The sequence below is a fragment of the Ciceribacter azotifigens genome (assembly GCF_048159625.1).
Lineage (GTDB): Bacteria > Pseudomonadota > Alphaproteobacteria > Rhizobiales > Rhizobiaceae > Allorhizobium > Allorhizobium azotifigens.
In genome coordinates this window covers 1-56475 of sequence record NZ_JBLQTA010000003.1, presented here as the reverse complement: position 1 = coordinate 56475, position 56475 = coordinate 1, and the positions used below count along the sequence as shown (strand labels likewise).

Here is a 56475-nt window from a genome sequence, read left to right as displayed (position 1 = left end):
GCTTGCCGCGATTTCCCGCGACGGACGGCTGCAGGAAATCTATCTGCGCTATTTCCCCAACAGCCTCTACTGACGACCCGGCAGAACTCAGGTGGCGCGATAACGGGCGACGGCACCGCGTTCGATCGCCGCACAGGTCAGCTTGTCGAGCTTCAGCCGGTCACGCAGCATCTGCAGCAACCGGATTTCCTCCGGGCGGATGGAGAGATCCACCGCCATGATTTCGACGGCAAGCGCATAGGCGGTGTCGTAGCTGCGGGGCGGAACGGTATCGCGGACGACTTCCAGGGCGATATCCAGTCCTTCCGGCCCGGCAAGAATGTCGGCGCAACGCCGCGATACCTCGATCAGCCTTTCCTTGTCGAAACCGTCGAAGATCGGCAGGATGTCGATCAACTGACCGATACGGCCGAGCTCCTTGTCATTCATCGCATTGTCGACGGCGGAGGCCATTACCATGACGAAAATCAGGGCTTCCTGGGTGGTCAGGCGCTTGCTCATGTGTGGAAGAAACCTCGTTGTTTTTCCGTAGAGTAGGCGTGGCGTGACGGTGTTTCAAGGCTGACTGTTCAGGCTGTCGCGCGGATCGTCGCCGAAAATGCCGCGCTGCTCCCGGCGCGCGATGGATGTCAGCTCTGCGAGGCCCGATCCGTTCGCGGCTTCCGCCCACCCATTGCGCACGAGCCAAGAGCCGATATCTGTCCCGCCGATACGGCAGACGGTCACCAGCGTGTGCTGTCGGTCGACCGTATTGTGATCACAGGCGACCGTTCGGTTGCGGATCAGCAGGCGCTGCTGCGTGCGGGCCACCAGGCCGCAAGGCCAGGGCGGACCGCTCCTGGAGGGACAGCGGCGCCCGACCTCGGTCGGCGTGACGCCGGCCAGTCGGACCCGGCGACCACGTGCTGCGAGAATGCCCGCCGCACCCGTCCACGGGCGTTGCAAAAGGACGACTTCCACCTTTTCGCCGTCTTCTCCACCGAGGGGCGGCCGGGGCGCGATGCGTTCCAGCATCTCGCCGGGCCCTTCGATCGGGGAGACGAATTCTCCGGGGTTGATCGCGCGCACGCGGCGGCTCTCGAAGACGGGCGGAGTCCGCTTTGGTGGAGCGACGGCGGTCTCCGCCTTCACGGCGGGCGGGGCGGGTCGCAGATGGGGGCCGGCAATCACCAGGGCCGAACCCCAGGCAAGAATCACGACACCGCTTGCAATCACCGCCGCACGACGCATGTCCGAGACGATCTCACTGGCTCGCCCAGATGATCCGGGCGATCCATTCGACGTCGCCCATGTCGAAGTTGCGATTGGGATGTTCGGGATTGAGCGAAAGAAGTTCGATCGATTTTGCCGTCTGGCGCGCGAGCACCTTGGCCATCACCTCGCCCTCGCGGGTCTTCACCACGACGCGGTCACCCCGGCGCACCTGAGCACCCGGTTCGACGATCAGCACGTCGCCGTCCCGGTATAGCGGCAGCATGCTGTCGCCCTGGATTTCCAGGGCATACACGCCCGCCTTGCGGTCCGGTGACGCGGGGAACTCGACAAGGTCCCAGCCCTGGCCCGCCGGAAAGCCGCCGTCGTCGAAAAAGCCGCCGGCCCCGGCCTGCGCAAAGCCGATCAGCGGAATGGCACCAGGCGTCGCCGGCAGTGCGCCCTGAACCACACTCACCCGTCCGTCGTTCGGCTGCATGTAGCTCATGAACTGGTCGATGCTTGCTCCGGTCGCCTCGAGCACCTTGGCGATGGATTCGGTCGACGGCCAGCGCATACGCCCGTCGGCGGCGACACGCTTCGATTTGTTGAAAGAGGTGGGGTCGAGGCCCGCCCGTCTGGCAAGGCCGGAGGGCGTCAACTGATTGCGCTCCGCCAGCTTGTCGATCGCGCTCCAGATACTGTCATGCGATAGCATCGTCGCTCATGCTCCAGGGAAACAACGGGCAGAGACGGGCCTTCCGCTCGGCCCGGATTTTATTCAAGCTGATCGCCGGAGTAAAGAGTAAAAGAGGAATAAAATCCTCTGTTGCGACTACGATCCGGCGAATATGCGCGGACGTAGGCGCCTGGAATGTCAGGCGACCATGGCCATGTTGATCTTGCCGAGCTGGATCACGGCCTGCGTCCGGCTGTCGACCTTGAGCTTCAGCAGGATCGCCGAAACGTGAGCCTTGATCGTCGCTTCCGAAACGCCGAGCTCGTAGGCGATCTGTTTGTTGAGCAGTCCTTCGGCGAGCATGCCGAGCACGCGGCTCTGTTGCGGCGTCAGCGTCCGCAGCCGGGCGATGAGATCGGCGACCTCCGGATCCTCTTGCCCGCCCTCATAAAACGCCGGCGTCCAGATATCGCCTTTCAGGACGGTCTGTATGGCGGTGCGGATGTCGTCAATGCCCGCCGATTTGGAGATGAACCCGGAAGCTCCGAGTTCCAGGGACCGGCGAATGGTCGTCTGGTCGTCGCTCGCCGACACGATGACGATCGGCAGATTGGCGAATTCGGCCCTGAGCGCCATCAGTCCGGAAAAGCCGCTGACACCCGGCATTGCGAGGTCAAGCAACAGAAGATCGGCGTCCGGATGCTGCGATGCGGTCTTGCGGGCCGCCTCAAAATCACCCGCCTCGATGACCGTCTTCTTCCCTTCCATGCCGTCGACGGCCTGCCGAAGGGCTCCCCGGAAAAGCGGATGATCGTCTGCGATGATGATGGTGAGTGCTGTCATGTGCTGGCTCCCTCCCAAGAGCGCCCGGTACGCCTGCAGGGCGGTCATTTGTCTTTTAGCGACACCAGGCAATATATACAATAGTCTAGTGTCTAGGTGTGATCGGGCGCCGGCCCGGTCTTTTCTTCCTTGCTCTTGAACTCCTCGACGAGGGCGAAGAAGCTGCGCATGAAGCGCTCCATGATGCCGATCGATCGTTCGACTTCCTCGTCGGATGGCAGTTCTTCTCGCTGGCGCCCGGCAAGCGGCTGACCGGCAGCCACGGCCGTTTCAAGCGCCTCTACACGCTTCTCCAGCCGGCCGAGGTCCTCCTCGTAGGCCGCGCGTTCATCGGCCGCCATTCGGCAGACCAGCGCGCCGTCCTGTTCGCGACACAGCGTCATGGCGCCCGTCCGCGTATCCAGCCGCACGAAGGCGTCCCCGGATTTTTCCAGCCGGAAGCGCCCGTCCGCCGGCTCCTCGGCGCTCGCGGCCAGCGGCCCGGTCACAGAGAGCAGGATGACTGGCAAGAGAAGCTGGGATTTCATGGTCTTTCTCCAAAAAAGCGTTGGCCTGCACCCATTCCCGCCCTGTTGCCGTGGACAAAATGCGCGGTTTGCGGCAAACCCTCCCTGCGCCGTCACCGGGCAGAAAAGGATGAGCTCTTGCATAGTCTCATATACAAGATAGTACCGTGCGACTTGTGGCAAAAGGCGGAAGCCGACGGTATTTTCTCTGGTGCGGCGATTGACCTCAAGGACGGCTATATCCACTTCTCGACTGGCGCCCAGGTCCGCGATACGGCCCGACTGCACTTCGCCGGTGTGGAGGGTTTGCTGTTGGTCGCAGTCCCGGTCTCCGCTCTCGGCGACCGGTTGAAGTTCGAGCCCTCCCGCGGCGGCGATCTCTTCCCGCATCTCTATGGCGAGCTGCCGGTTTCCGTGATCACCTGGCAGAAGCCCCTGCCGCTCGGGCCGGACGGCCTCCACATCTTCCCGGAGCTCGGCTCATGACCGGACCTTTCAAGACACTCGCCCGCCGCGGCCTTTTCCTGTTCGACGGCGAGACGGCGCACGGCCTTTCCATCGCCGCCCTGAAGACGGGGCTCGTTCCCGGCTGCCGCGTGCCTGCCGATACCCGTCTGAAGCAGACGGTTGCGGGGATCGTCTTCCCCAATCCGCTCGGCCTCGCCGCCGGCTACGACAAGAACGCCGAGGTGCCGGACGCGATCCTCCGCCTCGGCTTCGGTTTCACGGAAGTCGGCACCGTCACGCCGAAACCGCAGCCCGGCAATCCGCGGCCGCGCATCTTCCGTCTGGAGAAGGACGAAGCGGTCATCAACCGTCTCGGTTTCAACAACGAGGGCCATGACGCTGCTTTCGCACGGCTCAGCGCGCGTCGTGCGGGCGGCATCGTCGGTGTCAACATCGGGGCCAACAAGGACAGCGCCGATCGCATCGAAGACTACGTCATCGGCATCCGCCGCTTCTATACCGTAGCGAGCTATTTCACCGTCAACATCTCCTCTCCGAATACGCCCGGACTGCGTGACCTGCAGGCCCGCGAGAGCCTGGCCGCCCTGCTTTCGGCCGTACTTGCTGCCCGCGACGACGAGGCGGCAAGGACCGGCAAACGGCTCTCAGTCTTCCTGAAAATCGCGCCGGACCTCACCGAGGAGGGAATGGACGACATCGCCGCCGAGGCAATGAGCCACGATCTCGACGGACTGATCGTCTCGAACACGACCTTGTCGCGTGACGGCCTGAGCGATGCGCGCCTGGCCGCGGAGGCGGGCGGTCTCTCCGGCAAGCCGCTCTTTACGCGTTCGACGGCGGTGCTTGCCAGAATGCGCAAGCGCGTCGGTCCGGCCCTGCCAATCATCGGTGTCGGCGGGGTCTCCTCGGCGGAGACGGCGCTCGAAAAAATTCGCGCCGGGGCCGATCTCGTGCAGCTCTATTCCTGCATGGTCTACGAAGGCCCGGGATTGCCGGGACGGATCCTGCGCGGCTTGTCGGCGCTGCTCGACCGTGAGGGGGGCGCGTCGATCCGCGACCTGCGCGACAGCAGCCTCGATCAATGGCTTTCGGTGAAACTCTGAGCCGCTCGCGCAGGCAGGCGTGCGAGCAGGAATAGGCCGCGCATGGCGAGGAACAGGTTGAGCGACAGCCAGAGGCCGTGATTGCCGAAAAGCGGTACGAAGAGCGCCAGCGACAGGCCGTAGCCGGCAAAGGCGAGCAGCATCATGTTGCGCATCTCGCGGGACCATGTCGCGCCGATATAGACGCCGTCCATCTGGAACGCCAGCGCGCCGGTGAGTGCAGTGACCGCGGCCCAGGGCAGATAGTCCACTGCGATCACCCGGACGTCGGCGGCCGTCGTCATGAAGTCGATGATGGTGCTGCCGAAGACCAGGAAGAACAGGCAGGAGACCAGCGCGAGCCCCAAGGACCAGAGCGCGGTTAGACTGATTGCACGGTCGAAGCCTTCGCGGAAGCGGGCACCGACGGCTCTTCCGACGATCTGCTCTGCGGCATTCGCCATGCCGTCGAGATAGAAGCTTGCGATCATGAAGAAGTTCATCAGCACGGCGTTTGCCGCCAGAACGACGGCGCCGAAGCCGCTGCCGATGCGCGTCAGCAGCGTGAAGGCGGCGAGCAACGTGAAGGTGCGGATCATGAGGTCGCGGTTGATCGCGAGGAGTGCCGAAAGCTTGGCGCGACTGAATATCTCGGCGACCGTCGGTCCGTCCTTTCGGTCAAAGCGCGGGATGATGAGTGCGAGCCCGACAACGGCTGCCGTCGCTTCCCCGATCAGCGTGCCCCAGGCGACGCCGGCCACACCCCAACCGAGAACGAGACCGAGATAGATCGAGAGGACGATATTGGTGCCGTTGAGGATCGTCTGCAACAGCAGCCCCGTCGCTCCGCGGCCGAGCCCCAGCACAAAACCGAGGATGGTGTAATTGGTGAGTGTCAGTGGCCCGGCGAGGATTCGGATCGAGAAATAGGTTGCTGTTGCGGCGGCGGTCGTGCCCTCCGGGCCCATCATCCGCAAGCCGACAGAAAGCAGCCACGGGGAAGCTGCAAGGATGATGAGACCGAGCCCAATGGAAAGAACGAGCGCCCGCCAGAATACGGCCTGCTGCTCATGTCTGTCGCCGCGGCCGAGGGCCTGCGCGACAAGCGCGGTCGTCGAGGCTCGCAGGAAGCTGACGCTCGAGAAGATGAGGTCGAAGAGAACGGCGCCGATCGCAAGACCGGCGAGCGCCGCCGCATCGCCGGTCCGCCCGACCACTGCGGCGTCGGTGAGGCCGAGCAGCGGGGTTGTCAGAAAGCCGAGCGTCATCGGCACGGCGATCGAAAGCACCATCCTGTGGGTGACGTCGAAGCTGTCTCTTGCTCTGGTCCCGATGCCCACGCGCCCGTCTCCAGCCGTATCGCCAGGGCGGGAATCGCCTAGCTCGCGAGCACCATGGCCCAATAGGGACGGTTTGCGGAAGAGGGATTGTGCGCCACGGCAACACCGAGACCACGATAGGCACCGAGCATGTTGTGCAGGTGCTTTTCGGATCGTATCCAGGCATCGACCGCGTCCGCCACCTGCGACTGACCTGCGGCGATGTTTTCGGAGGCCGGCAGCGGCACACCCATCGACTTCATCCTCAGAAGAAAGTCGTCGCCCCTGCCGATCAGATGTGACATCTCGCCGGCCCGCGCCATGCGCTGCGCCTGCGAGAGCGCGGCAGCCTCGGCGATCTTGCTGTATTCGAGGGTGGGGAGCCCTTTGCTGTCCCGAAGGGTATTGACGAGAGGCAGCGCACCCTCCGTCTCGGCACGCGCCGTGTCGTCGCCGGACGGCACGATGTCCGCCGTCTTGCAGGCGGTGAGGCCACCCGCCAGGCCGATGCCTGTCAGCATGAGGAAGCGTCGCCGCGGCAGGTATGGGAAACCGGTCTCGGGCATGTCAGCGTCGGTAGCTCATTAGTCTCAGGACGATGAAGACGGGAATGACGATGGTCGCGCCGAGAAGCAGGTAGTCGCCCACCCGTCCGAGCGCGGCAAAGCCCCGGTACCAGAGTTCGAGGATGAAATGCCGGACGCCTTCCAGGATGTCGATCGGGTAGATGCCGAACACCGTCATGACGAAGCCGACAATCAGCGACACGACCAGAAGCTTGACCACGGTGCGGCCCGGCGTATCCCCGAGAAATCTGTTCACCCCATCCGACATGTCCGGTCTCCTGTTTTCCACCACATAGGCAGGCGTCTGCCGGCCTGCAAGCACCGCACCCGCCCGCTCTTGCGGGTGTCGCGCAAATAGCTCTTGTGTTTTTTCCCGCTTTCGGTCAAGACCGCGCGCCTTTCCAGGAAATCCGCCATGCAACAGATCCAGTTCTCGTCCGGAAACCTCACCGTCGATCGCCGCGCCGACTATGCAAAGATGCTGAGCGAAGGCGGCGATGCCGCGGCGGCCGCCGAACTCATGGAACAGGCGCTGGAGCTCGCGCCCGATTGGCCGGCCGGCTGGCTCCGGCTCGCGGAATACAGCGAAAAGGCGGGCAAGATTGAGGCAGCGATCGCGGCCTTGCGGCGTGTCGTCATTCTCGACCCGCAGGACATGTTCGCCGCTCGGCTGAAGCTCGCCGTGCTCGGCGCCGAGTCGATGCCGGAACAGCCGTCGAGCCGTTACGTCGAGGCCCTCTTCGACGACTACGCCGACCGTTTCGAGACCTCGCTTGTCGAGAAGCTCGGCTACAGCGTGCCGGGCAAGCTGGCCGCTCTCATTAGCGAGACCGCGGGAGAGCGCCGCTTCCGTCTTGCAGTCGATCTCGGCTGTGGCACGGGTCTCTTCGGCGTGGAGATTCGCGACCAGGCAGAAAGGCTCGAAGGGTTCGATCTCTCCGCCAACATGCTCGCGAAGGCATCCGCCAAGCAGATCTACGATCATCTCGGAGAAGCCGACCTGTCGCTTCCCGCCGAACGGTCGGGTCTTTTCGCCGAGGGGCAGCCCGGCGGACGCGCCGATCTCGTCGCCGCCGCGGACGTGCTGATGTATCTCGGCAGCCTGGACAATGCCTTTGTAGTGGCCGCAGCTCTTGCCGGGCCGGGCGCCATCTTCGCTTTCTCCGTTGAGGAAGCCGAAGTGGGGCAGGGCTTCGAACTCGCACCTTCCCTGCGCTATCGCCATTCGGAGTCCTATGTCCGCCAGTCCCTCGCCGATGCCGGCTTCGACACAAGCCAGGTCACACGCTCCGTCATTCGAATGGATTCCGGAAAGCCGGTCCACGGCATCCTGTTTCTTGCCGAACGGCTCGCCTGAAGGAACGAAAATTGCGAACTTGCAGGTAGGTCAGCATTGCTGACATATCGCCCTTGCGAGCTGGAATGATGCAGTGCACAATGTGCCCGTTCTCAGACATTCCGGAGGTCGCGACCGTGGCGCAGGTGAGCAGCATGTGGGGCATTTTGAATACCAGCCCGTCCCGGCACACAATCGCCGAGGACGTCCAGGGCATCGTCACCGGAAGCATGGTATCGGCGCTCGGGCTCTATCTTCTCGCCAAGGCAGGCCTCCTCACCGGCGGCATGGCGGGCGTCGCCTTCCTGCTCCACTACGCAAGCGGCGTCAGCTTCGGGCTGATCTTCTTCCTGCTGAACCTGCCGTTCTACATTCTGTCGCTTCGTCGCGTCGGGCTCGATTTCACGCTCAAGACCTTCGCGGCGATCGCGCTGACCTCGCTGATCATGGAGTTCGAAGGCCGGCTGATCGGCATCAGCGCCATCGATCCGGTCTGGGGTGCAATCCTTGGCGGTCTACTCCTCGGCTACGGCGTGCTGGCTCTCTATCGCCACCGTGCGAGCCTCGGAGGCATCGGCATCCTCGCGGTCTACCTGCAGGAACGTTTCGGCGTCCGCGCCGGTCTCGTGCAACTCGCCTTCGACCTCACCGTGATGGTCTTTGCCTTCGGGGTCGTTAGCCCGGCGGTGGTAATCTGCTCGGTCGTCGGTGCCGTGGTGCTCAATTTGTTTGTCGCCATCAACCACCGCTCCGATCGCTACGTGGTTCTGCGATGACTGCGAAGGGCGAAAGTCCCTTGAGCTTGGCAGGAAACCGCATTACCGCGTAAACGACAGACGGGGTCTGGTACGGGTGAGAGGACATCGAGCATGGCGATGGGCGACGTAAGGCCGAAGCTGCGGGAGATGATGGCATCGTCCGCCGAGCACCACTCCATCATCGAAGATACGCAAGGGCTTGCGGCAGGTGGCATGCTCGTGACGCTCGGCGTGATGCTGCTCTCCGGGGCGGGGCTGCTGACGGGTGGCACGGCGGGCGTCGCCTTCCTCCTCCATTACGCGACGGGTTTCAGCTTCGGTGCCGTCTTCTTTGCCGTCAACCTGCCCTTCTACTATCTGGCGCTGAAGCGCTTCGGATCGGCCTTCACGCTGAAGACCTTTGCGGCGGTCGCGCTGACCTCGGTGCTCTCCGAGACCGTGCCGCGCTACATCGGCTTCTCGAACCTCGATCCACTGGTGGCCGCCCCCTTCGGAGGCCTTCTCATCGGCGCGGGCCTGCTTGCCCTCTTCCGTCACCGGGCAAGCCTCGGCGGCTTCGGAATCCTTGCTCTCTACCTGCAGGACCGCTTCGGCTGGCGGGCTGGGCTGGTACAGCTCGCCTTCGACGGCATGGTGCTGGTGTTCTCCTTCTTCCTCGCCAGCTACTACATCATCTTCTGCTCGGTCGTTGGCGCCGTCGTGCTCAACCTGACGCTTGCGATCAACCACCGCAAGGATCGCTACATCGCGATGTGAGCGACGACGGCTTCTGACGTGGGTCAAGTCAGGCGGCTTGCGCGGGTTCGTCGATCGGATGCTGTGACCGGAAGCTGACGCAGAGCCGGTTCCAGACGTTGATCGTGCCGATCGCCGTCGTGATCTTGACGACCTCCTCATCGGAGAACTGCTTGCGGATCTCCTCGTAGGACGTGTTGGGCACCCTTGTCTGTGCCACGTTGGTCACGGCCTCCGTCCATTCCAGCAGCGCCCGCTCGCGGGCGTCATAGAGCGGCGATTCCCGCCAGGCACAGACGAGATTGATCCACTGTTCGCTGAGGCCGTCGTGCCGCGCCTCCTTGACGTGCATGTCAACGCAATAGGCGCAGCCGTTGATCTGCGACGCGCGGAGCTTCAAGAGATGGATATGCCGAGGCTCCAGGCCGCAGTTGCGGACGTATTGTTCGAGGGCGAGGACTGCCTTGTAGGAATCCGGCGAGACCTTGGCAAAATCGAAACGTTGCTGCATTGCGCTTCTCCTTGGTTGCTTGGAAGGTTCTGAATATCGGTCGTTCAACGACCGGTCTGCCGCGCGTGGCAGGCGATGAAATCGGTGCCCCGGCCGGCAATTGCGCCGTCATCGTCCACGGCGTGAACGCCGGCGAGAATGTCGGCGATGCTCGTCTTCGCGAGTTCGCTGCGGTAGACGCGTTCGGCGGCATGCATGGCGCTGGCGATCCCGCAGGGAGCCTGGAAATAGCGCACGGGAAGTGGTTTCGAGCCACGCTGGCGGATTTCGGCGCAGCGGAACGCCGGAGCCGGGCCTTCGATCGCCAGAACGATGTCGAGCAACGAAATGTCCTTCGGCGCTCGTGCCAGCCGGTAGCCGCCCTTTGGCCCCGGCACCGTGGCGAGAATACCGGCACCCGAGAGCGCCTGAAGATGTTTAAGAAGATAGCTGGCCGAGACGCCGTGAAACTCGGCCAGCGCGGCAGCCGAGAGCACCTGCCCCTCGTCGAGCCCCGCCAGCATCGTCACGCAATGGATTGCCTGCTCTATGCCTTCGCCGAGTTTCATCTTGTAAATTCCTATCGCGGATAAAAAATATCCATGATTCTCTGCGGCTGTCAATTCACCAGCTGGAGCCACGACCTCTATTTTCTTTTCCAATTCCGATCCGGCTTCACTACCTTCTCACCGTGAGCGCGACCGATTCCACCATGACGGATTCCTCCGTCTCTCTTCCGGATGCCTTTCACCGCTGGTTCGCGGACAAGGGCTGGCAGCCGCGCGCCCATCAGCTGGAACTGTTGGCGCGTGCCGAACGGGGCGAGAGCACGCTGCTGATCGCCCCGACCGGAGCCGGCAAGACGCTTGCCGGCTTCCTGCCGTCGCTCACCGATCTGGCGCGAAGGGGAAGGCGCAAGCCGGGAACCGCCTTCACCGGCATACATACGCTCTACGTCTCGCCGTTGAAGGCGCTCGCCGTTGATATCGAGCGGAATCTTATGAAGCCGGTTGCCGAAATGGGTCTGCCGATCACGGTCGAGAACCGTACCGGCGACACGCCGCAGTCGAAGCGGCAGCGCCAGAAGCTCAATCCGCCGGACATCTTGCTCACGACACCGGAACAGCTTGCGTTGCTGATCGCCAACGGCGAGGCAGTTCGCTTCTTCAAGGATCTCCGCTACGTCATCTTCGACGAGCTGCACTCTTTGGTCACGTCGAAGCGCGGCCATCTGCTTTCGCTCGGGCTCGCGAGATTGAGGCGTCTCGCGCCGCGCCTGCAGACCATCGGGCTCTCGGCGACCGTCGCCGATCCTCCCGATCTCATGCGCTGGCTGGTGGCCCAGGTACCGGGGGAAGCGTGCGAAGCAGGTCTGGTCACTGTGGAGGGCGGCGCCAAGCCCGACATTTCGATCCTGCATACGGAGGACCGGATTCCGTGGTCGGGCCACTCCGCCCGCTATGCCATTCCCGATCTCTACGCGATATTGAAATGCTTCCGGACGACGCTGGTCTTCGTCAACACCCGCTCGCAGGCCGAGCTTCTCTTCCAGGAGCTCTGGACGGTCAACGACGACAACCTGCCGATCGCACTCCATCACGGCTCCCTCGACGTGGGGCAGCGGCGCAAGGTCGAGGCGGCGATGGCGGAAAACAAGCTGCGCGCGGTCGTCGCGACCTCGACGCTTGACCTCGGCATCGACTGGGGCGACGTCGACCTCGTCGTCCATGTCGGCGCGCCGAAGGGGGCCTCGCGGCTCGCCCAGCGAATCGGTCGCGCGAACCACCGGATGGACGAGCCGAGCCGCGCGATCCTGGTGCCCGCCAACCGTTTCGAGGTCATGGAATGCCAGGCGGCCCTCGACGCCAATTACCTCGGCGCGCAGGACACGCCGTCCGTCGGAGAGGGTACGCTAGACGTCCTTGCCCAGCACGTCCTCGGCATGGCCTGCGCAGAACCCTTCGATGCCGATGCGCTCTATGCCGAGGTCACGTCGGCCGCGCCCTATGCCCGCCTGCCGCGCGAGACCTTCGATCGCATCATCGATTTCGTGGCGACCGGCGGCTACGCACTGCGCACCTACGAGCGTTACGCCCGGATACGGCGCAACAAAGAGGGGCGCTGGCGCGTCTCCAACCCGCAGGTCGCCCAGCAATACCGCCTCAATCTCGGGACGATCGTCGAGATGCCGATGCTGAACGTGCGGCTCGTCAAGCGCAACCATCTCGGTTCCCTCGGCCGTGGCGGACCGATGCGTGGCGGCACGGCACTCGGGCAGGTCGAGGAATATTTCCTCGAAAGTCTTTCTCCGGGCGATACCTTCCTCTTCTCCGGCAAGACCGTTCGCTTCGAAGGCATCCGCGAGAACGAGTGCCTCGTCTCCAACGCGTTTTCGCAGGACCCGAAGATCCCCGCCTATGCCGGCGGCAAGTTCCCGCTGTCCACCTATCTCGCCGACCAGGTTCGCGCCATGCTCGACGATCCGGCGCGCTGGCGAGCGTTGCCGGACCAGGTGCGCGACTGGCTGGAAATCCAGCGCGAGAAATCAGTGTTGCCGAAACGTGGCGAGCTGCTGATCGAGACCTTTCCGCGGACCAGCCGTTTCTACATGGTCGCCTATCCCTTCGAGGGGCGGCTTGCGCATCAGACGCTCGGCATGCTTCTTACCCGGCGGCTGGAGCGGATGGGGGCAAAGCCGCTCGGCTTTGTCGCCACCGACTATTCGCTCGCCGTCTGGGGCCTTGAGGATATCGGGGCGATGGTGCAGTCGGGGAGACTGGCGCTCGGCGAACTCTTCGATGAAGACATGCTCGGCGACGACCTTGAGGCCTGGCTTGCCGAATCCTGGATGCTGAAGCGCACATTCCGCACCTGCGCGGTGATCGCGGGGTTGATCGAGAAGCGCCATCCGGGCAAGGAGAAGACCGGCCGGCAGGTGACGGTTTCGGCCGATCTGATCTATGACGTGCTGCGCACCCACGAGCCGGACCACATTCTTCTGCAGGCGACGAGGCAGGATGCCGCGGCCGGGCTTTTGGATATTGGCCGGCTCGGCGATATGCTAAAAAGAATCAAGGGCCATATCACCCACCGCCGACTCGATCACATCTCGCCGCTCGCCGTCCCGGTGATGCTGGAGATCGGCCGCGAACCGGTGGCAGGGGAGGCCCAGGAACACGTTCTGGCGGAAGCCGCGGACGAATTGATTGCCGAGGCGATGGCCTAGGAACGGCTATTGAAGGGCGAGGCCCGGAAGGAAAGACAAGCGGATGAACCGGCTCGCCGCACTGAGGAGCACGCTTTCGGGAAGCGCCGAACTGACGGCCGAATTTTCCGTCGCCGGCGTCGGTGCGATTTGCGATCCCACCGGAGCACTCTATCTTCCGGACCTCGATCTTCTCGCTGTCTCCGATCTCCATCTCGAAAAGGGTGCCGCTTTCGCCCGCCGCGGGCAACTGCTGCCGCCTTACGATACGCTCTCGACGTTGCGGCGCCTCGAGACGGTCGTCACACGTTATAGTCCGGCGATCGTCGTCAGTCTCGGCGACAACTTTCACGATCGCGTCGGCTCGGCGCTGATGCCGCCGGACTTCCGTGCGATGATCGCGACGATGGCCCGCGGTCGCGAGTGGATATGGATCAACGGCAACCACGATCCCGACGGCACCGTCGATCTGCCGGGCAGGTGTGCCGACGAGTTGCGCTTCGGTAATCTGGTCTTCCGCCACGAACCCTCGCTGATCGACGGGCGAGGTGAAATCGCCGGGCATCTGCACCCTTCCGCAACCGTTCGCCGGCGGGAAAAATCAGTGCGTCGCGCCTGTTTCGCGACGGACGGAGCGCGCCTGCTAATGCCGGCCTTCGGCGTGCTGACCGGGGGGCTCGACCTGCGTCATCGCGCCTTTTCCGGCCTCTTCGACCAGACGGCGCTGATCGCACATCTTCTCGGACGAGATCGCGTCTATTCCGTGCGGTTCGGCAGCCTGCTGGGTTAGCGCGGTTTCCTCTCCGGCCAGGGATTGATGCCGTCGCGCAGCCATAGCAGCGCGTCGATCCAGAAGCCGTTGGCGTGCCGGGCATGAAAGAGGTCGAAATGTCCGAGCCGGTCCGCGCCGAGGTCGGCGGGTGAGAGCAGGACCTCCGTCGCCGGCGCATGTTGATAGTATCGAAGGGCTCGTCTGATTGCCGCCGCCGTCGCGAACTCATCGTCGGCGGCGGTGATTGCCAGGATCGGCGCGGTCACAGCGGCAAAGTTGTTCAGGATTGCTGGCCGTTCCCGTGCGGGATAGCTCCGTTCCATGCGTGCGCGTCGAAAGCTCCACTCGTTCGCGACACCCGCCGGCAGATCCTCGAGCCAGCCGAGACGTTCTCCGGGAAAATAGCCGAAGACCGTGGTCAGAGCCGGCATGACCAGGTGCCACTTGAGGAACAGACGCAGCCTCTCGCGCGCGGCATAGTCCCGCCAGTAGGCATATTGCGCCCCGACCGTAAGCATGCGGTCGATCTGCGCGGCATTGGCCGCAAAGCCGGGCAAAAAGCCGCCGATGCTGTGGCCGACCACGGCGACGGGGCCGTCGCCAAGCTTTTCGGCGAAGTCGAGCGCCGCCTCGAAATCGCGCTCGCCCCAATCCCGCCAGCGGAAGCCACAGCCGCGAAGACGGCCGGGCCGTGAAAGGCCGATGCCGCGATAGTCATAGGTGAGGACCACGAAGCCGTGTTCGGCGAGAAAGCGGGCGAAGTAGTGATAATAGCGGGCGCGAACGCCCGTCGCGGCGTTGACGACGATGATGCCGCAGCGTGGATCGGCGCGGCCGCTCCAGACGTGTCCACGGAGCATCACGCCGTCCTTGCACCTCAGTGTGATCTCTCGCCCGTCGACGGGCTGTGGCCCATCGTTTGCAAGATGCCCGGAGCGTTCCTGCGTCCGACTGTATTCCGCCATCGCCTCCTCCTCGGTCACTGTCGACGCGATCAAGGCTAGCAGCGGCCATGTCTTGTGCACACTCACTGGTCGGTATACATGTCTCTCATGGCGACCTCCGAGATATCGACCCGCGACCGCATCGTTTCCGCCGCCGCCAAGCTATTCTACGACGAAGGCATCCGGCGCGTGAGCGTCGATGCCGTGGCCGAGGAGGCAGGCGTCACCAAGCGGACACTCTATTATCATTTCGCCAGCAAGGACGACCTGGTTGCCGCCTATCTGGCGGGACGTGACCAGCCGAGCTTCTCAAAATTCCAGCTCTGGTATCGGGAAAGCGACGGTCCGTTGCCGGAGCGGATCAGGGCTGTTTTTGCGGGGCTCGCGAGGTCGGCGCGTCACCCGAAATGGAAGGGCTGCGGCTTCCTGCGAACTTCGGCCGAGCTGGCCAACATGCCGGGGCATCCGGCGATGAAGATCGGCGCCGCTCACAAACGGCGCCTGGAGGATTGGCTGGCGGATATCTTCGCGGGGGAAGGCGCGCAGGAACCGCGCATGCTCGCGAGGCAGGTCGTTCTTCTCATCGACGGCGCATTCGCCGTCGTGCTCCTCAACCGCGATCCGGGCTATATCGAGACCGCCGGTGCCGCTGCCGCGACACTGGTTGCCGCGGCGACGGATAGACAGTCAGCCTGACCTGAACGCCTCACCCGTGGTCGCCCACCGCGTATCGCAGGATCACGGCGCCGGTCTTTACAGCTCTGGTTTCGAGTAGTGTCAGCTGCCTCGGGGTCTCTGTCGGCTTGAAGTGCGGATTGCCGCCGCCCAGCACGACAGGAACCACACACATCCGGATTTCATCAATCAGGTCTGCCTTCAGCAGGTCGTCGCAGAGTTCGGCGCTCCCGAAGATGAAGATGTCCTTGCCCGGTTGCTGCTTCAGCATCTTCAATTCCGAAACGGGATCGCGAACGATGCGCGTGTTGTTCCAGTCTGCCTTTTCGAGACTGCGGCTCGCCGCGATCTTCGCGATCGAATTCATGTAGGCCTTGATTTCCGGTTCATTCGTCGCCTCAGGCCAGTAGGCGGCCATACCTTCATAGGTTTTCCGGCCGAAGACGAGCAGGTCCGTCTGCCGGCTTATTTCGAGTGCATAGGCACTCAGTTCATCGCCCCAGGCGAGTTCATGAAAGTGCAGATCCCATGGTGCCTTGCCTTCGAAATAGCCGTCCAGCGTCATCAGGTTCCAGATGATCAGTTTGCGCATTGCTTCCTCCATTTTAAAACCGGTTGCGTTTAGAAATCAGTTGAAGGTTACCGAAACTGATTTTATAGTGCAAGCAGTTTTTGGAGAGAGAAATGGAAGAGGCACATCGTTCCGGTTGTCCGATAAATCTGACGCTGGAGATTCTCGGCGATCGCTGGAGCCTGATCGTGATACGCGACGTGATGTTCGGCAATCGCCGGCACTTCCGCGAACTCCTGCAGAATTCGGAGGAGGGTATCGCCTCCAACATTCTCGCTGATCGCCTGAAGAAGCTGGTTGAAAAAGGACTGCTGACGCGGACCGACGATCCCAGTCACAAGCAGAAGGCGATCTACAGCCTCACCGAAATGTCGATTGAGCTCGTGCCGCTGTTCGCCGAAATGGGCGCCTGGGGCAGGCGGCATCTTGCCGTATCGGAAGATCTCGCGATTCGAGCGGAGCTTCTGGAGAAGGGCGGGCGGACGCTCTGGCGGGATTTCATGGACGAGCTGCGCTTCCTCCACCTTGGCCTTCCAATGCCCGAAGGCACGCCATCGGCCCTGTCGAAGCTGACGGAGGCGTATCTGGCGACGAAGGCGAGGGTGGAGACATCCGACGGATGACGACCAGTCTCAGTCGCGCCGGAAGATCAGGCTGGCGCCCCACCCGGTGATCAGGGCAAGCAGCACAGCCAGCGCACCGTAAGACAGCGGCTGCTCATGGGCCGCCCGGGTGATCGAGTCTTCGAGCCCTGTTTTGATGACCCTGAGCGGCAGTTCGCGCTGTGCGATGAATTCGCCGCTTTTGAACAGATAGGCCCGGACCATGTGAACGCCGTCCGGAATGTTGGCCGGCAGTTTGAGCGTCGCCTTGAACAGGCTCGCACTCACGAAGCGTACGCCACCAGTGTCGCTCTGATAAAGGCCGCTGGTCTGCTTCAGGCGGCGAAAGGCCTCCCTGAATTCGGCAAGATTTGCAGCGCTTTGGAAGTAGCCGGTCGGAGTGAGCGGCATGTAGTCGACGCCGAGCCCGAGATCGACGAGCGCCTGCTGTGCCGTGATCTCGGAGATCGGCCGCGTGCTTGCCAGCGAATAGGACTGCGGCATCCGCTCGAACGTCATGGAATTGCGGTTGACCCAGACACCGAAGAGCCGCTCCTTGTGACGGACGGTCGCTTCCTCGCGCGGTCCTTCGAGCGTTACCACCACGTCGTACTGGCCGATGGCGAGAAGCAGCGCGTCGGTGTTCGTGAGCGCACCGAAGATGGTGAGATCGGCCCCGCGAAAATCGGAGGTGATCGCGATTTCGCTGGTCGATGTGCCGATGTCGAGGCTCTCCATGTCGGAAGCCGTCGGCTGGAACGGCACCTGCCCGGCGGCCTCGTTCGCGAGGAAGGCCGAAAGGACCGTGGCGGTGGCGAAGAGCATCGCGCGCATCCGCATCAGCCCCCCACTCCGCCTGTGGCGATCGAATAGAGATCCTCTGGCGTCACCACCAGATCGATCGCAAGGCGCACGCCGACGGCAAGCACGAGCAATCCCAGTAGTGCGCGCAGCTGTTCGCCGCGCAATCTCTGGCCGACCCGGACACCGTATTGCGCCCCGACCACACCCGCGACCATCAGCAGGAACGCCAGCACGATGTCGACCGAATAGTTTGTCGTCGCCTGGACGATGGTCGTGTACGCCGTGACGAAGATGATCTGGAAGAGCGATGTTCCGACGACGACGTTGGTCGGGATGCGCAGCAGGTAGATCATTGCCGGCACCATGATGAAGCCGCCGCCGACGCCCATGATCGAGGTGAGCACGCCGATCCCGAATCCAAGTCCGATGACCGGCAGAACGCTCAGGTAAATCTTCGATTTCTTGAACCGCATCTTGAAGGGAAGGCGGTGCACCCAGATGTGTTGGCCTGGGCGACGCAGGGTCGCCGGCTGGTTGCGCGCGGCCCGCCGCATCGCGTTCAGGCTCTCCATCAGCATCAGGCTGCCGATCGTCCCGAGAAACAGGACGTAGAGCAGGGAGATGAAGAGGTCGAGCTGACCGGCGCTGCGCAGCCAGGAGAAAACGTAGATGCCGGCCGTCGCCCCCGCGAGACCACCGACGAGCAGGACGAGCCCGAGCTTCACATCCAGCGTGCCCCGTCGGAAATGGGTGATCGCGCCGGAGACGGACGAGGCGACGACCTGATTGGCGCCGGTCGCCACCGCCACGACGGGAGGGATGTTGTAGAAGATCAGGAGAGGCGTGATCAAGAAGCCGCCGCCTACGCCGAACATGCCGGACAGAAAACCGACGGCCGCACCCATGCCGAGAATGATGAAGATGTTCACCGACAATTCTGCGATCGGCAGGTAGATTGTCACGGGTAGCCTCTAAATGCGTGCGCCCCGCAGGTGCGGGGAATGGAAAGCGTCGGTTTTCCGGCGGGCTCCGAAGAGGGGCGAGACCGGGTCAAGTCATTGGCAGGCTTGACCTACGTCATATTTTTCATGCGCCCGTCGGTCAGACCTGTCAATTCCGTGGCATGGCTTTACGCGCGCATTTTTCCGGTTTTGTGACGGCGCACGTCATTTGTTGCGCGCCAGCAATTCCTTGACCAGTTTGTCCGTGACTTTGCCTGTCGGCTCCATGCCCACCGAGGTCTGGAAAGCCTTGATCGCGGTGACCGTCTTCTCTCCGAGTACCCCGTCCGGCACGCCGGCATCGAAGCCGTTGTTGTTCAGGATACCCTGGATGTTGCGGATCGCCTTCGTCATGTCGACGCTGGCGGTCTTTACGCCCTTACCGACCCATTCGTCAGGGACGTCGGTCGAGTTGGCCTGCGGGTCCAAGGGCTGCGGCTTCCAGAGGTCGACGGCGGCGCGCGCCTTCTCGAGCTGATCCGGCGCCATGACGTTGGCGACCTCGTCGCGCTTCTTGGCGGCGTCCTTGTCGCCGGCCTTGGCGGCAATCGCAAACCACTTGTAGGATTCGACCAGGTTTTGCGGAACGCCGTTGCCTCGCGCATTCAGGATAGCCAGGTTGAACTGGCTGTCGGAGACGCCGAGTTCCGCGGCCTTGCCGAACCACTTGGCTGCCGTCGGATAATCCTGGGTGCCGGTGGCGCCCGACGCGTGCATGACGGCAAGGTTGTGCATGGCGCTCGCATTGCCTTTTTCGGCGGCGAGCTCGTAATAGTGACGGGCCGTTTCGACATTGCGCTCGACGCCGCTGCCGTTCTCGTAGAGGTTGGCCAGCCGGTACATCGCCGGGGCGAAGCCCTTGTCGGCGGCCATCTTGTACCATTTCGCGGCTTCGGCGAAGTCGCCGTCGACGCCACGGCCTTCGGAGTAGCGGGCCGCGACCTCGAAGAGCGCAAGCGGATCCCCCTGCTTGGCGGCGATGACGAGGGAAGCGGGCTTGATCGCATCGGGAACTGCGATGGTCTCAACCGGCGCACTTTGCGCTGCGCCTACGTTGGATGCGGTCTGCCCCGCCGATGCCGCCTGCACCGGCGCGGCGGAAGACATGGTCTCCGCGGCTTGCAGATCTGCGGCCTTCGCGGGGGCAGCCGGAGTGAACTCACTGCTCTCCTCGAGCGAAACGGGTGCCGTCAGCGCCGCCGGGGCGGAGGGAGCGGCCCCTGCAGCCGAGCTTGTCGGCTCCAGCTGATCTTCGGCTTGTGTCGGCGTGGCCGTCTTGTCCTCTATGGATGCATCGGCCGTTGTCTGGGCGTCGACGCCGGCGCCCGGCTGTTTGGCGCTGAGGTCGTCCGCCGGGCCCGCGGCGGTCACCGGCAGCGGGTCGTCGCTACGCAACAGCGTGTTGACGAGTGGCATTGACATTGCAACGAGCAGCACGGCGCCGACAGCCATCAGGATCGGCCGGCGGTAGCGCGAAAGCATGGAGTCTGCCGCCTTGCCGGTTTCCGTCTTGGCTGGCCCGGCACGATAGGTCCGGTCCATTTCGCTGGCCGCGGCCTGCGCGGCGCGGCGGGCGGCGGCGATGTAGTCGGTACGATCGCCGTCGGACATGGACCCGTTGCCGTTGCCGGACTCGCGTTGTGCAGCTTGCGTCGCCCGAACCCGTTCCAGGATCTTGCGCACGTCCGGTGCCCCCGAGCCGGGCTCGAGTAGCTCGTTGGCCTCTTCGGGCGGCAGCATCTCCGACGCGTCGATGGACGGGCTCGGATCGACCAGGGTGCGCGGCGTGGGCGCGCTGTCGTCCTTCTTCTGGCCGGGAAGGAAGCGCTTGCCGAGCCCGGAAAGCAGGCTCGGTTTCGCCGCCTTCTTCGGTGCGGCCTTCGAATTGTGCCCCGGTTCGGGCGCCTCGAGCGTATACTCTTCTGCCTCCGAGATCCCGGCCAGTGGCGCGAAATCATCGGCGATAGGCGCAGGCTGCTCCTCGACCTCGGCGTGCCGTTCCACGACGGCTGCAGTGGCGGGGACAGCTATGGGACCGTCGAGCGGACCACGCTCTCGCACGCTGACGCGATTGTCGATCTGGTCGAGCTTTTCGGCGATCTGAACCAAAGTATCGTGCAGGGCCTCGAAGGTGCGGTGCGTCCGCTCCTCCGAATTCCGGCTGACCGACTCCAGGTCCTTGAGGTGGTCGGCGAGCGCCGAAAGCGCCGCGAGGTCGGCACCCGAAGCATCTCCGCGGGTCGCCTGCGTATGCGCGTAGCTTTCCATCACCGTCTCTGCCGCCTGGCGGGCCGCCTCGATGATGTATTCGTCGCTGGTGGCGACATAATCCTCGAGCGCCGCGACACGGCCGGCCATAACACCGCTGCCGGCGCCGGCGTCCGAGGGCGAACTGCTGATCAGCGTCGAAAGATGGGCGATTTGTTCTTCGAGGTCGCGCAGGGCGGAGGTGTCCTGGGCGGGAGCAACGGCAGTTTCTTCCAGCCGGTCGACGATCGTGTTGAGCCGCTGTTCGAGTTCGCGGAATGCGAAATCGCCGGCAGGGCCAGTCGGGGCGGGCACGACCAGCGCGCTTATCCGTTCGGCGAGCACGTCGAGGCGGTCCGCCAGTCGGTCACTGACCGCGCCCTGGTCGAGCGCGTCGATCTTGCGGGAAATGTCGGCGAGATAACCGGTGAGTTCGGGCTGGGGTCCACCCTGCTGGCCGCGCTCGAGCATATCGGAAAGCTGGTCGAGACGCTCCTCGAGCCGACGTGCGGTCTGTTGCGTGCCGAGCTCCTCGATGCGGGCGGTGAGCGCCTCCAGGCGATGACCGAGGTCGACCGTCGGGTCCTCTTGCTTGAAAGCGCGTCCGGCAATCGCCTCGATCTGCTGGGCGATGCCGGCGATGCGATCCTCGATGCGGCCGATCGAAACGGCGTCCGAGCCGGCGCCGGAGTGGCGGGTTCCGGCGGCGATGGCTCGGGTGATTTCGTCGAGCCGCATGTCGATGCCCGCGAACTGCTCCATCAGCATGCGTTCGTTGGGATCGATGTGCGCGCCTATGTGCTCGAGCGCCGTGGCGACGGTTACCAGCTTGTCTTCGAGGGCGCGGATCGCACCGTGGTCACCGATATTGCCCAGGTGACGCTTGATGTCGTCGAGACGGTCGGCGAGCGAGAGCAGTTCGGAGCGCAGCGCGCCTGCATCGAGACCGTCGAGACGCTCTTCGAGATCATCCCAGCGCCGTTCGATATGGCGCACGGAATCTTCTCGTGCGAGCCCGTCCATCAGCGAGCGCAATTCCTCGAATTCCGCCTGCAGCCGTTCGGTGCCCGGCGCCTGATATCGTCCGAGTTCGCTGATCCCGTCGGCGAGCCTGGCAATGTCGTGGCGCATGTCCTCAGCGGGGCGTCTGTCTTCGGCGAGTGCACGGATGCTGCGCATCTCGGAGCGGAGAGCGCCGATCTCGGCTGCGAGGCTTTCGGAAATGTCGTGTTTCAGCTCTTGCCGCAGGCCAAGGAGCGCGTGGCTGATTTCGCGGCTCGCGTCCGGCTGGCTGCGTGCCGGCTCCTGCTGCGGGGTGAAGCGATGGGCGGGTGCCGTGCGATCGGTGTAGCGTTCCTGCGAGCGCGGCTCGGAAGGGCGTCCCCGGCCTTCCTCGAGTGCGCGCTGGCGTTGCCGGATTTCGGCGAGCGGATCGCGCTCGCGAAAATCGCGGTTCTCGGGAGCGAAGTCGCGGCGGGGCTCCTGCGAAGGACGCCCGCCTCGCGAGTTGTTGTTCATGAGCCCTTCGATGCGTGCCTCCAGCCCCTCGATGGTGCGGCTCAGCGCATCCAGCGAGGATGAGCCGCCGGGGCGGGAAGGATTGGATCGCGATCCGTTCATGTTCGTGCTCGCTTCGAAATTGCCCGCCCTTAGCGGGTTTGGCTTCTCGGCGTGGCTGACGGCGGTGGCGTCGTCGATGTCTTTTCGGCTTCGAAGTCCTTGCGGTGCAGTCTCCTGACACCCAGACGCTCGGCAGCGCACCCCCGGATCATCACGCTTCACCGCCTACATTTCGCGAAACGTGGTAAACAAGCCGTTAACTAGGCCTGTCTTTTTTAACGTTTTGTAAGATTCCTCTGGCTCTCGGGTGCTGCGTCGGCCTCATGCCGTTCCTGTGCAGACACCGCGAAATTTGCCGGGAGAAAGAATTGACGTTTACGCAAACGTCAATATTATAGCGACGAAACCGCTGTCCCGAACAGTCTCGGAGGAAGAAGATACATGCCCGTCTACAAGGCCCCGGTTAACGATACGCTTTTCGTGCTCAACGACGTGCTCGGCCTCGAACGCTACCACAACCTGCCCGGCTTCGAGGAGGCGAGCCCGGATATGGTCGAGGCCATAGTCGGTGAGGCCGCGAAGCTGGCGGAAGAGGAGCTGTTCCCGCTCAACCTCTCCGGCGACCAGGAAGGCTGCAAGCGCGACGACAACGGCAATGTCACCGTGCCGAAGGGATTCAAGGAAGCTTATGACGCCTATTGCCAGGGTGGCTGGATCGGCCTGGCCGTGCCGCAGGAATTCGGCGGGCAGGGGCTTCCCTACACCCTGCATGCGGCCGTCGGCGAATACATGTCATCCGCCAATATGGCGCTGATGATGTATCCGGGCCTGACGCAGGGCGCGATCGCCGCGATCCTCGTCCACGGTTCCGACGCCCAGAAGCAGACCTATCTGCCGAAGATGGTCGAGGGCAGCTGGTCCGGCACCATGAACCTCACCGAGCCGCACTGTGGCACAGACCTCGGCCTGCTTCGCACCAAGGCGGTGCCGAACGGCGACGGCTCTTACAAGATCTCCGGCCAGAAGATCTTCATCTCTGCCGGCGAGCACGGCATGACCGAGAACATCATCCATCTGGTGCTCGCCCGCATCGAGGGCGCGCCGGAAGGCACGAAGGGCATCTCGCTGTTCATCGTGCCGAAGTTCATGGTCAACGAGGACGGCTCGGTCGGCGACCGCAACACGGTTTCCTGCGGTGCCATTGAGCACAAGATGGGCATCCACGGCAACGCCACCTGCGTCATGAACTACGACGAGGCGACCGGCTATCTGATCGGGGCGGAGAACAAGGGTCTCGCCGCCATGTTCGTGATGATGAACGAAGCGCGCCTCGGCGTCGGCCTGCAGGGGCTCTCGATCGCCGAGGTGGCTTACCAGAACGCCGCCAACTATGCGCGTGAGCGCATCCAGGGCCGTTCGCTCTCCGGCGTCAAGGCGCCTGACAAGAAGGCCGATCCGATCATCGTGCATCCCGATGTCCGCCGTGCACTCCTGACCATCAGGGCGTTCACCGAGGCCGGTCGCGCCTTCACGCTATGGACGGCGCTGAAGTCGGACATCGCGCATCGTTCCGGCGATGCCGCGGAACGGCAGGCGGCGGACGATATCCTCGGCCTGATGACGCCGATCCTGAAGGGCGTCCTGACCGACAAGGGCTTCGATCACGCCGTCATGGCCCAGCAGATCTTCGGCGGCCACGGCTACATCGAGGAACATGGCATGAGCCAGTATGTCCGCGACGCCCGTATCGCCATGATCTACGAGGGCGCAAACGGTATCCAGGCACTCGATCTGGTCGGCCGCAAGCTCGGCATGAATGGCGGCCGTGCCGTCATGGCGCTGTTCAAGGAAATCGGCGACTTCTGCGAGGAATATCGCAGCGACGAAGCGATGGTGACCTACACCAAGGGCCTGAAGAAGGGGTTGAACGACCTGCAGGCGGCTACCATGTGGTTCATGCAGAATGCCATGGCCAAGCCCGACAATGCAGGCGCCGGCTCCACCGATTACATGCACCTCTTCGGTCTGGTTGTCCTCGGCTACATGTGGGCCAAGATGGCGAAGGCCGCCAACGACAATCTCGCTGCCGGCACCGGCGACGCCGATTACTACAAGAACAAGCTGATTACCGGTCGCTTTTATATGGAACGGGTCATGCCGGAAACCGCGCTGCGCAAGAGCCGCATCGAAACCGGCGCCGACACCATCATGGAGATGGCCGCGGAAGCGTTCTGATTTCCCTTCTCCCCACTGGGGAGAAGAGGGACAATTAATTTCCGGCGCCCAGGCGCCCAAGGGAGAGAAACCATGACCGAAGTCTATATCTATGACCACGTGCGCACGCCGCGCGGCCGCGGCAAGAAGGACGGCGCGCTGCACGAAGTGCCGACGCCACGCCTCGCCGCAAAGACGCTGGAGGCGCTCCGCGACCGCAATGGTCTCGACACCTCGACCGTCGACGACATCATCTTCGGCTGCGTCGATCCGGTCATGGAAGCCGGCGCCGTGATCCCGAAGGCGGCCGCCTTCGAAGCCGGATATGCGTTCAGAGCCCCCGGCATCCAGATTTCGCGCTTCTGCGCCTCCGCCCTTGACGCGATCAACCTTGCCGCCGGCAAGATCATGGCCGGCTCCGACGACATCGTGATCGCCGGCGGCGTCGAATCGATGTCCCGCATCGGCATGGGCATGGCGGGCGGCGCCTGGTACATGGACCCCTCGGTCAACTTTCCGGCCTACTTTATGCCGCAGGGTGTATCTGCCGACCTCATCGCCACGAAGTATGGCATCTCGCGTGATGACGTCGACGCCTATGCTGTCGAGAGCCAGCGACGTTCGGCCGAATCCTGGGCGAAGGGCCATTTCGCCAAGTCGGTCATCCCGGTGAAGGATGCCAATGGGCTCGTCATTCTCGACCGCGACGAGCACATGCGTCCCGGCACCGACATGCAGGCGCTGGCGCAGTTGCAGCCGTCGTTCCAGATGCCCGGCGAGATGGGCGGCTTCGAAGCCGTGGCCATCCAGGCCCATCCGGAAGTCGAACGGATCAACTATATTCACCATGCCGGCAATTCGTCCGGCATCGTCGACGGCGCCGCGGCCGTTCTGATCGGCTCCAAGGCGGGCGGCGAATCCATGGGATTGAAGCCGCGCGCCCGCGTTCGTGCTTTCACCAATATCGGTTCCGACCCGGCGTTGATGCTGACCGGTCCGGTCGACGTCACCGAAAAGCTCCTGAAGCGGACCGGCATGAAGATGTCGGACTTCGACCTCTTCGAGCTTAACGAGGCCTTCGCCGCCGTGGTGCTGCGCTTCATGCAATATTTCGAGGTCGACCATTCGAAGATGAACGTCGCCGGTGGCGCGATCGCCATGGGGCACCCGCTCGGTGCGACTGGCGCCATGATCCTGGGCACGGTTCTCGACGAGCTGGAGCGCCGCGACCTCAATACCGCGCTCGTCACGCTCTGCATCGGTGCCGGGATGGGCACCGCGACCGTCATCGAACGCGTCTGATCCGGGGAGGAAGAATATGACCTACAAGAACTTCACCATCGAAACCGACGCCGACGGCATTGCGCTGGTCACCTGGGACATGCCCGACAAGTCGATGAACGTCTTCACCGTCGAGGTGATGGACGAGATCGAGAAGATCGTCGAGCAGACCGTCGCGGATGCAAACGTCAAGGGCGTGGTCTTCACCTCTGGCAAGAAGACCTTCTCCGGCGGCGCCGATCTCACCATGATCAAGGGCATGTTCTCCATGCTCGAAGTGGAAAAGGCGAAGGACCCGGACGGCGCGGTCCGCAAGCTCTTCGATGCCGCCGGCCGAATGACCTGGCTGTGGCGCAAGATCGAGACCTGCGGAAAGCCGTGGGTCGCGGCAATCAACGGCACCTGCATGGGCGGAGCCTTTGAGCTCTCGCTCGCCTGCCACGGTCGCGTCGCCTCGAATGCGAAATCGGTGAAGCTCGCGCTTCCCGAAGTGAAGGTCGGCATCTTCCCGGGCGCCGGCGGCACCCAGCGTGTTGCGCGTCTCGCCAATACGCAGGACGCCCTGCAGATGATGACCACGGGTTCGAGCCTGACGGCCGCCCGCGCCAAGGCGATGAACCTCGTTCATCAGGTCGTCGAGCCGGACCAGCTGATTTCCGCCGCCAAGCAGATGATCAAGGATGGCCTCAAGCCCGTCGCCCCGTGGGACGAAAAGGGCTTCAAGGTGCCCGGCGGCGGCATCTGGACTCCGGCGTCCGCCCAGCTCTGGCCGGCGGCTTCCGCCATCCTGCGCCGGGAGACCGCCGGCAACTATCCGGCCGCGCTCGCTATCCTGAAGAGCGTCTACGAAGGCCTCCAGGTTCCCTTCGACACCGGTCTCAGGATCGAGCAGCGCTATTTCACGCAGATCGTCCAGACCAAGGAAGCGTTCGGCATGATCCGCTCGCTCTTTGTCTCGATGCAGGAGCTCGGCAAGGGCGCCCGTCGCCCGGCAGGTGTCGAGAAGACCGAACTCAACAAGGTGGGCGTCGTCGGCGCCGGCTTCATGGGCGCCTCCATCGCCTATGTCACGGCAGCCGCGGGCATCCCGGTCGTGCTGATCGACCGCGACATCGAGGCGGCCAACAAGGGCAAGTCGGTTTCCGAAGGCCTCGTCGCCGGCGCGGTCGGCAAGGGGCGGATGTCCAAGGAAGACGGCGAAAAGCTGCTCTCCCTCATCACCCCGTCTGCCGACTATGCCTCGCTCTCCGATGCGAACCTCGTCGTCGAGGCCGTATTCGAGGACCGCGAGGTTAAGAAGGCCGTCATCGAGGCCGTCGAGGCCGTCCTGCCGGAAGGCTCGATCTTCGCTTCGAACACCTCCACGCTGCCGATCACCGGTCTCGCCAAGAATTCGAAGCGTCCGGCCCAGTTCATCGGCGTGCACTTCTTCTCGCCGGTCGAGAAGATGATGCTGACCGAAGTGATCCTCGGCAAGGAAACCGGTGACAAGGCGCTCGCCGTCGCGCTCGACTACGTCGCGGCGATCAAGAAGACGCCGATTGTCGTCAACGACACCCGCGGCTTCTACGTCAACCGCTGCGTCTTCCGCTACATCAACGAGGCCTACGATATGCTGGCCGAGGGCGTGCCGGCGGTGATGATCGAGAATGCGGCGAAGTTCGCCGGCATGCCGGTCGGTCCGCTTTCGCTGAACGACGAGGTCGCCGTCGACCTTTCGCAGAAGATCATGCGGGCCTCCATCGCCGATCTGGGCGAGGCCTCCGTCAAGCCGGAGCACATGAAGCTCATCGACAAGATGGTGGACGAACTCGATCGTCGCGGCCGCAAGAACGGCAAGGGCTTCTATGAATATCCGGCGAAGCCCGCCAAGAAGTTCCTGTGGCCCGGCCTCAAGGAGCTCTATCCGCAGCAGAAGCCGGAGAACGTTAGCGTCAAGACCCTGCAGGATCGTCTGCTCGTCACCATCGCGCTGGAAGCGGCCCGCACCATGGAAGAAGGCATCGTCACCGATCCGCGCGAAGCCGATGTCGGCTCCATCCTCGGCTTCGGTTTCGCCCCCTATACCGGCGGTACGCTGTCTTACATCGACGGCATGGGCGTGAAGACCTTCGTCGAGCTCTGCGAGAAGCTTGCCGCCTCCTATGGCGATCACTTCAAGCCGACGCCGCTGCTGCTCGAAATGGCCGCCAAGGGCGAGACGTTCTACGGTCGCTTCGATCCTTACGGCCAGGTTGAAAAGGCGGCCTGAGGCCGGCCTCTCCTTCGCAAGAAGGTGAGAACAAGACTATGGAAGCCGGCCCACAAGGCCGGCTTTATTCTTGGACGCATTGGCAGCGGCGCTGGAGGCCTTATGAACCTGTGGAATAGGGTCTCCGCAATCCCTGCCGCTCGAGCCAGCCGATCAGCGCTTTCGGCTCGTCGGTCTGGATTATGGTTGCACCGCGGTCGATCCAGAAGCCGTAGACCTCCTCAGGACGCCCGCTGGACATTGCGAGCCCGTCGCCACGCCCGCCGGCGACCATACCCTCGGGCCGGTCGGTGATCGGGTAGGTGTTAATCCAGAGATGGGTGTTGTTGCGGATCGCAACCGCGCGCGCCTGTGCCGAGAACAGGGCGCCGCCGTCCAGCGTCGGCGCAGGCGTAGCGTCCCTATGCCAGACCACCAGTTCGGCGGCCGGAGCCGCCACCTGCCTGTCGACCTTTTCGATGAAGCTCGCCTCGCGGACCGCGTCATCGGCGAGAATCGGCATGAAGAGTACGTCATCCCCGATTCGATCGAGCACGGCCTTCGTTCGGGCGAGCCGTTCCTCGTTCCAGATCGGCGCCTTGACGACGATGCCGTCGGCCATACCGAGGCGACGTGCAACCGCGACGATCTCGGGCAGGTCCTCCGGTTCGAGCTTGTTGTCGACATTGACGAGGATCCGCCCACGGGCGTGGGTCAGCATCTCCTCGAAGGTAGGGACGGTTTCCGCGCTCGCCTCGCCACTCGCCTCAATCTTCAGTCGGCACCGGCGAAGCTCCGCGAGCGCGTGGTCGCTCACCGCGCCGCGGCAAGTGGTGGTACGCTCCAGCGTCGGGTCATGCATAACGACCAGCGCGCCGTCGCGCGAACGGCGGACGTCGAGTTCGACCAGTTCGACCCCAATCGAAACGGCATTGTCGATCGCCGCCTTCGAGTTTTCCGGACGCACGGTCTTCCCGTTTTCCTTCCATCCCGCCCGGTGCGCGACGACCATCACGTGGTCGCGCCAGCGGTTGGCATCGCTCAGACGTTCGCGGATCAGGGAACTGCGTCCACCCGCCGGCATGGAGGCGTCCGTGGCGATCGTCGGTGCCACGAGAAGCACGGCGGCAAGCAGCGGGGCAAGGCGGCGCATCGTCAATCCTCCAATCCTGTCTCGTCAGGAAAGCGGATAGGCGGGCCCGGTCACAGGGGCGTGACGGATCGGTGAACCTTCGATGACAGTGCGGGAGCCGGGGGCCGATGTCGCGGATTTCGCCGGAAGCGTCTTGCAAAAGACGAAATTCGCACTTAGTTGTAACGCCATCGATCTTGCTAGACGAACTCTGTCCCGGCCGTTGGTGCCGTTCTGGCGAACTTCCCTTCAATATCGGTTACACCACCGCAGCGTTCGCATGCTGCACAACTTTCGACGCGATTGAAAAGGAAATCGTCATGAACACTGGTACCGTCAAATGGTTCAACGCCACCAAGGGCTATGGCTTCATTCAGCCGGACGACGGCGCTGCGGACGTTTTCGTCCACATCTCCGCCGTTGAACGCGCCGGCATGCGCGAACTCAAGGAAGGCCAGAAGCTCTCCTACGAACTGGCTCGCGACAAGCGTTCCGGCAAGACCTCTGCAGACAACCTGCAGGCTCTCTAATCGGAAGTGCTCTCCGAAGCGCGGCTACGGATGTACCGACGCGCTTTGTCGAGACCACGGGAAGGTCGGGTTCGCCCGGCCTTTTTTTATTTGCGGAGATCCCGCCATCCTCTCGACGCGATAGTCCCTTTACTTGTCGTTGCTCTGCCCTAGGCTTCTTAAGGGTGGGAAAGGAGCAGCGATGGACGACAGTGCACAAGCCCCGGCCAGAACCACGTTGCGCACGATCGAGGTTGACCTGCCGGTCAACGCGGTGTGGCACATCTGGCTGAAGGCAATGGTGCCCGGGATCCAGGGCGCTCTTTCCTTCTCCAACGCGAACGGCAAGTTCGGCGAGGTGATCGCCAGCAATGCCGAGGAGTACTCCTTCCGTATCTATCACGTCTTCGGCGGCGGCCCGGTCGAGATAAGCTACGACACGGATACGACCTCCGTTTCTGTCGCCTACTGGTTTACTGCACAGGAAGTGCTGGAGACGGGGATAACCGTCGTGCACACCAATCCGGCCAATGCGCCGCCGGACCTGCCGGAGTGTTACCATTTCCGCCCGCCTTTCGGCTGGATGAACGATCCGAACGGCTTCGGGCGTTTCGGCGGCAGGCCGCATCTCTTCTACCAGCATTATTCGCATGGGCTGCGGTGGAACAACATGCACTGGGGCCATGCCGTCTCATCCGATTACCTGCGCTGGCGGCATCTGCCGATCTTTCTCTTCCCATCGGAGGATCTGACAGCCCGGCCGGACCGGCGCGGCGGCGCCTTTTCCGGATCGGCGATCGCCTTGCCGAACGCGCCGGGTATCCGCGTCTTCTTCACCGAGAAGGTGCAGGATCGTGCGCCGGAGCAGGAGGTCCAGATGACGGCGACCTCCTCGGATCTCTTCAGCGCCGGTCAGGCGGAGGTCATTTTGCCTGGCCGCCCGGAAGGTGAAGGCCTCACCTTCGATTTCCGTGATCCCTACGTCTTCAAGGGCCCCGACGGGCACTGGAAGATGCTTCTCGGCAGCCAGAGCGCGGAGGGCGGGGTCATCCTGCTCTACGAGACACAGGACGTCACCGCTGCAGGGGGCTGGACCTATCTCGGCAAGCTTCTGGTCGAGAAGCGCCACGCGACGACCGCCATCGAGTGTCCCTGCATGCTGCCGCTCGACGGCGTGCTGACGGACCCCGCGACCCGCTGGGTTCTGATCTACGGGCTGATGAACAGCGTCGACGCGACGACCGGGCGGCGCAATCTCACCATGGCGGAGGTCGGCTGGTTCGACGGCCGGAACTTTTCACGCGAGTTCATCCAGGAGCTGGACTTCGGCACGGACAACTATGCGTTCCAGGCTTTTCTCGATGGCGATGCCCCGGTCGGCATGGGGTGGCTCGCCAACTGGGCGGATGCCTCCCCGACCATCGACTTTCCGACAGCCATGACGCTGCCGCGCACGCTCAAGCTCGGCGGAAACGGCCTCCTGACGCCGCCGATCGGCGCAGCCGAGAGCCTCAGGGGCCATATTCTCGACCGCACGCGCCTTGCCGCCGGCCAGGGGGTATCGTTTCCCCATGGCGCGGTTGAAATCCTCTTCGAACTCAAGGAGTCGGGTGCGCCCTTCGACCTCAAGTTCGACCATCCGAACGTCGATCTCGGGGTTGTCCAGGAGGAGGCGGGCCTTTCGATCCGCCACCGTGTCGGGGACGGCCCCTCGCCGAACTTCATTGCGCCGGGCGCGAAAGTGCGGCGGCTGCGCATCCTCCTTGACTACGGTTCGATCGAGGTTTTCGCCGATCATGGCCGGTTCGTCGGCACAAAGCGGATCGCCGGATTCGACCCGGTCCGCGACGCCCGGTTTGCGGCGGGAACCGAGAATGTCGCCCACGCCACGGTGTGGTCGCTGCGCCTCTGACGGCGTTCATCCCTTGTTTTCGGCCAGTCCCCGCGTGCGGACGACCGTGACGGTACACGGTGCGTGGGACGCGACTTCGGCCGAGACGCTGCCGAGCAGGGAGCGGATCGCGGAGTTCGCCCTTGCTCCCATGACGATGTGGTCGACGGTATTTTCGCGGGCATAGTCGAGAATGGCGTTAGCGGGCGATACGGCCTCGATCACGTGAAAGGTTATCGAACCTTCCGGTGCCTTGAGCGGCTCGGCCCAGTGCTTGAGCTCGACCAGCCGCGTGATGTGCTTGTTGTTTCCCGCTTCGTCGAGGTCGCTTTCCAGGCTGATGCGGGCGATCTTCAGCACGTTGAGGCAAGCGATACGGGCATTGGGCGCGATCTGCATGATGCGGCTGACCGTGAGCCGCAGCGCATCGGCAAGCTCCGGCGTCCCGTCGCGCAGGTCGATCGCCACCATGACGATCGGAGCGTTGGCGAGCTCTGCCGTCGCCTCCTTCGGCTTCAGGAGTTCGATAGGGTCCGGGTTGAAACGGCGTTTGATGACCTCTGCCCACCCGTCGCACCGCACCTTGTCGGCACGGGCGGTCAGCACGACCTTCGAAAGGTCCTGCAAGTCCATGGCGAGCTGCGCGGCCGAGGGGTAACGGCGTGCGGGATTGACCTCAAGACAGCGCAGGATCACCTCCTGCAGCGCCTTCGGCAGTTCGGGGCGCAGCGCCCGCGGCGGAACGGGGTCGCGCCAGAGCCGCTTCTTCAGCCCCTTCATGCGCTGCGGATCGCCGAAAGGTCGTTTGCCGGTCGAGAAGAAGTAGAGAAGCACGCCGAGCGCAAAAAGATCGCTGCGGAAGTCACTGCGAACGCCGAGGATCTGCTCCGGGGCCATGTACGGAGCGGTGCCGTAGGGCAGCCGGAACTCTTCGTCCATCAGATCGGGAAGTTCCAGATGCCGCGCAAGCCCGTAGTCGATCAGCACGGCTTCTCCGGTTTTCCGGAACATGACGTTCGAAGGCTTGACGTCGAGATGAACGACATTCTGCCGGTGGAGGTCTGCGAGAGCCGTGGCGATCTTGGCGCCGAACCTTGTCACGTCTTCCACGGGCAGGGGCAGGTCATCAAGCAGAGGATAGAGCGATTTGTCCGGCAGCTGTTCGAAGACGATGTAGGGCTGGTTCGCGAAGTCTCCGTTTGCGACAAAGCGCGGCACGTGCGGACCGGACAGCCTGGGCAGGATCATCTGCTCCATCTCGAAGCCGACGATCATCGCCGGATCGATGCCGGTGCTGATATCGGGCACCTTCATGAGCATCGGAAAGGTGATGTCGGGCCGGGTGACGGAATAGAGCTTCGCCATGCCGCCCTTGTGAGCGAGCGCACCGATGGTGAAGCCGTCTATGACGCTGCCCTGTTCGAGCCTGGCCTTCGCAATCATGCCGTCACCTGCCCCTGAAGAGCCGGGTGGCCAGGCTCTCGGGCAGCCCCGCCGCCCTTATTCTCGCGGCAGCCATCTCGATGTCGTAGCCTGCACGGCGGAATTCCAGCTCCCGCGCCTCGCTGTCGTAGAGGCCGAAAGCCGCCGACGGATTGCCGTCACGCGGCTGGCCGACCGCGCCCATGACGGCGAGCCAGCGCCGCTGCTGCAGGAGCGGAATGCCGGTAGCAGTATAGGGGGAGAAGCTGGTGACCTTGCCGCTCGAAGCAAGCGCGTAGAGCGCCGGCTGATGCACGTGGCCGCAGAAGCTGACGCGTGCGGTGCAGGCGGCGAAGTGCGCAGCCGCGGCCTCGGCGTCGGTCACGTAGCGGAAGCGCTGCGGCGAGGAGGCGTCCGCATGGACGTAGAGCCGGCACTCGTCGGTCGCGTCGAACGGCAATGTTTCGAGATAGGCCTTTTCGTCCGCCATGAGCTGCGTGCGCGTCCATTCCATCGCTGTCCGTGCCGTCTCGTTCATCGAAACGCCGGGATCGGAAACCGCCTGGTCGTGATTGCCACGGATCACCACGGCACCCTTCTCCGCGAGCTCCATCGTCTTGCGGACGCACCAGCCGGGATCGCCGCCATAGCCGACGATGTCGCCGAGGATGACGAAGCGCTGCGCGCCCTGCGCCTCGGCTGCGGCAAGGACTGCCTCGAAGGCCTGGCGGTTGGCGTGGATATCCGAAAGAATGGCAATCCGCATGGCCCCTCCCTGGCGCATTTGGAACTTCGGCGTCAATTTAGGGCGTGTTAGGTCTCCGCGCTATTGGCCTGAAGCAGCATAGACCGGGCACCGGAAAGGCCACGTTTCACTCTGCGGCTGCACGCTTCAGTCCGGACACGTGGGTGATGAAGGCACGAAGGGCCGCAGGCTTCACGGGCTTGTGCTGCAGGCCGATATTGTGCCGCTCTGCCTCGGCGCGCACCTCGATCGTGCGGTCGGCGGTGATCAGCAAGGCCGGCACTTCCGTGCTGTAGAGTGTCCGCAACCTCAGGATCGCCCCGATGCCGCTGCCGTCTCCGAGATGGTAGTCGGCGATGATGAGATCCGGTGGCCCGGAGCTCGCAGCGACGATCGGGTCGAGCTCGGCGATCGACCCCGCGCAGTCCACCTGACAGCCCCAACCCGAAATCAGAACGGCCATGCCGTCGAGGATGTTCGGTTCATTGTCGATGCAGAGAACCCTGAGCCCGCTCAGGGGCTGCGCCGCATCTCGCGCGCCCTGAGCGGCTGCTGATCTCACGACATCCCGAACGTCGCGCTCACGCGGCACCACGACCTTGAAGGTCGTGCCCTTGCCCTTTTTCGAAGAGAGTTGCACGGGGTGGTTCAGGACCTTGGCAATGCGGTCCACGATCGAGAGCCCGAGGCCGAGTCCGGAGGCCGTCTTCGCGCCTTCGTCGAGGCGCGCGAACTCCTTGAACACGGTCCGGAACTTCGATGTCGGAATGCCGATACCCGAGTCCATGACCTGGATGATGACGTCCTTGCCGCTGCGACGGGCGCCGACCAGGACTTTCCCGGAATGGGTGTACTTGATCGCGTTGGAGACGAGGTTCTGAACGAGGCGCCGCAGCAGGTTCGGGTCGGAGTGCACCCTGAGAGAGGTCGGCATCACCACGAGCTTGAGGTTCTTCTCCCGCGCCATCGGGCGGAAGTCTGTTTCGATCCGCTCCAGCAATTCGTGCAAGGGAACGGCCGTCAGTCTCGGTTTCATCGCTCCGGTATCGAGACGCGAGATGTCGAGAACGGCGCCGAGGATGTTTTCGACCGACTCCAGCGCGGAGTCGATGTTGCGCACCAGCGTGCTGTTTTCCGACTCGCCCAGTCTTTCGACCAGGGAGGACGAATAGAGCCGTGCGGCGTTCAGCGGTTGCAGGATGTCGTGGCCGGCGGCGGCGAAAAAGCGGGTCTTGCCGATATTGGCGTCGTCCGCCGCGGCCCGCGCTTCGGCGAGGGCGTGGTTGACGCGGGTGAGTTCGGCAGTTCGCTCGCTCACTCTCTGTTCGAGTGTCTCGTTCGCCTGTTTGAGGGCCTTGTCGGCCGCGACCTGGCTGGTGATGTCGCTGAAGGTGGCAACGATGCCCTTGTCGGGCATCGGATTGCACCGCACTTCGATGATCCGCTCGCCGCCCTTCAGCACAAGTTGGAACGGCTTGTCGAAGCGCTGGAAATTGCGCACGACCTGTGTCTGCTCTCCCGTCGCCACGTCTCCGCGGTCGGCGAGGATCGCGATGATGTCCGTCAGTGGGTAGCCGACTTGGCCCACGTGTTCCGGCAGATCGAGAAGGGTACGGAAGCGCCGGTTCCAGATCGTCAGCCGGTTGGTGCTGTCGAAGACGGCGATGCCCTGGTCCATCTGCGACAGGGCCGTCTGAAGCATGTCCTGATTATATTGCAGAGCCTCGCTTGCCTGGTCGAGAAGCCAGGCGGTATCGGCCGAGGTGTCCTCGGCCTTCTGCAGCATCAGCGACAGGACGAGGCGGGCCGACGAGGAGCCGATCGCACTGCCGAGCAATTGTTCGGAAAAGTGAATGAAGGCCATGTCGGCCGGGCTGTCATCGTCGAGGTGCCGTCCCGCCGCCTGCTCGTAGCTTCTGAGCGACCGTTCCATGCGCTCTTCGCCGAGATAGCGCGCAATAGCCACCTTGAGGTCGCCGACGCTGACGCGGGTTTTCCAGCCGCGCGTGGCAAATTGCGAGCGTGGATGCCGCTTGACGAAGATTCCGGACTGAATCCGCTCGACCGGTTTGAGGTTACGGCTGAGCGAGCCGAGGATGAACGCGGCCGTATTGAGCAGCAGGCTGAGGATGGTCGCGTTGACCAGAGGGTCGGTCTCCGGGCCGCTGAAGATCGCCACGCCCGGGAACAGGAAGCTCAGGATGGTCGAGGCAAGCTCGGCGTTGTCGCCGACGCCGAAGCTCGGCAGGAACAGGAGATAGGCCCAGACGAAGATCCCGATGCTCAGGCCGAGGATCGCGCCGCGCGCGTTGGCCCGGCGCCAGATCAGTCCGCCGAAGAGCGAGGGGGCGATCTGGGCTATGGCGGCGAAGGACAACAGGCCGATCGAAGCGAGGCCGCTCGTGTTGTCGGCCGAGTGGTAATAGAGATAGCCGAGAAGGACCACGCCGAGGATCGACAATCGGCGGATGTGCAGCAGCGTCTTTGCGAAGTCGGCGCGCTGGCTCGGCCGCGCGAGCAGCTTCTGGCGCAGGAAGACCGGCAGGACGATGTCGTTGGACACCATGATCGCCAGTGCGACCGAGGCGACGATGACCATTGCCGTCGCTGCCGAGAACCCGCCGAGAAAGGTGATGAGCGAGACGAGTTCCATCTCGTTGTGAAGCGGCAGCGACAAGACGTAGAGGTCGGCATCACCCGTGCCCCCGAAAGTCAGGATGCCCCCCATTGCGGCCGGCAGCACGAATAGATTGATCGCGACGAGATAGAGCGGCAGGAGGATGCCGGCGGTCTTGAGTTCGCGAGCCGTGCGGTTCTCCACGACCGTCACATGGAACTGACGCGGCAGCATGATGATCGCGAAGGCCGAAAGCCCGATCAGCAGCAGCCAGCGGCTGATCGGCGTCTGATAGGAGAGTGCCTCCATGACCGCCGGCGATTGGCTGGCGGTTCGCCAGAGATCGGCCGGCCCGTCAAAGAGGAAGAAGACGACCGAGATGCCGAGTGTCCAGAAGGCGACGAGCTTGACCACCGATTCCATGGCGATGGCCAGGATCAGGCCGTCCTGGTGTTCAGTTGCGTCCGTATGCCGCGTGCCGAAGATCACCGCGAAGCAGGCGAGCGATATGGCGACCAGCAGCGGCAGGTCGACGAAATAGAGATTGCCGGTGCCAATACCGTATTCGGACGGATCGACCATCGCCGCGACCGAACTCGAAACGGCTTTCAGCTGCAGCGCGATGTACGGAATGGTGCCGACCAGAGAAATTCCGGTGACCAGCATGCCGACGATCGGGTTCTTGCCGTAGCGCGCGGCAATGAAGTCGGCACCCGAGGTCAGCTTCTCCGCCTTGGCGAGCTCGGTGATCCGGCGGATGATCGGCATGCCGAGCGTGAACATGAGGATCGGGCCGATGTAGATGCCGGTAAACTCCAGGCCCCGCTCGGCCGCAAGCCCGACGCCGCCGAAATAGGTCCAGGACGTGCAATAGACGGCAAGGCTCAAGGCATAGACTACCGGACGGCCGCCGGCGGGTACGCCGAAGAGCCGACTCTTCCTGTCGCCGTAGCTCGCCACTGCAAACAGCAGCAGTAGATAGGCGAAGGCCGATGCGAAGATGATCCACCCTGGAAGCACGCTTTCTCCTCGTCACGAGCGCCCGACATCCATCCCGTAAAGCTTAGGGGAAGTCCAAGCCTTTTTAAATCGTCGGAAAATTGATCTTAAGTCGAAGATGGGGAGTGGTGACGATTGCCGGTTTTCGAACGTCGGGACTTTTATTAACATGCACCCTGCATTCGGTTTGATCGGCAAGCGCAGGTTCTTTCACGAAACGTAAGGGGATAGCGATGTTCAACGAGTTCAAGACTTTCATAGCCCGCGGCAACGTCATGGATCTGGCGGTTGGTGTCATTGTCGGTGGCGCCTTCGGCCTGATCGTGAACTCGCTCGTCAACGACATCATCATGCCGATCGTCGGGGCCTTCGGCGGTCTCGATTTTTCCAATTACTTCCTGCCGCTGAGCGGCAAGGTCACGGCAACGACGCTTGCCGCCGCCCGCGAGCAGGGGCCGGTGATCGCTTACGGCAATTTCATCTCGGTCATTCTCAACTTCCTTATTCTCGCCTGGGTCATCTTCCTGATGGTGAAGGCCGTGAACACGATGCGTGAATCGCTGGAGAAGAAGCCGGAAGCGAAGGCCGAAGCCGCGCCGCCGCCGGCCGACATCCAGCTGCTGACCGAAATCCGCGACCTGCTGAAGACGAGAGCCAGCTGACGACGACCGGATCTAAGTCCGGGATAGTCGCGGGACATACCACCCATCACCGAAATCGATCCCAGGCTCACGCATTGTCATGGGATTTTCGATCCGTGATCGGCTATGAACGGCCAAAACGGAGAAGCCGAAGCATGTCTTTTGTTGCCAGTCTCAGCCCGCGTGCCGTATCCGCTCCGGAAAGCGGGATCGTCGAGATCCTCAACTACGCCCGCGGGCGCGAGAACCTGTTGCCGCTTTGGGTTGGCGAGGGAGACCTGCCGAGCCCGGACTTTATCAACCGGCCGGCGAGTGATGCCCTGCTCGCCGGCGAGACTTTTTATACCTGGCAGCGCGGCATTCCCGAACTGCGCGAGGCTCTGTCGCGCTACTACGCCCGTCATTTCGCCGTCTCGCTCTCGCCGGAACATTTCTATGTCACGGCGTCCGGCATGCAGTCGATCGTGCTTTCCGTTCAGGCGCTCACCTCGCCCGGCGACGAGATGGTCTTCCTGACGCCGGCCTGGCCGAACATCGTCTCGGCCATCGAGCTCGCCGGCGCCCGCGCCGTCGGCGTCGAGCTCTCCTTCGGCAACGGGAGCTGGTCGCTCGACCTCGAGCGGCTGGAAGCGGCAATTACGCCGAAGACCAAGGCGATCTTCATCAACACGCCGTCGAACCCGACAGGCTGGACGGCGAAGAGGGAGGATCTGACGGCGATCCTAGAGCTTGCTCGCAAGCGCGGTATCTGGATCCTCGCCGACGAGATCTACGCGCTCTACTACTATGGCGCGGCCGCCCGCGCGCCGTCGTTCCTCGATGTCAAGGATGCCGACGACCGCATCATCTTCGTGAACTCGTTCTCCAAAAACTGGTCGATGACCGGCTGGCGCGTCGGCTGGATCGTCGCGCCCCCGGAAACGGGGCAGATGTTCGAAAACCTCATCCAATATTCGACATCCGGAGTTGCGCAGTTCATACAGCGCGGGGCGGTCGCCGCGCTCGACCATGGTGACGATTTCGTTCGCGCCAACTTCGAGCGGGCGGCACGCTCGCGCGACCTTCTCTGCGACGCCCTGATCGCCACCAACCGGGTGGAGACCCTGAAGCCGGAAGGGGCGCTCTACGCCTTCCTGAAAATCGACGGGGTGACCGACAGCCGCGCTGCGGCGCTCGACATCGTCGACAAGACCGGGGTTGGCCTCGCCCCCGGAACCGCCTTCGGCAAAGGCGGTGAAGCCTTCCTCCGGGCATGTTTCCTGCGCGATCCGCGCCAGATTGAGGATGCGGCCGGCAGGCTCTGCGACTACATACTCGGTCGTTGACGCGCGGGTGCACTGCCACTTTGGCACTTACGAAAAGAATTTCGTTTTCGTCAAAGTTAGGTACAGAATCGCCTCTAGCAACGAGAGCCATCCGGTGCGAGCGCTTGTGCAGCCATCGCCGCCGCGTGTAGCGTAGTCCAGCGAACCAAGAGGGAGAGAGCGACGATGGCGATACTGGTGACCGGCGGTGCGGGATATATTGGCAGCCACATGGTCTGGGCGCTGATCGATGCGGGCTACGAGGTCGTGGTGATCGACCGCCTGTCGACGGGTTTTCGCTGGGCCGTTCCACCCCAGGCTCGCTTCTACGAGGGTAATGTCGGCGACGTTACCTTGCTCGAACGGATATTCTCGGAGAACGCGATCGAGGCGATCATTCACTTCGCCGCGTCCATTGTAGTTCCGGAATCCGTCGCCGATCCGCTTTCCTACTACGAAAACAACACCGGCAATACCCGCGCGCTGCTGTCCGCCGCGGTCAAGGCTTCGGTGCCCCATTTCGTCTTCTCCTCGACGGCTGCGGTCTACGGCACGCCCGACAAGCCGGAACCGGTTCTGGAGATCGCGCCGCTTCGGCCGGAGAACCCCTACGGCCAGTCGAAACTCATGAGCGAGATCATGTTGCGCGATACCGCGCGGGCGCACGGGCTGAAATATGCCGCGCTGCGGTATTTCAACGTCGCCGGCGCCGACCCCGCCGGCCGCTCCGGCCAGTCGACCTCCAAGGCGACTCATCTGATCAAGGTCGCCTGCGAGGCCGCCCTCGGAAAGCGCGAGAAAGTCGATGTCTATGGAACGGACTATCCGACGCCCGACGGCACCGGCGTGCGCGACTACATCCATGTCAGCGACCTGGTCGATGCGCATCTGAAGGCGCTGGAATATCTGAGGAACGGCGGCGAATCCCTCACCGCGAACTGCGGTTACGGCCGTGGCTACTCGGTGCTCGAGGTGCTGGAAGCCGTCGGGCGGGTGCGCAGCGAGCCGGGCAGCAGCAATGGCGGCCCGCTCCAGATTTCCTATGGCCCGCGGCGCCCCGGCGACGCCGCCTTCATCGTCGCCGATCCGACGCTTGCGCGCACGGCACTCGGCTGGACGCCGCACCACGACGATCTCGATTTCATCGTCCGCACCGCCCTCGACTGGGAGCGGCGCCTGGAGAGAGGCGAAGTCCAGCAACGAGCGCTGACCGAAAGCACCTGAAGCCGGCCACGGGCCGACGAAGCGAGATCAGCCGCCGATCTGTTGCGCCATTTGGTAAAGCCCGGCGCACCGCGCGCCGGACGCGCAGAAGGCAAGAATCGGACCTTCGGTTTCCTTGAGCAGGGCGCGCAGTTTTTTTGCCTGTTCCATCGGCACGCCGCCACCGACCGGCAGGTAATAGGCGGGAAGATTGCTCGCCTGGGCTGCCTCCTCGATCGCCGAAAACTTCGGCTGGCCCCAGCCCTCGCCGTCGGGACGCATGCAGATCACCGCGGCATAGCCCGCTTCGGCGACCTTGGCGATGTCGCTCGGCTTCAACTGGCCCGAGACGTGGAAATTCTGGGTGACGGGGCGGATATGCACGATAAAGCTTCCTTTCACATAGCGGATGCAGCGGGGGAGATGGACCGAAGGAGCATTTCTCCCGTATCGCAGCAAAAATATATACGTATCCATATATATTCAAGTGGAGGCGAGGTCTTAGCGGCAAAATGCCGGCGTTCACTGTGGCGATGCTGCAGCGCGCCCGGTCTTCGCCGGTTTGGCCTCCGACATTCGCCAGTGGCGAATGATAGCCTCCGGCAGCCGCGGTTCACCGGGTCTGAGCGGTAGCCATCCGTCGGGAGAAAAATAGGCGCGCGTCCTCCGGACGAGCGGACTTCGGTCGTCCGGCGCGAGGATGAAATTGTAGCCGTCGGTGATCACGAAGTCGCGGCTGAACTCAACCGAGATGCCGAAGCGTATCGCGGAATAGTCGGTGAGCTGCCGTGCAGCGTCGATTGCCGGTGCAAAGTCGCGCCAGGTCGTGCGGTCGATGATCTCCGACAACGCTCCGACGAGCCACGCCTGTGCCGTTTCGCCCGGCATGCCGGCGGGGGCGACGAGCTTCATACGGATCGAACGGACTTCCCCTTCGGGTGTGCCTTTGGCAATGAAGAACAGCGAGGCCTCCACGCCGGCCGGATCGGGGGCGGCGAACCGCGTTTCCGACAGGCATTCGGAGGTGCGCCCATCGTACTCGCTCGGTTGCCAGCCAGGATTCTTGAGCCCAACGCGGTTCAGCTCAGCGCAGAGAGCCGGTCCGCGGACGCGGATCTCGCGGACAAAGGCGCCTGCTGCGGGCTCGATGAAATCGGTAAAGAAGTATCGGGGGATTTCGACCGGCACGGGATCCAGCCGCCGTCCCTTGAGCGCGACGGGCGCCTCTGTCCCCGACGGTTCAGCAAACAGTCGGTCCAGTCCGTAGCGCCGTGCCAGCGACCTCAGATGGTACATGTCGTTCGCCAACAGGAAGGTTGCGACGATGGTCGAGAGAATGACGACGACGAGGACACCGAAGAGGAGATGGCTGCTCCTCTCGGGCCGTACAGGCTTTACGCCGGTCTCTTTCCGGCTTGTGCGTCGTCTGATGCGGTGCGGCATGCGGGTCTTCTGTTTTCGGTACCGGCCGTTTATGGCACGGAACCGGGCACTTGGCCTATATCTCTCCTGCAGCTGCGCGTTGAGTGTCGACGGTGGTCGTCTGTCCTTACGAGAACGGCCAAGATTGGGCCGATTCGTCCATCGTCCATATCCGGCGTTGACCGCCGGAGAGGTCGCCCATAGGCAACCGGGATTGCAACCTCAAGAAGGATTGTCTCGATGCCGATGTCGCGCCTCCTGCCGGCTGCCGCCGGCCTTCTTTTCCTCGCCACGTCCGGTTCGGCGTTCGCTTCCGACCTGTGGAGCGTGACGTCTCCGAAAGGGTCCTGCCGCATCTCGTTCGGCCAGGATCCGGTGGCAGAAGGCGTCTTTGCCGTCACGCAGCACGACTCCGCCTGCCCGGAAAACCTGAAGGCGATTTCCGGGTATTCGATGAACAATGGTGACGGCTCCATCATCTTTTATTCTACCGCGTCCGGTCTCGAACAGGTCGCCCGTGCCGACAAGGAGCAGCCCGGCATCTATGTCGGCATGACGCTGGATGGCGAGACCCTGCAGGTCGTGCACTCCGAGATGGCCGAGCCGCAGCCGGAGCTTGAGCCGGAGCCCGCCGCCGGCAAGGCCGGGTGCCTGCCCTATGCGGGAGGCGGTTGCGCCCAGCCGAACGACATCGGGGCGCCCGATGTCGCGGCCGGCATTACATCGATCGACATGGTGACCCGCATGAATGTCCGCGCCATGCCCGGCACCGAGGGTGCCGTCCTCGGGCGCGTCGAGGCAGGGCAATGCCTCGAGATCGTGGGATGCGTCGAGCAGAACGGCACGACCATATGGTGCGAGGTCGAGATGAAAACCTATCGGGGCTGGGTCCTGAAGCAGGACGACCGCAAGGTCTATGCGCGCAACGCCTGCGGCTGAGCGTGGGCTGATTGGACATCAGTGACAGGACGGCCGCCCGCGAGGGCGGCCGCAATTCGCGAACAGACGTCAGATGTTTTCGGCGACCGCCTCACGCTCGCGCAGGTGCTCCATCCGGTTGTAACGGATCGATGACCATAGCGAGATGCCGATGAGCCCTGCTCCGCCGAGCCCGGTGACCACTTCCGGGATGTGCAGCATCGTCTGGCAATACATGATCACCGAGAGGATCAGGATTGCGTAGAACGCGCCGTGCTCCAGGTAGCGGTATTCGGCGAGCGTTCCCTTCTCGACCAGCATGATCGTCATCGAGCGGACATACATCGCGCCGATGCCGAGGCCGATCGCGATGACGAAGAGGTTTTGCGAGAGCGCGAAGGCGCCGATGACGCCGTCGAACGAGAAGCTCGCATCCAGCACTTCCAGATAGATGAACGCGCCGAGGCCGCCTTTCGCCGCTTCCGTCATCGTCCGTTGCGAGGCGTCGAGAAGCCCGCCGATCACCTCGACAGCGAGGAAGGCGACGAGGCCGTAGATCGCCGAGTAGACGAAGGTCACCGCCTCCGCCCCTTCGAGCAGATAGGAGAAGAGCAGGATCATCAAGAGCACAAGACCGATCTCGATGCCTTTGATCGTCGCCGAGCGCGCCATGTGCTTCTCGATGACGTCGATCCAGTGCACGTCCTTTTCGTGGTTGAAGAAGTAGGTGAGGCCGACCATCATCAGGAAGGTGCCGCCGAAGGCGGCGATCGGCAGATGTGCGTCGTTCATGATGCGCGCATATTCGGCCGGCTCCCGCGCCGCGAGCAGGAAGGCCTCGACCGGCCCGAGATCGGCGGCGATCACGACGATCGCCAGCGGGAAGATGATGCGCATGCCGAAGACGGCGATCACGATGCCCCAGGTCAGGAAGCGATGCTGCCAAACCGGGGTCATGTCCTTGAGCTTGTTGGCGTTGACGATCGCGTTGTCGAAGGAGAGCGAGATTTCAAGTACCGCGAGAACGGCGCAGATGAAGAAGACCGTGGCCATTCCGCCGATCGTGCCGGAGGACTGCCATCCGAGCCAGCCGCCGAGTACGAGGCCGACGACTGTTGCGACGAAGGCCCACTTGAAGTAGTCGAGCATTCCTTTTGGGGCGGGGTTTGCGTTCACAGGCTCGCCCTCCCGGAGTGAATGTCAAATATGAATTGCCGAAGGCGGCATGCACTGGCGACGCAGGCATGCGGGTGAGGCATGGTCAAAATAGACATGATTTTGAATCCGCCGGCTCATCTTGCTGGCGGTACCGACATCACGAGAGCGCCGTAAACTCTCGCCAGAGGGGCCCGGCACCAGAGGTTCGGCCGCAGCGGCCGGAAAACCGGGGCCGCGGGACCACGCTGTTTTTCACTGAACGTCCGGAGATCGTCAAGAGGCAACACAGCCTCAGCGCAGTCGCACCAAATGTAGGTATCGTCGCAGCGCACGCCAATGGTGCGAGAGCGTTGAGCCTGCGGCATTTTCGTCACGCGTGCTGGAAGGACGGCGCCGCGGAGGAAAGTCTTGGGATTTAAATAGGGGAAAATGGTGCTGCTAGAGAGATTTGAAATCTCGATGACCTAAATAAAAACAATGTGTTACATATGAAATTGTAACATTGTGACGAGCAAAAATTTGTTACTCAGATGCGCTGGATTCGGACCCAGTGCGGCGCTTCGATCTTCGTTTCCTCTTGGGCCCCGACCATTGCGCGATCATCGCATTGATTCTGGGTTGAACGCGACGCCGTGCCTCCTCGCGATCAATACCACATAACAAAAGCTGGTCGTAGTCGGTCATGAGATGACGCAAGGTGTTTTGCATCGTGATGCCGACGGCCATGCCGAGAGGAGCATCGTTCCAAGTTCTTCTCGCAACTTCCTCGGCGAAAAAGGAGACAGCGAAATCAGGGCATTTCGGATGTCTTTCCGCGATGTGCTGAATAACAGCCTCTCTTGTGAACCTGCTCATGCGCCCTCCGTGCTCGTGGGCGCGCAGTAAATAAGTGTTTACTTACAACTGCTTACCCTTTCACATATATCCCATATGATGTCGCATGCACAACGCGAATCCGGTTCTCGCGTCGGAACCAAAGGCTATTTGCCCGTCGTACGACGGAGCCGCGGGGGACATCGGATCTGAGCCGCAATCTTCCATTGATATCATGTCGATGTCGTTGCCTTGCCAGCCGATTATGCTTGATGTTTGATGAGCCACAGCGGGGGCTCGGTTATGCGTCAGACTACACGTTCAATTGTTGGCAGGCTGGTGGGTGCCATGTTGCTCGCGGCGGCCGGCGGCTCGGCATCTGCTGTGGAGAAAACGTTCGGTCCCTTCACCGTCGATGACGCGAAGCCGGAGATCATCTCGCTGGACGGCGTGATAGATGGTGGTGCTCACTGAACTTTCGGCGCGCTCTGCAGGCTGCGCCGAATGCACGGCTGGTGACGCTCAACAGTACCGGCGGTGATGTGCAGATGGGGCTTCTGATCGCCGATGACATCCACCAGCGAAAGCTTGCTACATACATCTCGAAGAACAGCAGATGCTATTCAGCATGCTCGTACATTTTCTTGGCCGGCAACGAACGAAAGGTCGATGGCGAGCTGGGTGTTCATCAGATCTCGTCGGAGTCACCCGATCTGGTTGGCGCGCAGCTCGCCATCTCCGACATTCTCGAGGTGCTGAACCGGTTCGATACGCCGATGGAGGTGATGCACGTCATGTTCAAGACGCCGCCGGACCAGATGCATGTTTTCACGCACGAGGAGATCGAGCGCTACAAGCTGAATCGAGACGGCAAGGGGGAGGCAGGCGCTGTAACGGTCGCCGAGAAGCAAGGTCCAGCGGCGCCCGTGCTGCCGAATAGTGAGCCTTCCTCCACTGAGAAATCGGCTGGACCGTCAGTCGCCACGAAGGACACTGATCGTTTTCCAGGGACTACCAACGATCCTCCCCAGGGCGAACTCTCACCGCTCGAGGAATTCACGAAGCGTCCGAACCGAATCGCGATTTACACCGGTTTGGATCTGTTCGGAGACGACCTTTCATCGATTCGCGTCTCAGATGCCGTTGAGTGCGCCAAGAGCTGCCTGGCCATGGACGGGCAGTGCAAGGCGTTCACCTTCAACGTCAACCCGAAGATTAAGAGAGGACCGAACTGCTTCCTCAAGGCGAGTGCCGGTCGTGCCGATGGTAACAGCGTTGCATTCTCCGGTCGGTTTCTGAGTGCTGCCGAGAGCGATCCGAGCGCGATGACGCTCGCAACGATCAATCCGCAGACGGCGCTCTATGAGGACATCGACCTGCCCGGCGGTGACCTTTCACGCCATCCTGCACCTTCCGTGAAAACGCCGCTCGCCTGCCGGCTTGCCTGTATTGATGAAAGGCGTTGCGTTGCGTTCACTTACGTCAGGTCGAAGAGAGAGTGCTGGCTGAAGGGCGCTGTCGGTAACCCTAGGAGTTCAAAGGGAATGGTTTCTGGGTTGAAGACCTACGAGAGCTTCGCGCCAGTGAAGATCCTGAGTCTGGAATAAGCAAACCAGTCCCGCCATTGTTGCCGCCAGTGCTGTAGTAGTTGGGAAGTAGACCGGTCGCGGAGAGAGAGCCCGGAGCGTGGCGCAGGCTACCGCCCTATGAAGGGCTCGAGGTGCGAGGATGACCGACGCGGCTTCTCGTGTGTGGCAGAACGATCATGCGAGACGTTGTCGTCGACTCGAGCGCGACAGGACTGTACGTCTCTCGCAAAAGATCGTCGCTAGTTGGTGACAACCGGTCATAGCTCTGCGATGTTTTCGGAGGTTCGCCGCGAGGCATCCTGGCTTCCAACCACTCCTTCGCTTTCTGGTCATATCCGCCAGATGTCGACAAGTCGCGGTATGTTGGCCGTGAGCCGAACCGCGGTAGTCTCTGCTGTGCGCTGTGTCGGCGCCTTGAACGCAGCAGGTCATGCAAGCGTTCCGTGCGGTAACGTCGAGCGGAAAGGGCAATCTCCGGGTCTCTGCTGCCGCAGATCGGCCGTTTGATTGCGCCGCGCACCCGCCGGGCTCGAGCACCAGTTAGCGAGATGTAAGATATCTGTGAGCCAGTCAAAACGGTCGATTGCCGTTTGCGCGCCGCAGCCCTGCGACTGCGCACAGCCTTCTGTCGTTCGAGCTCTCTGGTGTAGTCCTCTCGCGCTAGGCAGGTGATCTCGCGGCTGGTGTAGGTCACGCTATTGCTACCCAGGTTTGCGATCGTTCGCGGCATGACCTTGGTGATGTAGTTTCTCCAACCTTTCGCGCTAAACAGCCTGCGCAGTGCGACCTGGCGAGCTCCGCCGATCTGGCCGCCGGCGCGCTTCAGCAGGTCGATGAAGCTCCTCACCGTGTCTCTGGCCCAGTTCTCGAGAATGACGACGCCGTGGGCATGCAGGCGGCCCTCCTCGGTCTCTTCTAGAACAAGCATGATCGGGAGCTTGGCTCCGGTCGTCGCCTTGGCAAGCCGTTGGATCTTGTTGGCCAGGCAGTTCGCGGGACGTTCGACTTTTCGGATGAGACGCTCGGTTTCCTTATCGAGGTTCAGCGACCACGCGACTGCCTCGCTGCGGAGGATGAAGTCATTCTCACGAGCCTGGCGTTCCTCTGCCGAGAGCCGTCGCCAGGCCCTTGTCAGAGAACGGAACGTTCTCTCCTGTCGCTGTCGCGCCACCAGTCGTCCGCGAGGCTTCTTCTTCCGCCCTGTTGCCTCGAGTTCACGCTGTGTCCTCAGCCACTCCGTCACGCGGGTGAGGTAGGGCTTCTCAAGAACGGGGAGGGCTTCAGAGTCCATCGGAGCAGTTGAAGGGGATTTGTATGTAACTGGATGACCGACGGGTGTCGGGGGCGAGAGCTCCTGCGCTACCGGCCATGGCGCGCCGACCGATGCTGCCGGACTGGTTACAAAATGAACGCGGCCACGACGTCTGGATCGCTCCGTGGGCCGGATCTGAGCAGCCGACGATCCATGCCACCGGGTCGAACTGCGCAGGTAAGTGGCGTGACCAAAAACCAGAGATGAATTGAAAGGAGTGGGGCATGACATGCGGTATTTCATATGCGAGGAGCAGCATCTTCAATGGTTAGGTCAACTTAGTAATATTCTAAGCCTCGATATTGATGGCTCAAAGGAGAATATTTTCATTTTATTTTTCTGGTTGATCTTGAAATTTGACGCTGCAATGACCGTCGCATTGCCGACCGTCTGATCACTTCACAGGCAACCCGGCAGCGGACCTCGCGCGAGGATAGGCAACGGAGATTCCGTTCGCGTCTTCGCTGTCGTCCGGCTAGGTTGTCTCGACGCTGCGATTTGCTAGGCTGGCGTCGCCACTGACGAGGAACGCATAACGTGACGAGACTGACCCTTTCACAATTGGAAAACCATCTCTGGCGGGCGGCGGATATCCTGCGGGGATCGATCGATTCCGGCGATTACAAGCACTACATTTTCGGTCTTCTGTTCTTCAAGCGCCTCTCGGATGTCTGGGAGGAGGAGTATGAGGAGCGGCTGGCGCGTTATCACGATGCCGATCTTGCCGCCGATCCGGACGAGCACCGCTTTGATATCCCCAAGGGCCATTTCTGGAAGGATGTGCGCAAGCACACGACCGATATCGGCTCGCATCTGAACGCCGCCTTCCGCGCCATTGAAGACGCCAACATGAAGCTGCGTGGCGTCTTCCAGGATGTCGATTTCAACAACAAGGAGCGCTTTCCGGATGCCATGCTGGAAAAGCTGCTCCAGCATTTCGAGACCTATCGACTGCGCAAGTCCGATGTCGAGCCGGATGTGCTGGGCCAGGCTTACGAATATCTGATCGCCCAGTTTGCCGATGACGCCGGCAAGAAGGGTGGCGAGTTCTACACGCCGAAGATGGTCGTGCGGCTGATCGTTGAATGCCTGAAGCCCGAAGAAGGCATGTCGATCTACGACCCCACCTGCGGCTCGGGCGGCATGCTGCTCGAGGCGGTGCATCATCTGGAGCGTCAAGGCAAGAACCCGAAAAGCCTGTCGCTGTTCGGTCAGGAGAAGAACCTCAACACCTGGGCCATCTGCCAGATGAACCTGTTCCTGCATGATATCGACGACGCGCAGGTGGCGCGGGGCGATACGCTGCTGGAGCCGAAACACCTGACGGGCGACAGCGTGAAGGCCATCCGCACCTTTGACCGGGTGCTGGCCAATCCGCCCTTTTCGCTTAAAAGCTGGGGCCATGATGTCTGGTCGAAGGGCGATGCCTATGGCCGCGACCGCTATGGCTGCCCGCCGAAATCCTATGGCGACCTCGCCTTCGTGCAGCATATGGTGGCGAGCCTGAAGGAGGATGGCATCTGCGGCGTCGTGTTGCCGCATGGCGTGCTGTTTCGCGGCGGGGCCGAGGGCAAGATCCGCGAGGGGCTGATCCGCGACGATCTCATCGAGGCCGTTATTGGCCTGGCACCCAATCTGTTTTACGGCGCGGGCATTCCGGCCTGCATCCTGATCCTGCGCAAACAGAAGCCATCAGCCAGCAAGGGCCAGATCCTGATCGTCAACGGCGCCGAGCAGTTCGTCGAAGGCAAGGCGCAAAACCATCTGTCGGAGGCGAATGTCGCGACGCTGGCAAAGGCCTATGGCGATTTTGCCGATGCCGAGCGGCTGGCGCGGGTGGTGCCGGTCAGCGAGATCGAGGCGAACGATTTCAACCTCAATATCAGCCGCTATGTGCATCTGGGCGAAGAGGCGGAGCAGGCCGATGTCGCGGCGGAAGTGGAAAAGCTGGTCGAGCTGCAGGCCGAGCGGGATGCGGCGGAAGCGCGGATGATGGGCTTTCTGCGGGAGCTTGGTTATGTCGCGTGAGGTGCCAGAGGGGTGGCGACGGTCTCAACTGGGAGACCTCATAAAGCTTGAATATGGCAAGGCCCTTGCCAGTGCAGAGCGAACGCACGGCCCAATTCCGGTCTTTGGCTCAAGCGGTGTTGTCGGATATCACGATAAAGCCGCAGCCGCCGGACCCAGCATTGTGATTTCCCGAAAGGGCTCTCTTGGGGGCGTCTTTTACGTCGAAGGAAAATTCTGGCCAATCGATACTACTTACTTTGTGGTTCAAAGAGAGATCAGCGATTGGCGGTGGCTTACCTATCTTCTGAAATTCGCATCTCTGGAGCGTCTTAACGAAGCAACAGGCGTGCCAGGACTTAATCGCGACAAGGCAACCAAAGAGCAGGTTCTTGTTCCTCCACTTCACGAACAGCGCCGGATCGCCGAGATCCTGTCCAACGTCGATGAGGCCATTGCGGCAACGCGGGCGGTGATCGAGCAGACGAGAAAGGTTAAGCAGTCTGCCTTGGGAACGCTTTTTCACCGGGGAAATTGGAGCGACGCAGGCTTACCTGCCGATCATAGCCTCACAAGGCTTGAAGACATTGCTCGGCGAGGCAGCGGCCACACACCAAGCAAGAAGTTCAACGAATATTGGAATGGCGGCATCGCCTGGGTATCCCTGCAGGATACCAAGGCACTTGACCGGCGCTATATTGACACAACGGCAGCCAACATCTCAGAGCTGGGCATCACGAATTCATCCGCAGAAGTCCATCCCGCTGGAACAGTCTTCGTTTCTCGCGACGCGACGGTTGGTAGAGTTGGCGTTATGAGAGTTCCGATGGCGGTGAGCCAGCATTTCATCTCTTGGACCTGCGGTCCAATGTTGGACAACGTCTTCCTCTACTATTGGCTTCTGAATATGAAGCCTGTTTTCGAACGGATCGCCGCAGGCAGCACCATCAAGACTATCGGCCTTCCGTTCTTCAAAGAGCTGGAAATTGCTCTTCCGGCCGTAGCAACCCAGAAGCGAATAGCGTCACAGATGATGGCAATTGACGATGCGCTTGATGGCAACGAAGCTTCGCTGGCTGAATTGGCGGTGCTCAAATCCGCCCTGATGTCCGACCTCCTCACCGGCCGCAAACGCGTCACCGACGCCCTGCCCATGGCAGCCGAGTAAGCGCCCCATGAGCCAGAGCCCCGAATGGCACTTTGCTGAACGTCCCACGATCGAGCATCTCAAGGCCATGGGCTATGGCTTCGTGGCGCCGGCTGATCACACCAGCCTGCGCGAGGGCGACAACCAGGTGCTGTTTCGCCCGCAGCTGATCGAGGCGCTGATGCGGATCAACGGGATTGACCGCGCGTCTGCCGAGTCCGCCTATGGCGAGCTTGCGGCGATCAGCGACAACGAGGCCTGGCTGAAAGTGCTGCGTGGCGATTATGCCCGCAAGGTGACCGGCCAGGAAACCCGGCAGACGCTGCGGGTGATCGATTTTCTGGAGTCCGGAAACAACCAGTTTTCCGTGACGCATCAACTGAGGGTGAAGGCGGAGAACACGCGCAAACCCGATGTCGTGGTCTATGTGAACGGCATCCCGCTTGTTGTGATCGAGGCGAAAAGCCCGCTGAATGTGAAGGACAAGACCGGCGAGGCCTTCGAGCAGATCAGGCAATATGAGCAGGACATTCCGCGCCTGTTCTTCTCCAATGTCTTCAATATCGTCACCGACGGCGCGCTGGTGCTCTATGGCGCGACCGGCTCCGGCTCGAAATATTTCGCCGAGTGGCGCGACCCGTGGCCGAAATTGGAGGCCGATTTTCCCGATACGCTCGCCAAGGGTCTCTGGTGCCTGCTGGAGCCGAGCCGTCTGCTCGACCTGATCGCGCACTATGTCGTGTTCGAAAAGACCGAGACGGGCACGATCAAGAAGATCTGCCGCTACCAGCAGTTCCGCGCCGTCAACCGCATCGTCGAGCGCGTGATCGAAGGTAAGCACCGGCAGGGGCTGATCTGGCACACCCAGGGCAGCGGTAAATCGCTGACCATGGTGTTTGCTGTGCTAAAGCTGAAGACGCACCGGACAATCCAGTCCGAGGCGCTGACCAATCCGAACATTCTGGTGCTGACCGACCGGGTGGATCTGCATTCCCAGATCAGCGGCACCTTTGTCGCCTGCGGTCTGCCGAACCCAACGGCGATCGAGAGCATCAGGGATCTGCACGCGCTGATCCGCAGCGGCAAAGACGGGCACACGGCGCTTTCCACCATCTTCAAGTTCCAGGGTTCGAAGGAGGCGATCGCCAATTCCGAAAACTGGATCGTGATGGTGGACGAGGCCCACCGCACCCAGGAAAAGGATCTCGGCGCCTATCTGCGCGCCACCCTGCCCAACGCCCGCTTCTTCGGCTTCACCGGCACACCGGTAAAGAAGGACGACAAGAACACCTATGAGAACTTCGGCGTGCCGGGCGAAGGCTATCTCGACAAATACGGCATCGATGACGCAGTAGCCGATGGCGCGACTGTGCCGATCTATTATACCGGTCGCAAGACTGACTGGCATATCGACGAGGCCAAGATCGACATTCTGTTCGACACCTGGTTTGCCGAGCTGGACGACGACAAGCTCAATGAGATCAAGAAGCGCGGCGTGCAGATCGAGGATCTGGTCAAGCATCCGCGCCGCATCGAGCTGATCGCCTATGATATCTGGACCCACTTCAAGCAATATGCGCACCCTGATGGTTTCAAGGCCCAGATCGTCGCCATCGATCGCGAGGCGGTAATCCTCTACAAGCAGGCGCTGAATAAGGTCATTGCCGAGGATCTCAAAGCCGAAGGCTTGGAGCCCACCGAAGCGCTCGCCCGCGCCGACGCCATGTCGGCCTGTGTCTATTCGATCAACCAGGAAGACAGCAAGCCAAGCGAGGACGCCCACAAGCAGGCGATCCGCACCGAGCTGAAGGCGCATTATCTGGATGCCGAGGCGGAAAAGCTGGCGAAGAAGGCCTTTGGCCGCAAGGGTGACGATCCGCAGTTCCTGATCGTCTGCGACAAGCTGTTGACCGGCTTCGACTGCCCGATCGAGAGCGTGATGTATCTCGACAAGCCGCTCAAGGAGCACGGGTTGCTGCAGGCGATCGCCCGCACCAACCGCGTCTCTGACGCCCGGAAGCGCAATGGGCTGATCGTCGACTACATTGGCGTCTCCGGCCATCTTGAGGAGGCGCTTTCTTCCTACCGCGCCGATGACGTGAAGAATGCCATGCGCGACCTGGACGATCTGCGCAATCAACTGCGCGCCGCGCATTCTGCCGTGGCAGTCCTGATGAAGCCACTGAAACGCAAGGCGAGCGACAAGGACGCGCTGAAGGCGGAATACGATGCCTTCGTGAAGCTACTAGGCACGGAGGACAAGTGGTTCGACTTCAAGGCCAAGGCCCGCAGCTTCATCGCGCTCTACGAGACGCTGAGCCCGGACCCGAGCGTTCTGGAGTTTACCGCCGATCTGAAATGGGTCGCCAACTTCCTGCTCTATGGCACGCAGCACTTCGAGAAGCGCCAGGCCTTCGACCAGATGAACTACAGCGAGAAGATCCGCGAGATGCTGGAGAAGCATCTTGAGGCGACGGGTCTCAGCGTGACGGTCAAGCTGCGCCACATCACCGATCCGGAGTTCTGGGAGGATTTTGACCCCACGGCCAAGACCGAGGAAGATCTGATGACTGCGGCGATCCGCAAGACGACGGAGCTGCGCCGGACCGTCACCGAGCGGATCGACGACAGTCCGCATCAATATGGCAAATTCTCCGAGCGCCTGCGCCAGCTTTTGGAAAAGCTCGAAAGCGCGCAGCTTTCTTGGTCGGAGAAGCTGAAGGCAGCGGAAGAGCTGGCGAAGGACATCGCTGCCGAGGATGCCGCGCACGTCGAGGCAGGTCTTTCTCCCGGCGCCTATGGCATCCTGCAGATCCTCAACGGCTTCACCTCGGGGCCGGAGGGCGAGGATCTGGCGATCCGGCTGGAAGGCCTCTACACCGACCCCGTCACCGCTCCATCAGGCTGGTGGGAGAAGGACGGACTGCGAAAGAGCCTGCGCCAGCAGGTGCGCTCAATGGCGCACGAGGCTGGCCTCACGCAGTTCCGCCAAATCCCGGAAGAGATCGAGGCCTACGCGCTCAAGCATTTCGCGGGGCAGTGACGTGGCCGTCTATCGCATCGGCAACCAGGAAATCGAATACTCGCTGCGGCGTTCGCTCAGAGCTCGCAAGGCAAGCCTCAGCGTCACCCCGAAATCCTTCGAACTCCTGGTCCCGGAGAGCGCCACCGACGAACAGATCAGCGCCGTGCTGGATCGCAGGCGGGCCTGGATCATCGAGACCGTGCAGCACATGGCAGAACGCGCCAAGGCGCAGACGCGCGTCTACCAGTTCGTGACCGGCGCCAAGATCCCCTATCGTGGGCGGATGGCGAGGCTCACCATCGAGCCTTTCGAAGGCTCCTTGGTCGAGGTCAGCTTCCGAAACGGCTTCCAGATCCGCAAGCCAGCCGATCTGTCGCCCGAGTCATCCGACACCATCATCGAGAGCGCACTCCGGCTCTGGCTGAAGCGCCGCGTGCGCGACGACGCCCGCGATTTTGCCCGCCGGCATGGCGAACGGCATGGACTGAAGCCGCGCGGCGTGCAGATCAAGGACCAGAAGCACATGTGGGGCAGCTGCGGCCAGGACCGGCAGATCAACCTCAACTGGCACCTGATCTTTGCTCCGAAGCCGGTGCTGGAATATGCTGTGGTCCACGAAATGTGCCATCTGAAGCACCGCAACCACGAGCCGGAGTTCTGGGACCTCGTCGGGCGCGTGCTGCCGGACTGGCAGGGGCGCAAGGCCTGGCTCGACAAGAACGAGCATATGCTAGGGTGGGAAAAGGTTCAGCCCGTGGTCCGCTGACTTGCATGTCGGTTTCTCGCGATGGCGGGAATGCGAACCAGCGGGCTCTCTCACATTGAGTGATCAGTATTGGCTTATTAGCCCATTGTCATGATTTCGCTTTCCGACGAGTTGAGCAAGATTGCCTCGCGACCGCGAATGAGCCGGTCTCGTCGGAGGCGGGATATGCGCTATCTAAGAACAAGCTGCTTCCAGCAGGCGCGTAAAAGCTTGGCGGAACTCGTGCAGCAAAGAATGAAAGAGCTCGGAATGTCGAAAGACGAGTTCATGCAGGCCATGGGTATCCGCAGCCGATTGGCGCTCACGCTTCTTTTGGACGGCAGGACAAACTTCAAGATGGAAGATTGCCAGAGGCTCGCCGGGGTCCTCTCCTGCGACATCGGTGAGATGGTGAATATGCATCTGGCCCAGTTCCACACGGATGAGGTCATTCAGCTTCTGACAAAGACGTTCCCAAGTAACACAGATGCCGCCAGTGAGCGAATGACGCGGCCGAGGACCATGATTTACGAAAGGCTCACTCTTGAGCTGCCGCCGGAGCAGATCGGCTGAGAGGCAGATCGGCATCTGGAGTTCGAGAGAGCGGGCTCCCGGCAGGGTGGGTATTCAAGCCAGAGGTAGTCTCGGCACCAGGCGGCATTCCCATGGCTGCGTCTGTTTTTCCTAGGACTTCGCGACTCTGTCGGCGACTATCTCCTGCGGCACGGCGAAAAGGGGAGGTGATCGACAGATCGCCGATCACCCCTAAGTCGTACCGATAGTGTGGACCATCGATCACGCTGTCATCGCTCTCGCGACGAGATCAATGTACGATAGTGCATATTGGGATTAAACAGGTATGCAGTGGTTCCAGTTGCAACGGAGATCACAGAGGTAGTCCCAGGCTGAGCACGGAGCGAAATCTCAACGTTGTTCGCGCCCGGTATCGGTTCGCAAGAATGCTGAAGCGATCATCACCTAGTCATCTCCGCGACGGACTGAGCTGCGATCTGCTCCATGTGGTTGAGCAATACTCGGCAGGGCGAAGTCGCTCTTTCGGGATTGCCCAGCTTAGCGAACTCGCCATGTTACGAAACCGCTAAATTAAGATCGCGCGAAATCTTTACGTGCGACTTGCATATTCGACAAAAAAACCGCTTTGCAGTCCGTTCGTCAATTTTTTGTAAAGAACGGGTTAAGTCAGCGTCGTCGAACGACGACATTTATACAGGCTTACGTCATGGTCGCTAATCGGCCGACGGAACTAAATGTCGAACGCTGGAAACTGATCGATCGCCCGCTTCTTGGCCAAAAGTGACACGTTGCCGTAGTTTTCCCCGGCAGTCCGTGGTGAGTGTCCCTGGATGGCATCCAGCACCCGCCCATCGATGCCGATATCAAGGCCAGTCGTTTTGAACGCATGGCGCCAGCCGTGATTAGGCCGCACTCCTGGGGGAATGACGCCTGCCTTCTGCAGCCAGTTCGATATACGACCTGAGACGGTCTGGGCTGGGTTAGCTTTGCGCGGTCCTCTCATTGGTGGGTAGAACAGCGGGCCGTCCGACGATGCCGCGACGAACTTCAGAAATCCCTTCTCTATGACCTGGCTATGCAGCGGCACGTCCCGGAACTGGCGATTCTTGACGGTTCCCGCTTCCGGCGTGATTCGAATGTAGGTGATACCGTTCTCAGTGCGAATATCCTCTTTGCGAAGCTGAGTGATCTCCGAGATCCGGGAGCCGGTGAATGCGCAGTGCAGCGCGGCAAACAAGGTGAGACGCAGCGTCAATTAGGATG

Annotated in this window: 51 protein-coding genes (1 of these 51 only partly in view); 26 read left to right on the top strand and 25 right to left on the bottom strand. The window is 62.4% G+C overall.

From position 1 onward, the window contains the following. Positions 1-73 carry the final stretch of a transporter substrate-binding domain-containing protein gene (locus ACM6UT_RS05390; RefSeq protein WP_416796335.1) on the top strand. It extends 803 nt beyond the left edge of the window, so the window shows 73 of its 876 coding nt (coding positions 804-876); its start codon lies beyond the left edge, outside the window; it ends in the stop codon at positions 71-73. A gap of 14 nt (positions 74-87) precedes the next feature. Here the strand turns inward: ACM6UT_RS05390 and ACM6UT_RS05385 are convergent, their stop codons facing one another. The 5 genes from ACM6UT_RS05385 to ACM6UT_RS05365 form a co-directional block, all read right to left on the bottom strand. Continuing rightward, a complete protein-coding gene (locus ACM6UT_RS05385) occupies positions 88-501 on the bottom strand; it encodes a tellurite resistance TerB family protein (RefSeq protein WP_416796334.1) in 414 nt (137 codons plus the stop codon). Positions 502-555: 54 nt separating this feature from the next. Continuing rightward, positions 556-1230: a thermonuclease family protein gene (locus ACM6UT_RS05380; protein ID WP_416796333.1), complete on the bottom strand. Its 675-nt coding sequence runs from the start codon at positions 1228-1230 to the stop codon at positions 556-558. Positions 1231-1243: 13 nt separating this feature from the next. Further along, positions 1244-1909 (bottom strand): S24 family peptidase, encoded by a 666-nt coding sequence (locus tag ACM6UT_RS05375; protein WP_416796332.1) that lies wholly within the window; start codon positions 1907-1909, stop codon positions 1244-1246. Between the two features lie 159 nt (positions 1910-2068). After that, a complete protein-coding gene (locus tag ACM6UT_RS05370; protein ID WP_416796331.1) occupies positions 2069-2713 on the bottom strand; it encodes a response regulator in 645 nt (214 codons plus the stop codon). Positions 2714-2805: 92 nt separating this feature from the next. Beyond that, the gene (locus tag ACM6UT_RS05365) at positions 2806-3240 is read right to left on the bottom strand and encodes a hypothetical protein (RefSeq protein ID WP_416796330.1); all 435 of its coding nucleotides are present in this window, start codon (positions 3238-3240) and stop codon (positions 2806-2808) included. A gap of 117 nt (positions 3241-3357) precedes the next feature. Here ACM6UT_RS05365 and ACM6UT_RS05360 point away from each other — a divergent pair, with 117 nt between their 5' ends. Then, positions 3358-3705, top strand: a complete 348-nt coding sequence (locus tag ACM6UT_RS05360; protein ID WP_416796329.1) for a DUF952 domain-containing protein — start codon at positions 3358-3360, stop codon at positions 3703-3705. Continuing rightward, the gene (locus ACM6UT_RS05355; protein ID WP_416796328.1) at positions 3702-4790 is read left to right on the top strand and encodes a quinone-dependent dihydroorotate dehydrogenase; all 1089 of its coding nucleotides are present in this window, start codon (positions 3702-3704) and stop codon (positions 4788-4790) included. The genes ACM6UT_RS05360 and ACM6UT_RS05355 overlap by 4 nt, the downstream gene beginning before the upstream one ends. Here the strand turns inward: ACM6UT_RS05355 and ACM6UT_RS05350 are convergent. The 3 genes from ACM6UT_RS05350 to ACM6UT_RS05340 all read right to left on the bottom strand — a co-directional run bounded on the left by ACM6UT_RS05350 (position 4766) and on the right by ACM6UT_RS05340 (position 6922). Beyond that, positions 4766-6061, bottom strand: a complete 1296-nt coding sequence (locus ACM6UT_RS05350) for an MATE family efflux transporter (RefSeq protein ID WP_416796678.1) — start codon at positions 6059-6061, stop codon at positions 4766-4768. The two genes, ACM6UT_RS05355 and ACM6UT_RS05350, sit on opposite strands and share 25 nt — an antisense overlap. Before the next feature lie 86 nt (positions 6062-6147). Beyond that, positions 6148-6654 (bottom strand): CAP domain-containing protein, encoded by a 507-nt coding sequence (locus ACM6UT_RS05345; protein ID WP_416796327.1) that lies wholly within the window; start codon positions 6652-6654, stop codon positions 6148-6150. Position 6655: 1 nt separating this feature from the next. Beyond that, complete coding sequence (locus ACM6UT_RS05340) at positions 6656-6922, bottom strand: DUF6460 domain-containing protein (protein WP_129333489.1); 267 nt, start codon at positions 6920-6922, stop codon at positions 6656-6658. A gap of 147 nt (positions 6923-7069) precedes the next feature. On the opposite strand from ACM6UT_RS05340, the gene ACM6UT_RS05335 reads away from it, so the two are divergent. From ACM6UT_RS05335 to ACM6UT_RS05325, 3 genes are all read left to right on the top strand, one after another. Then, a complete protein-coding gene (locus tag ACM6UT_RS05335) occupies positions 7070-8011 on the top strand; it encodes a class I SAM-dependent DNA methyltransferase (protein ID WP_416796326.1) in 942 nt (313 codons plus the stop codon). Between the two features lie 116 nt (positions 8012-8127). Then, positions 8128-8766 (top strand): YitT family protein, encoded by a 639-nt coding sequence (locus ACM6UT_RS05330; RefSeq protein WP_416796677.1) that lies wholly within the window; start codon positions 8128-8130, stop codon positions 8764-8766. A gap of 99 nt (positions 8767-8865) precedes the next feature. Further along, positions 8866-9504 carry a YitT family protein gene (locus ACM6UT_RS05325; RefSeq protein WP_416796676.1) on the top strand — a complete coding sequence of 213 codons (639 nt, stop codon included), beginning with the start codon at positions 8866-8868 and terminating at the stop codon, positions 9502-9504. 28 nt (positions 9505-9532) lie between these two features. On the opposite strand, the gene ACM6UT_RS05320 is transcribed toward ACM6UT_RS05325, so the two are convergent. Next, complete coding sequence (locus ACM6UT_RS05320) at positions 9533-9994, bottom strand: carboxymuconolactone decarboxylase family protein (RefSeq protein WP_416796325.1); 462 nt, start codon at positions 9992-9994, stop codon at positions 9533-9535. A gap of 44 nt (positions 9995-10038) precedes the next feature. Then, positions 10039-10542, bottom strand: a complete 504-nt coding sequence (locus tag ACM6UT_RS05315; protein ID WP_416796324.1) for an RrF2 family transcriptional regulator — start codon at positions 10540-10542, stop codon at positions 10039-10041. Positions 10543-10685: 143 nt separating this feature from the next. Between ACM6UT_RS05315 and ACM6UT_RS05310 the strand changes: the two genes are divergently transcribed. Then, positions 10686-13199: a ligase-associated DNA damage response DEXH box helicase gene (locus tag ACM6UT_RS05310; RefSeq protein WP_416796323.1), complete on the top strand. Its 2514-nt coding sequence runs from the start codon at positions 10686-10688 to the stop codon at positions 13197-13199. A 43-nt stretch (positions 13200-13242) separates the two neighbouring features. Further along, positions 13243-13968, top strand: coding sequence for a ligase-associated DNA damage response endonuclease PdeM (pdeM, locus tag ACM6UT_RS05305; RefSeq protein ID WP_416796322.1), 726 nt, complete (start codon positions 13243-13245; stop codon positions 13966-13968). Here the strand turns inward: pdeM and ACM6UT_RS05300 are convergent. Next, positions 13965-14915 carry an alpha/beta hydrolase family protein gene (locus ACM6UT_RS05300; protein ID WP_416796321.1) on the bottom strand — a complete coding sequence of 317 codons (951 nt, stop codon included), beginning with the start codon at positions 14913-14915 and terminating at the stop codon, positions 13965-13967. The genes pdeM and ACM6UT_RS05300 overlap by 4 nt on opposite strands. A gap of 87 nt (positions 14916-15002) precedes the next feature. Between ACM6UT_RS05300 and ACM6UT_RS05295 the strand changes: the two genes are divergently transcribed. Next, complete coding sequence (locus ACM6UT_RS05295) at positions 15003-15590, top strand: TetR/AcrR family transcriptional regulator (protein ID WP_416796675.1); 588 nt, start codon at positions 15003-15005, stop codon at positions 15588-15590. A gap of 10 nt (positions 15591-15600) precedes the next feature. Here ACM6UT_RS05295 and ACM6UT_RS05290 read toward each other — a convergent pair whose 3' ends face one another. Further along, positions 15601-16161, bottom strand: coding sequence for a dihydrofolate reductase family protein (locus ACM6UT_RS05290; RefSeq protein WP_416796320.1), 561 nt, complete (start codon positions 16159-16161; stop codon positions 15601-15603). Positions 16162-16253: 92 nt separating this feature from the next. Between ACM6UT_RS05290 and ACM6UT_RS05285 the strand changes: the two genes are divergently transcribed. Then, entirely contained in the window at positions 16254-16763 is a 510-nt protein-coding gene (locus ACM6UT_RS05285) for a winged helix-turn-helix transcriptional regulator (RefSeq protein WP_416796319.1), read from the top strand. Between the two features lie 9 nt (positions 16764-16772). On the opposite strand, the gene ACM6UT_RS05280 is transcribed toward ACM6UT_RS05285, so the two are convergent. The 3 genes from ACM6UT_RS05280 to ACM6UT_RS05270 form a co-directional block, all read right to left on the bottom strand. After that, on the bottom strand, positions 16773-17582 hold the full coding sequence (locus tag ACM6UT_RS05280) for a TIGR02186 family protein (RefSeq protein ID WP_416796318.1): 810 nt from the start codon (positions 17580-17582) through the stop codon (positions 16773-16775). Next, positions 17582-18508, bottom strand: coding sequence for a sulfite exporter TauE/SafE family protein (locus ACM6UT_RS05275; RefSeq protein WP_416796317.1), 927 nt, complete (start codon positions 18506-18508; stop codon positions 17582-17584). The genes ACM6UT_RS05280 and ACM6UT_RS05275 overlap by 1 nt, the downstream gene beginning before the upstream one ends. A gap of 204 nt (positions 18509-18712) precedes the next feature. Beyond that, complete coding sequence (locus ACM6UT_RS05270) at positions 18713-22414, bottom strand: peptidoglycan-binding protein (RefSeq protein WP_416796316.1); 3702 nt, start codon at positions 22412-22414, stop codon at positions 18713-18715. Positions 22415-22795: 381 nt separating this feature from the next. Here ACM6UT_RS05270 and ACM6UT_RS05265 point away from each other — a divergent pair, with 381 nt between their 5' ends. From ACM6UT_RS05265 to ACM6UT_RS05255, 3 genes are all read left to right on the top strand, one after another. Next, positions 22796-24589 carry an acyl-CoA dehydrogenase C-terminal domain-containing protein gene (locus ACM6UT_RS05265; RefSeq protein ID WP_416796315.1) on the top strand — a complete coding sequence of 598 codons (1794 nt, stop codon included), beginning with the start codon at positions 22796-22798 and terminating at the stop codon, positions 24587-24589. A gap of 72 nt (positions 24590-24661) precedes the next feature. Further along, the gene (locus tag ACM6UT_RS05260) at positions 24662-25870 is read left to right on the top strand and encodes an acetyl-CoA C-acetyltransferase (RefSeq protein WP_416796314.1); all 1209 of its coding nucleotides are present in this window, start codon (positions 24662-24664) and stop codon (positions 25868-25870) included. Between the two features lie 16 nt (positions 25871-25886). Beyond that, entirely contained in the window at positions 25887-28100 is a 2214-nt protein-coding gene (locus ACM6UT_RS05255) for an FAD-dependent oxidoreductase (RefSeq protein ID WP_416796313.1), read from the top strand. 100 nt (positions 28101-28200) lie between these two features. Here ACM6UT_RS05255 and ACM6UT_RS05250 read toward each other — a convergent pair whose 3' ends face one another. After that, positions 28201-29232, bottom strand: a complete 1032-nt coding sequence (locus ACM6UT_RS05250) for a glycerophosphodiester phosphodiesterase family protein (protein WP_416796312.1) — start codon at positions 29230-29232, stop codon at positions 28201-28203. Between the two features lie 299 nt (positions 29233-29531). Between ACM6UT_RS05250 and ACM6UT_RS05245 the strand changes: the two genes are divergently transcribed. Beyond that, entirely contained in the window at positions 29532-29741 is a 210-nt protein-coding gene (locus ACM6UT_RS05245) for a cold-shock protein (protein ID WP_129333508.1), read from the top strand. Between the two features lie 181 nt (positions 29742-29922). Beyond that, positions 29923-31632 carry a GH32 C-terminal domain-containing protein gene (locus ACM6UT_RS05240; protein ID WP_416796311.1) on the top strand — a complete coding sequence of 570 codons (1710 nt, stop codon included), beginning with the start codon at positions 29923-29925 and terminating at the stop codon, positions 31630-31632. Between the two features lie 6 nt (positions 31633-31638). Here ACM6UT_RS05240 and ACM6UT_RS05235 read toward each other — a convergent pair whose 3' ends face one another. The 3 genes from ACM6UT_RS05235 to ACM6UT_RS05225 form a co-directional block, all read right to left on the bottom strand. Beyond that, positions 31639-33051, bottom strand: a complete 1413-nt coding sequence (locus ACM6UT_RS05235; protein WP_416796674.1) for a serine/threonine protein kinase — start codon at positions 33049-33051, stop codon at positions 31639-31641. A 7-nt stretch (positions 33052-33058) separates the two neighbouring features. After that, the gene (locus ACM6UT_RS05230; protein WP_416796310.1) at positions 33059-33799 is read right to left on the bottom strand and encodes a metallophosphoesterase family protein; all 741 of its coding nucleotides are present in this window, start codon (positions 33797-33799) and stop codon (positions 33059-33061) included. 106 nt (positions 33800-33905) lie between these two features. Then, a complete protein-coding gene (locus ACM6UT_RS05225) occupies positions 33906-37415 on the bottom strand; it encodes a hybrid sensor histidine kinase/response regulator (RefSeq protein WP_416796309.1) in 3510 nt (1169 codons plus the stop codon). Between the two features lie 212 nt (positions 37416-37627). Here ACM6UT_RS05225 and mscL point away from each other — a divergent pair, with 212 nt between their 5' ends. The 3 genes from mscL (at position 37628) to galE (ending at position 40563) form a co-directional block, all read left to right on the top strand. After that, positions 37628-38056, top strand: coding sequence for a large conductance mechanosensitive channel protein MscL (gene mscL / locus ACM6UT_RS05220; protein ID WP_416796308.1), 429 nt, complete (start codon positions 37628-37630; stop codon positions 38054-38056). A gap of 134 nt (positions 38057-38190) precedes the next feature. Further along, positions 38191-39360, top strand: coding sequence for a pyridoxal phosphate-dependent aminotransferase (locus ACM6UT_RS05215; RefSeq protein ID WP_416796307.1), 1170 nt, complete (start codon positions 38191-38193; stop codon positions 39358-39360). Positions 39361-39525: 165 nt separating this feature from the next. Further along, the gene (gene galE, locus ACM6UT_RS05210; protein ID WP_416796306.1) at positions 39526-40563 is read left to right on the top strand and encodes a UDP-glucose 4-epimerase GalE; all 1038 of its coding nucleotides are present in this window, start codon (positions 39526-39528) and stop codon (positions 40561-40563) included. A gap of 27 nt (positions 40564-40590) precedes the next feature. Here the strand turns inward: galE and ACM6UT_RS05205 are convergent, their stop codons facing one another. Beyond that, the gene (locus ACM6UT_RS05205; RefSeq protein WP_165351216.1) at positions 40591-40926 is read right to left on the bottom strand and encodes a protein tyrosine phosphatase family protein; all 336 of its coding nucleotides are present in this window, start codon (positions 40924-40926) and stop codon (positions 40591-40593) included. Between the two features lie 138 nt (positions 40927-41064). Continuing rightward, on the bottom strand, positions 41065-41985 hold the full coding sequence (locus ACM6UT_RS05200) for a DUF6030 family protein (protein WP_416796305.1): 921 nt from the start codon (positions 41983-41985) through the stop codon (positions 41065-41067). 219 nt (positions 41986-42204) lie between these two features. On the opposite strand from ACM6UT_RS05200, the gene ACM6UT_RS05195 reads away from it, so the two are divergent. Next, on the top strand, positions 42205-42903 hold the full coding sequence (locus tag ACM6UT_RS05195; RefSeq protein ID WP_416796304.1) for an SH3 domain-containing protein: 699 nt from the start codon (positions 42205-42207) through the stop codon (positions 42901-42903). Positions 42904-42972: 69 nt separating this feature from the next. Here the strand turns inward: ACM6UT_RS05195 and ACM6UT_RS05190 are convergent, their stop codons facing one another. Both ACM6UT_RS05190 and ACM6UT_RS05185 read right to left on the bottom strand, forming a co-directional pair. Next, positions 42973-44058, bottom strand: a complete 1086-nt coding sequence (locus ACM6UT_RS05190) for a DUF475 domain-containing protein (protein ID WP_416796303.1) — start codon at positions 44056-44058, stop codon at positions 42973-42975. A gap of 504 nt (positions 44059-44562) precedes the next feature. After that, a complete protein-coding gene (locus tag ACM6UT_RS05185; RefSeq protein ID WP_416796302.1) occupies positions 44563-44895 on the bottom strand; it encodes a DUF2293 domain-containing protein in 333 nt (110 codons plus the stop codon). Between the two features lie 306 nt (positions 44896-45201). Between ACM6UT_RS05185 and ACM6UT_RS05180 the strand changes: the two genes are divergently transcribed. Then, the gene (locus tag ACM6UT_RS05180; RefSeq protein ID WP_416796301.1) at positions 45202-45327 is read left to right on the top strand and encodes a hypothetical protein; all 126 of its coding nucleotides are present in this window, start codon (positions 45202-45204) and stop codon (positions 45325-45327) included. 41 nt (positions 45328-45368) lie between these two features. Beyond that, positions 45369-46460 carry a PAN domain-containing protein gene (locus tag ACM6UT_RS05175; RefSeq protein ID WP_416796300.1) on the top strand — a complete coding sequence of 364 codons (1092 nt, stop codon included), beginning with the start codon at positions 45369-45371 and terminating at the stop codon, positions 46458-46460. A 97-nt stretch (positions 46461-46557) separates the two neighbouring features. Here ACM6UT_RS05175 and ACM6UT_RS05170 read toward each other — a convergent pair whose 3' ends face one another. Beyond that, a complete protein-coding gene (locus ACM6UT_RS05170; protein ID WP_416796299.1) occupies positions 46558-47733 on the bottom strand; it encodes a hypothetical protein in 1176 nt (391 codons plus the stop codon). A 558-nt stretch (positions 47734-48291) separates the two neighbouring features. On the opposite strand from ACM6UT_RS05170, the gene ACM6UT_RS05165 reads away from it, so the two are divergent. The 5 genes from ACM6UT_RS05165 to ACM6UT_RS05145 all read left to right on the top strand — a co-directional run bounded on the left by ACM6UT_RS05165 (position 48292) and on the right by ACM6UT_RS05145 (position 55251). Beyond that, positions 48292-49782 (top strand): type I restriction-modification system subunit M, encoded by a 1491-nt coding sequence (locus ACM6UT_RS05165; protein ID WP_416796298.1) that lies wholly within the window; start codon positions 48292-48294, stop codon positions 49780-49782. Next, positions 49772-50929 carry a restriction endonuclease subunit S gene (locus tag ACM6UT_RS05160; RefSeq protein WP_416796297.1) on the top strand — a complete coding sequence of 386 codons (1158 nt, stop codon included), beginning with the start codon at positions 49772-49774 and terminating at the stop codon, positions 50927-50929. Before ACM6UT_RS05165 ends, ACM6UT_RS05160 begins: the two co-directional genes overlap by 11 nt. Before the next feature lie 7 nt (positions 50930-50936). Next, complete coding sequence (locus tag ACM6UT_RS05155) at positions 50937-53951, top strand: type I restriction endonuclease subunit R (protein WP_416796296.1); 3015 nt, start codon at positions 50937-50939, stop codon at positions 53949-53951. Between the two features lies 1 nt (position 53952). Continuing rightward, the gene (locus ACM6UT_RS05150) at positions 53953-54699 is read left to right on the top strand and encodes a M48 family metallopeptidase (RefSeq protein ID WP_416796295.1); all 747 of its coding nucleotides are present in this window, start codon (positions 53953-53955) and stop codon (positions 54697-54699) included. A gap of 165 nt (positions 54700-54864) precedes the next feature. Beyond that, on the top strand, positions 54865-55251 hold the full coding sequence (locus ACM6UT_RS05145; protein WP_416796294.1) for a helix-turn-helix domain-containing protein: 387 nt from the start codon (positions 54865-54867) through the stop codon (positions 55249-55251). Positions 55252-55942: 691 nt separating this feature from the next. Here ACM6UT_RS05145 and ACM6UT_RS05140 read toward each other — a convergent pair. Continuing rightward, the gene (locus tag ACM6UT_RS05140; RefSeq protein WP_416796293.1) at positions 55943-56449 is read right to left on the bottom strand and encodes a tyrosine-type recombinase/integrase; all 507 of its coding nucleotides are present in this window, start codon (positions 56447-56449) and stop codon (positions 55943-55945) included. Positions 56450-56475 lie beyond the last annotated feature (26 nt).

What these genes read in the sequence shown, in the direction of transcription:
- ACM6UT_RS05385 (WP_416796334.1), bottom strand. Translation starts at nt 501, where the DNA reads ATGAGCAAGCGCCTGACCACCCAGGAAGCCCTGATTTTCGTCATGGTA.
- ACM6UT_RS05380 (WP_416796333.1), bottom strand. Translation starts at nt 1,230, where the DNA reads ATGCGTCGTGCGGCGGTGATTGCAAGCGGTGTCGTGATTCTTGCCTGG.
- ACM6UT_RS05375 (WP_416796332.1), bottom strand. Translation starts at nt 1,909, where the DNA reads ATGCTATCGCATGACAGTATCTGGAGCGCGATCGACAAGCTGGCGGAG.
- ACM6UT_RS05370 (WP_416796331.1), bottom strand. Translation starts at nt 2,713, where the DNA reads ATGACAGCACTCACCATCATCATCGCAGACGATCATCCGCTTTTCCGG.
- ACM6UT_RS05365 (WP_416796330.1), bottom strand. Translation starts at nt 3,240, where the DNA reads ATGAAATCCCAGCTTCTCTTGCCAGTCATCCTGCTCTCTGTGACCGGG.
- ACM6UT_RS05355 (WP_416796328.1), top strand. Translation starts at nt 3,702, where the DNA reads ATGACCGGACCTTTCAAGACACTCGCCCGCCGCGGCCTTTTCCTGTTC.
- ACM6UT_RS05350 (WP_416796678.1), bottom strand. Translation starts at nt 6,061, where the DNA reads ATGGTGCTTTCGATCGCCGTGCCGATGACGCTCGGCTTTCTGACAACC.
- ACM6UT_RS05345 (WP_416796327.1), bottom strand. Translation starts at nt 6,654, where the DNA reads ATGCCCGAGACCGGTTTCCCATACCTGCCGCGGCGACGCTTCCTCATG.
- ACM6UT_RS05340 (WP_129333489.1), bottom strand. Translation starts at nt 6,922, where the DNA reads ATGTCGGATGGGGTGAACAGATTTCTCGGGGATACGCCGGGCCGCACC.
- ACM6UT_RS05335 (WP_416796326.1), top strand. Translation starts at nt 7,070, where the DNA reads ATGCAACAGATCCAGTTCTCGTCCGGAAACCTCACCGTCGATCGCCGC.
- ACM6UT_RS05325 (WP_416796676.1), top strand. Translation starts at nt 8,866, where the DNA reads ATGGGCGACGTAAGGCCGAAGCTGCGGGAGATGATGGCATCGTCCGCC.
- ACM6UT_RS05320 (WP_416796325.1), bottom strand. Translation starts at nt 9,994, where the DNA reads ATGCAGCAACGTTTCGATTTTGCCAAGGTCTCGCCGGATTCCTACAAG.
- ACM6UT_RS05315 (WP_416796324.1), bottom strand. Translation starts at nt 10,542, where the DNA reads ATGAAACTCGGCGAAGGCATAGAGCAGGCAATCCATTGCGTGACGATG.
- ACM6UT_RS05310 (WP_416796323.1), top strand. Translation starts at nt 10,686, where the DNA reads ATGACGGATTCCTCCGTCTCTCTTCCGGATGCCTTTCACCGCTGGTTC.
- pdeM (WP_416796322.1), top strand. Translation starts at nt 13,243, where the DNA reads ATGAACCGGCTCGCCGCACTGAGGAGCACGCTTTCGGGAAGCGCCGAA.
- ACM6UT_RS05300 (WP_416796321.1), bottom strand. Translation starts at nt 14,915, where the DNA reads ATGGCGGAATACAGTCGGACGCAGGAACGCTCCGGGCATCTTGCAAAC.
- ACM6UT_RS05295 (WP_416796675.1), top strand. Translation starts at nt 15,003, where the DNA reads ATGGCGACCTCCGAGATATCGACCCGCGACCGCATCGTTTCCGCCGCC.
- ACM6UT_RS05290 (WP_416796320.1), bottom strand. Translation starts at nt 16,161, where the DNA reads ATGCGCAAACTGATCATCTGGAACCTGATGACGCTGGACGGCTATTTC.
- ACM6UT_RS05285 (WP_416796319.1), top strand. Translation starts at nt 16,254, where the DNA reads ATGGAAGAGGCACATCGTTCCGGTTGTCCGATAAATCTGACGCTGGAG.
- ACM6UT_RS05280 (WP_416796318.1), bottom strand. Translation starts at nt 17,582, where the DNA reads ATGCGGATGCGCGCGATGCTCTTCGCCACCGCCACGGTCCTTTCGGCC.
- ACM6UT_RS05270 (WP_416796316.1), bottom strand. Translation starts at nt 22,414, where the DNA reads ATGAACGGATCGCGATCCAATCCTTCCCGCCCCGGCGGCTCATCCTCG.
- ACM6UT_RS05265 (WP_416796315.1), top strand. Translation starts at nt 22,796, where the DNA reads ATGCCCGTCTACAAGGCCCCGGTTAACGATACGCTTTTCGTGCTCAAC.
- ACM6UT_RS05260 (WP_416796314.1), top strand. Translation starts at nt 24,662, where the DNA reads ATGACCGAAGTCTATATCTATGACCACGTGCGCACGCCGCGCGGCCGC.
- ACM6UT_RS05255 (WP_416796313.1), top strand. Translation starts at nt 25,887, where the DNA reads ATGACCTACAAGAACTTCACCATCGAAACCGACGCCGACGGCATTGCG.
- ACM6UT_RS05250 (WP_416796312.1), bottom strand. Translation starts at nt 29,232, where the DNA reads ATGCGCCGCCTTGCCCCGCTGCTTGCCGCCGTGCTTCTCGTGGCACCG.
- ACM6UT_RS05245 (WP_129333508.1), top strand. Translation starts at nt 29,532, where the DNA reads ATGAACACTGGTACCGTCAAATGGTTCAACGCCACCAAGGGCTATGGC.
- ACM6UT_RS05240 (WP_416796311.1), top strand. Translation starts at nt 29,923, where the DNA reads ATGGACGACAGTGCACAAGCCCCGGCCAGAACCACGTTGCGCACGATC.
- ACM6UT_RS05230 (WP_416796310.1), bottom strand. Translation starts at nt 33,799, where the DNA reads ATGCGGATTGCCATTCTTTCGGATATCCACGCCAACCGCCAGGCCTTC.
- mscL (WP_416796308.1), top strand. Translation starts at nt 37,628, where the DNA reads ATGTTCAACGAGTTCAAGACTTTCATAGCCCGCGGCAACGTCATGGAT.
- ACM6UT_RS05215 (WP_416796307.1), top strand. Translation starts at nt 38,191, where the DNA reads ATGTCTTTTGTTGCCAGTCTCAGCCCGCGTGCCGTATCCGCTCCGGAA.
- galE (WP_416796306.1), top strand. Translation starts at nt 39,526, where the DNA reads ATGGCGATACTGGTGACCGGCGGTGCGGGATATATTGGCAGCCACATG.
- ACM6UT_RS05200 (WP_416796305.1), bottom strand. Translation starts at nt 41,985, where the DNA reads ATGCCGCACCGCATCAGACGACGCACAAGCCGGAAAGAGACCGGCGTA.
- ACM6UT_RS05195 (WP_416796304.1), top strand. Translation starts at nt 42,205, where the DNA reads ATGCCGATGTCGCGCCTCCTGCCGGCTGCCGCCGGCCTTCTTTTCCTC.
- ACM6UT_RS05185 (WP_416796302.1), bottom strand. Translation starts at nt 44,895, where the DNA reads ATGAGCAGGTTCACAAGAGAGGCTGTTATTCAGCACATCGCGGAAAGA.
- ACM6UT_RS05180 (WP_416796301.1), top strand. Translation starts at nt 45,202, where the DNA reads ATGTTGCTCGCGGCGGCCGGCGGCTCGGCATCTGCTGTGGAGAAAACG.
- ACM6UT_RS05170 (WP_416796299.1), bottom strand. Translation starts at nt 47,733, where the DNA reads ATGGACTCTGAAGCCCTCCCCGTTCTTGAGAAGCCCTACCTCACCCGC.
- ACM6UT_RS05160 (WP_416796297.1), top strand. Translation starts at nt 49,772, where the DNA reads ATGTCGCGTGAGGTGCCAGAGGGGTGGCGACGGTCTCAACTGGGAGAC.
- ACM6UT_RS05155 (WP_416796296.1), top strand. Translation starts at nt 50,937, where the DNA reads ATGAGCCAGAGCCCCGAATGGCACTTTGCTGAACGTCCCACGATCGAG.
- ACM6UT_RS05145 (WP_416796294.1), top strand. Translation starts at nt 54,865, where the DNA reads ATGCGCTATCTAAGAACAAGCTGCTTCCAGCAGGCGCGTAAAAGCTTG.